Origin of the sequence: Microcoleus sp. Pol7_B2 (assembly GCF_036701035.1) — a bacterium.
Taxonomy (GTDB): domain Bacteria; phylum Cyanobacteriota; class Cyanobacteriia; order Cyanobacteriales; family Microcoleaceae; genus Microcoleus.
Map to the genome: position 1 here is coordinate 1 of NZ_JAUBQB010000061.1, position 43322 is coordinate 43322.

Below are 43322 nucleotides of genomic sequence, written 5' to 3' on the forward strand. Positions count from 1 at the left end.
AAGCATCGCCACCCACAACTCGCCCTAAAATATTGCGGATAGTGGGTTCAGAAATAAAGTTAACAATTTGACCGTCTTTGAGTCCAAACTGCTGAAAGCTATGAAAGAGATTAGTGCCGTCTTGTGAGCGCTGTCCCCCGTTAATGTTAAATTGATTGCCGGAGGCATTAACAGCAGTTCCTGTGCCATCGGGAGACGGAGTAATTGGCTGTCCTGTAGCAGCAGGTGAGAATAGTAAAAAACCTAAAGATACCACCCAAGTATAAGTCAAAAGTTGCTGTTGATATCTTTGAGTTATTCTTGTTGTAATCATTAGACTTCTCCCTGATTTTTTTGCTGAACACGCTTAAATTATAATAAAACTTTTTCCTCAAAAAACATGAGTGGAGTTTAAGCTAAGCACGTTAAAAAGTGCGCTCTTAGCTCAAATGGTAAACTTTTATAGAACCCATTTGAGATCTAAGCGGCTGCAAGCCTTATCAGCATCAGCCTAATAACAATAGTCCGGATAGTTTTTAGTTCCTAGTCTGAAACCCGTGATTTTTCCTTGGTAGTTCGATTGCCCACTCGCCTTGAAAGCCATATTATACGGTTGGTTATCAAACACTGTCCGAAGTCTTGTAATAAAACAAAGATTAACCTTGGCAGTCGCATCAACTAGAGTTCTCTAAAAATTACTGACGAGGATTTTGCAAGTATCTATCCAAGCATTTGCCCGTTCTCTTCCCCTACCTTGCCACAACCGGAAAAAACAAGGATTCGAGGATGATCCACTCTTCGTCTGTGAGGCTGGTAGAGTAGGGAATAACTGCTGGATAGGAATTTTGCAGTCACTTTACTTCAATACAGTAAAAAATGTCAAATGGGTTCTATAAAAGCGATCGCCCTTCCCACTCCCTCAAGCCCCTGAAGCGTACCTATCTCACAGGGAATCGCCCTTTTATCCAAAATCAAAATAAGTAGACAGACAAAAAATTAGTCCGCCTACTTAATCGCTAACTACAAATCACTCCCACTCGATCGTTCCCGGTGGCTTAGAAGTAATATCGTAAACCACCCGGTTCACCCCCTTAACCTCATTCACAATCCGGTTCGAGATCAGTTCCAACAAATCGTAAGGAACCCGCGCCCAGTCAGCCGTCATCCCGTCTTCACTCTTAATAAATCGCAAGACGATCGGGTAAGCATAAGTGCGCTGATCGCCCATCACGCCTACACTGCGAATCGGCAGCAAAACTGCAAAAGCTTGCCAAAGTTCACCGTACAAGCCGTGCCGGTTAATTTCTTGGCGAACAATGAAGTCAGCATCCCGCAAAATATTTAGTCTCTCTGCGGTAACTTCTCCGATAATCCGAATCGCCAATCCCGGGCCGGGGAAAGGTTGCCGGTTCACGATTTCTTCGGGAAGTCCGATCGATCGGCCGACTTTTCGCACTTCATCCTTAAACAATTTTCGCAGCGGTTCAATCAGCTTAAATCGCAAATCTTTCGGCAAACCGCCGACGTTGTGGTGGCTTTTAATTTTAACAGCAACTCGTTCGCCACTTTTCGGGTCTGCATTAGTGTCAGCCGACTCAATCACATCAGGATAAAGAGTACCTTGGGCGAGGTAGTCGAAGGGGCCTAGACGCTTCGATTCTTCTTCAAATACGTTGATAAATTCGTGACCGATCCGCTTGCGTTTTACTTCAGGATCGGTAATCCCTTCAAGTTGAGCTAAAAAGCGTTCGCGAGCATTAACATACTCAACATCAATGTGGAATTGCTCTTTAAATAATTTTACCAACCGTTCTGGTTCATACTTCCGCATAAACCCTTGGTCGATAAACATACAGGTAAGTTGGTCGCCGATCGCCTTGTGCAGCAAGAAAGCCAAAGTAGAAGAATCTACACCACCGGATAGAGCCAGCAAAACTCGTTTATCCCCCACTTGCTCTCGAATTTCTCGAATCGATTCCTCCACAAAAGTAGTGGTCGTCCAAGTCGGTTCGCACTCGCAAATGTGGTAAACAAAATTGCGAATTAAAGCTATTCCCCCGATCGAGTGAACTACTTCTGGGTGAAACTGAACGCCGTACAAATTTTTCTCGTGGTGAGCAACAGCAGCACACGGAGTATTGTCAGTGTGAGCGAGGATCTCAAAACCCCGCGGCAGTTGAGTACACGAGTCTCCGTGGCTCATCCACATCGTGCTGCCCTCTTCGACATTTGTCAGCAAATCCGTAGGATCGTCAATAAATAGCGATGCCTTGCCGTATTCCGCTAATTTCGAGCGCTCAACCGTGCCTCCGAGCTGCTTTACCATCAACTGCATCCCGTAGCACACTCCCAACACCGGTATTCCCAAATTCCAAATTTCTGGGTCGCAGTGGGGTGCTTTTTCATCGTATACAGAACTCGGGCCTCCTGAAAGAATAATTCCTTTAGGATTGATAGCTTTTAACTGTTCTGCTGTAGTCCGGTAAGAAATAACTTCTGAATATACTTGAGTTTCGCGAATTCGACGAGCAATCAGTTCGGAATATTGCGAACCGAAGTCGAGAATCACGATGATCTGGCGCTCTATCTGCTCCAGAAAAGAGTTTGCGAGAACGGATTCAGTTTCTATTTGAGTAGTCACGGTTATTGCGTAATTGCTAAGTGCTAATTGGGCATAAAGTAGGGGAGGTATTTGTCGCTGCTTCAGTACAAGACTGAGAAAGGCGAGCAAGCATTAGTCGCTAGGAATAAATCTTATTTATACTAGATTGCAGTCAGCGATGTTAGTCGATTAATAGGGTCGAGACCAAGCATAGATTTACTTCAATCCTTACCCTAATTAATTGAACTCTTGCGTCAAAAACTGCGTCCCCAAGCAACCTAGTATAATTAAGGTCTAGGGACAAAGAATTATTAGTTGTTAAATATTATCCCTGAGCGATGTTTTAAACAGAATTCAGGGATATTCACACTACATTAACAAATTTGGGTCAAAAATGTATCTCCTATATCACTTTTAACAATAATTTTGCGATCGCGCCCGAACATCACCGAGCCCACGGGGATGTGCAAGTTAGTGTGAGTAAAAATGCAATCCGATGACCGCAAGTCTATTTGTCGGGCGATGTCGCCGTAAATTCGATCGACCCAATTGCTCCCAAACTCCGCGTCTAAAGCCCGCAGTTGCCCGAGAGCCTCTTCGGCTGTCGCTGCGGCAAAAATTGCGGAACAAGCATCGGCAGGCATTCCAGCCTTAGCACAGTAAGCTGTGAGAATTTCCCTGCGCCCGTCAGCGAGGTGGTGGTGAGTGTGAAAAATTCCCGCAGCCAATTTCATCAGTTTCCCGTGATAGCCAAACAGCAAAATTGACTGCACGCCTTGATATCCTGCTTCTACCAGCAGCGGGCCGAGCCAGTTAGCGGTTTTGACTAGCCTCTCAGGATTAATCCCCAGTTGTCGCGCTAAATCCAAGCCGTTTTCGCCGATGCAGAAAACCAAACAGTCAAACAGTTCGGCTTTTTGTTGCAGTTGTTCGCGGTAAAGTTCCAACTGTCCAGGGGCACTCAGCGGTTGAGAAATGCCTGTTGTACCCAGCAGCGAAAGTCCTTCTACCACGCCGAAAGCTTCGTTAGAAGTGCGGGTGGCTAGTTGCCGCCCAGACGGCAAAATCAGGGTGACAGTAATTTTTTCGGACGGTGAGAGTTCTAGGCTCAGATTCGATCGCAACAGTCGCATTGCGTAATCATAGATCGCCGCTCCTCCACCTGCTTTATGATGTCCAATTCCCTCCCCGCCAACAATCTGTATTTGTTCCCCCTCTCCTTCTCTCCGCAATTCCACCATTGCCCAAACGGGGGTATTGCGAGTCAGATCGAGATTTTCCCCCGGATCGGAGCGAGTCACGGCTAAAGCGGTATCAGTTTTGAGTACAGACGCCTGTTCGATCGGAATTTCTGCCGTTATTTGCGGTTCCAGTAAATTTACTGATACGCTATCTAGAAAGTGAATACCCTCACGCAAGCACCGCAAAGCTGCAAGTGCGGCCGCACAGGCAAATACTGGCAGTGTATACCCGGATAAAGGTTGAGTTTTGGTCACGCTCAAATGCACAAATACGTAAATTTGCTGGCGATCGACATCACGCCTTAGCACTGATACCCCTCAAACATTTAAGTTTAATTCTAGGGTTTGCTATTATCTGCAGTTAGCGTAATTTTTGTCAACTATAATTTTGTCCTGTGAGTTGCCTGGAAGCAAGCAAAACTTTTTTGAGGTGTGTTAGCGAAGCCCTCGTAGAGGATCGCCAATAAGCCACTCCCAAGCTTTAGCGGCACCTGGGGGCGATTTTCACAAAAAACCCGGACTCTTGATCGCGAGCGCTGGCACGAACAAACGGATTCCACGAATGAGGTAGAAATAGTTAGCAGCTATACTCCGCAAGTCGATCGTCTTTCATTTTATAGATTTAGCTAGCCGTAAAGATTTGAGAACCCAGTGAACTCGCGCGAAATTTGCTTTGGCGCTTGGGGCGACTTGTTTGAGGCGGAGTTCGAGCAATTTTTGGCAGGCGAAATGCTGCGATCGCTTCCTGGTTAAGCCCTAAAACCTACTTTTTTACACTTAGCATATTTATATCTCCCAACCGGTTGATGTCCTATCGATCGCAAGTCATTTATATTGATCGGAATTACCCGGACGTGCCAGTCCTACTTTTGAGCTAACCTCTTGAAGGTGGGGCTGGTTTTATCTAACCCTGTTACTTCAATTCTCCAATCTAAAATTTAAAATCTAAAATCTAAAATCGATTGACTATGTTTGAACCAGTTGCAGAGTTAAATGAACCTCTATCTCTTCAGGCTCCTGAAATACTAGACAATCAAATATCTCAGCTCGTTTTACCTCCACAAACTGATCTCAAAATTTCTAAACAAGAGGTTCGATCAACCCTGAAAGCCTCAACTCTAGACGGCGTTTTTGCGGCTGTCTTCGAGTCGGCGACTGGCGGCGTGCTGCTGAGCAACTTCTTGCTGCAACTCGGGGCGAGCAGCGTGGAAATAGGTATATTCTCGGCTATTCCGATGGTGGTAAATCTCCTGCAACCACTAGGAGCCTACATCGCAGACCGCACAACCAGCCGCCACTGGTACAACCTATTTGTATTCGGCGCGTCGCGGCTGCTGTGGCTGGTGCTGGCGGTGGTAATTGTTTGGGGTTCCCAGCACGCAGACCCCCACCAACTGCTGCAATGGACGCTGGTAACAGTCGTAGCAGCTAGCGTGCTGGCAGCTTTTGCCAATTCTAGCTGGTTCAGTTGGATGGCTGCTGTGGTTCCTCAGCGCTTGCGGGGACGCTATTTTGGCTTTCGCAACAGTGCTGTCAGCCTCATCACTTTGCTGGGAGTACCGTTGATGGGATTGGGAGTGTCAACTTGGGACGGCGGTCCAATTTTGGGCTACGGTATTGTTTTATTGGTGGGTGTTTGGGCGGGAATGATTAGTTTGGGGTGTCAATTCTTTATGGTTGATGTGAATCCCCACGTATACAAAAAAGATGCACAGAATGATCGACTTACAGAGAAAGAAGCCAAGAAAATAACAGATTTTGTACCTTCAGTGCTGAAAGATTCTAATTTTTTAATGTTTATTCTTTACTTCAGTGTGTGGACATTTGCTATTAATCTCAGCGCGCCTTTTTTTAATATCTACTTGCTGAAAGATTTAAGCTTGGATGTGAGTTTGGTAACGATTTACACCAGCTTAAGTTCCGGCGCCAATCTACTGCTGCTGATGTTTTGGGGTAAGTTGGCCGATCGCTGGGGAAATCGCCCGCTGCTAATTGCGGTTGGGCTGGTGGTGGCCCTAACGCCTTTGCTGTGGTTGGGTACGGGCAATTACCCGTTTGCCCTATGGGTGTGGCTGCCGCTGCTGCACTTGTTGGGGGGAACGACTTTAGGCGCGATCGGGCTGTGTACTAACAATATTCAAATGGAGATAGCGTCGATCAAGCAACCTTCAACTTATTTTGCGATCGCCGCAGCGGTTTCGGGATTAGCTGGGGCTTTGGGAACTACTGCCGGCGGCTTTCTTGCCGAACTTCCGGGCATGAGTTTGGGCTCACTGTTTGCCCTTTCGGCTGCTGTGCGGCTGGTAGGCTTGCTGCCTTTGCTTTTGGTGCGAGAACCTCGTAGCCAGTCGCTGCGGTCGATCGTCCCGACTTTTGGACGTTTCAAATTTAACCGGGGCTAGGAAATTTTCGCACAAATTTCCCGATCGAGAAACCAGAAAAGCCCACAGATTGTTAAAAACTTCCAGCACATCGCAGAAAATCTGAGAGTCGCTGCAACAAATTTTAATCTAAAACCTAGTTCACATCTGTTATCTGTTCGGCCAATACCTCACTATTATCTTGCAGCTAACTGACAAATTGATCGGATATAGCTGTTCTCAAAACTCACCAGGCAGAGCATAAATGTGTTTAAATGTTTGTTAGCTATGGCGTCGGAGCGCTACTCCTGTTAGGAGAATCGAGCCTTTTCCCAGAATCAAAGCTACTATTTCACGCTCTACATTTTTTAGGTTTTAAGATAATCGAGCCTTTTCCCAGAATTAAAGCTACTATTTCACACTGTAAACATTTTAATTTAAGAATCATAAATAAAATTTAAATTTTAATACAACCAACTAGACTAGATGGTGTTTTGGGACTAATATCCTGAAAATCGAAATAGCTAAAGATTGCCCAGCCAGATAACAATAGGGTCGAGCAAGAAATTAGGAGGGCTCGCCTGACGCGACAGAAAAATGGGAAGTGGCAATTCTCTTCTAACCGATTACCAATGACAGGTCGCTATCAAATCTCAAATTCAAAGAGAGAATATAAAAATGACGAAGCCAGGGAAACGTCTGATAGTTTGCTGTGATGGAACTTGGAACAAACTAGATACTCAGTGCCCAACTAATGTGGTTAAGCTTGCCCAGGCCGTGAAACGGACAGCCAGTGACGGGGTTCCGCAGATCGTGTTTTATGACGAGGGAATTGGAGTAGATAGTAACAAGATTGTGGGCGGAGTCACTGGGCTGGGAATCGATAAAAATATACAAGATGCCTATCGTTTTCTTTCTTTCAACTACGATCAGGGTGACGAAATCTATCTATTCGGGTTCAGTCGCGGTGCTTACACAGTCAGGAGTCTAGCGGGGATGATCTATTGCTCCGGTCTCCTATCCCGCCGTAACGTTACCATGGCATCACCAGCTTACGAGCTTTACCGTAAGCGAGAGATTTCACCAAAGCATCCGGAAGCAAAGAGTTTCCGCGAAAAGTACGGCAAAGATAAGGGCGATCGCGTCCCGATTACCTTGCTTGGTTGTTTCGACACCGTTGGAGCCCTTGGTATTCCTGTTGTACCCGCCTTCAGGAAGTTTGAGGGACAGCTCAAAGCAAGGTACAAATTCCACGACACCACTTTAAATAAGGATATTGAGAATGCGGTGCACGCCGTTGCGATCGACGAAATTCGCGAAGTCTTTGATGTTACCCTGATGAAGAAAAATCCTGATGCCCCGAACCAGAAGCTTCGTCAAGTTTGGTTTCCAGGCGAACATGGCTGCATCGGCGGTGGTACGCCAGCATACCGCGGGTTATCAGATGCTGTCTTGAAGTGGATGTTTGATCAAATCAGTGACCTTGAATTGAAGCTTGAATTCGAGCCAGAGGCCATTGAGGATATCAAGCCTGATTATAAGGTTCCATTTCAAAACAATCCTGGGTTCTTCAAATTGGCAGGAATCAAGTGGCGCGAGGTGGGGGATACCATTGACGATCTTCATGAAAGCGCGATCGAGCGATTAAAAAAACGCCAAGACTATCGGCCTAAGAATCTGCAAAAGATTCTCTCCAAAGTAATTGAAAATATAGAAAAATGATAAAACTTTATCAAGCTCTCACAACCGAACATAAGAAGACGATCTAATCTACAACAATCGAAAGGAAAAGCAATCATGACAAGAGATACATCTAGAGATGGATTGAGCAACAAAGCTTTAGCATATACGTTGACTCATTTCAAACCTATTTGGGATTTAGTTCAAAGTTACGAGCCTCTGAAACGTAAACTAAACAAATTTTTTCTCAATAGTATCATTTACAAACTTCCGACTCGCCCGCTTCCCTATAGCTTAATGGGCTTAGATCCCAAAATTCCAGGGACAGATATTCCCAAAAAAACTGATACCTACATCTCTTGGGATTCACTTACAGACAAGACTTATACGGGGCGACATTTACCTCCCGACCCAGAATTTAACAAAGAAGGGAATTTACCACCACTGGACAAATTAAAGACCTTATTCCAAAAAAGAGATGGAAAAACCATTTATTCGGAAAAATCGACTCTGCTCTTCCCCTATTGGGTGCAGTGGTTTACAGATAGTTTTCTGCGGATAGATCAGCAAAACCGCTTCAAAAATACCTCCAACCATCAGATTGATATGTGTAATGTTTACGGGTTGACCCGCAAACAAACAAATATGCTCAGATCTTTCAAAGACGGTAAATTTAAAACCCAAAAACTCAAGCGCAAAGATGGCGTAGAAGAAGAGTATCCACTCTTTTATTATGCTGATCCTGAGCAGGGTATTATCGATCCTCAATTTGAAGGTCTTCATGCACCCCTTAATGATGAGAAAAGACAACCCCCCGAAAAGAAAGGCAAGCTATTTGCAATGGGAGTTGAACGGGCAAACGTCCAAATTGGCTATGTCATGCTCAACACTTTATGTATCAGGGAGCATAATCGAATTTGTGATGTTTTGTCCAAAAGCTATCCGGAATGGGACGATGAGAGGCTCTTCCAAACCGCGAGAAATATTCTCATGGTGATTGTTCTCAATATCATTATGGAAGAGTACATTTTCCACATTACGCCCTATAATTTTAGGTTTTTTGCCGATCCTGAAGCTTTTACCAAGGAAAGTTGGTATCGAGAAAATTGGATGGCTATTGAGTTTAGTTTTGTCTATCGCTGGCATAGTGCGATTCCGGAAACCTTTATCTATGACGGCCAAGAAAAATCCATGTACGATTCCCTCTGGAATAATCAGATGTTAATTGATAAAGGGTTGGGTGCATTGATGGAAGAAAGTTGTTCCCAACCAGGCACTAGAATTGGTTTGTTTAACACACCTGATTTTAAGATCGCAGGAACACCCTATACATTTATTGATGCTACCGAACTAGCATCTGTTAAACTCGGACGGCAGGCGCAGTTAGCCAGTTATAACGATTACCGCGAAATGTGTGGTTATCCCAGGGTGACTGATTTCAATCAAATTACGGGTGACGAATACGCTCAACAGAAATTAAAAGAGTTGTACGGTCATGTTGATAAGATTGAATTATTTGTCGGATTGTACGCTGAAGATGTCCGGAAAAATTCAGCAATTCCGCCTTTAGTAGCACGGATAATTGGCATTGATGCTTTCTCCCAAGCTTTAACTAATCCTTTGTTATCGCCTAAAGTCTTCAATAAGGAAACTTTTTCAGAGGTTGGTTGGGAAATTATCCAAAATACCAAAACAGTCTCTGATTTAGTGAATCGTAATGTTCCTCCAAGCGATCCCAAGTACAAAGTCTCCTTCGATCTTTAACTTGTAGCTGACAACTAAGACTCAAGGTAGTGGGGAGCGCAAACACACCTGCGCCCTCAAAAATGAGGAATAAAAAGGCGATCTTTTCGCAAGCACTCGGCTACGGCAATTCGGAAGCAATTGCACCAGCAGTTATACTGTTTAACAGATGCAACGGTTTGTGTAGAACCTTTTTTAGCGATTAACCGAAGGTTATGTTATGAACAAAAAGTTATTTACCGAATATCCGGAACAGGACGAGATAAAATACTACGATCTTCTGGTTGAGCAGGCCAAGCTTCGGATGGATAATCTTTACGGCAATAAGGAGCGGGCGCTGCGAGATACTCACGCCAAAACTCATGCCTGCGTTAAAGGAACTCTGGAAATTTTTGACTTTGATGAGGAAGCGATTAAACGGGAATTGGGCAAACGCGCTTCTTTAACTTCTTCGCAACTCAATGCTATTTCCCTTAAGCAAGGTTTGCTAGCAAAGCCCAAAGAATATCCTGTTTGGTTGCGATTTGCTAACGGTGCTACCAAAGTATACCCTGATTACCAAAAAGATTCGCGCTCAATTTCTGTGAAAGTAATGGGGGTGGAAGGGGAACGACTGGCGCAAAGTCACGAGTCAAAAACCCAGGACATCATTGTTCACAATTCAGAGATATTTGTGAGCCAAACAATCAAAGACTACTACGGCTTTTTTTCTGCTCTGGTTGAATCACCAGAGACATTGAAAAAGTGGCTAATTCGACATCCCAGACACTTTCTAGCGGTGTCAACCCTTACGGGTAGCCGGACTCCGAAGAGTTTGCTAACAGCCAAATATTGGAGCGGTTCACCCTCTGCTTTGGGTCTCCATCCCGATTTCGATCCCTCCCAGCCTGGTCTAGTTCCTGTGGAATACCCTGCTGTAATTAAGTATGGGTTTACTCCGGTTTCAGGCAAACCACCGCACGAGATAATTCCAGAACAATCTCGACCGGGAATTCCTAAAATTCCCTTTGTCGATCGCGCTAAAGCCTTGGGTTTAGATCCCAATCAACCAGACAATTATTACCGGGACGATCTAATTCAAGCCCTGGCGAAACCTGATGCCCAATACTTTTGGGATTTTGGCATTCAGTTCCAAACCAGCCTAAAAATGCCGATCGACGATGGCATCAATGTCTGGAAGGAAAAGGATTCACCCTTCTTGAGAGTAGGTCGTCTCACCGTCAAGCATCAGATTATTGATTATGAAAAACAATCTGATTTCAACGAAAACCTGAGATATTCTCCCTGGAACGGCTTAGCAGTTCATCGTCCAGTAGGTGCGATCAATCGGATACGCGGTGTTGTTTACCCGGTTGTAGCGAATTATCGCCTTCAAAAGCGAGGTCTTGTCCACCAAGAACCAACCGGAGAAGAAACATTTTAAAGGAAAAATTTGGGGGTCGGACATCATTTAATGCCCTCAGCCAGGTCTCGTCTGAGCAAATGGCAATTCAAGGAAGTTAACCAGCGAAACCTTCAAAAAATCCCATCCCTTTTTAGGGGTGGGAGTGTTGAAAATTATGAATTCTTAGTCCTCAGTCCTTAGTCCTTATTATTCAGTAGCAATTAATCAATAACTGGGTTCGTACCCAATTATTAATTATTCTGCTAGCAACCAACTGATGACTAATGACCAACGACTGATGACTAATAACTTACGCTTGCCGTGAGTAGTATTCCACCACTAGCAGTTCGTTAATCTGTAGAGCAATCCACTCGCGTTCGATAACGCCGTTAACTTTGCCAATTAGTTTTTGCTTATCAAATTCCAAGTGATTCGGCAAGTGAGCCAAGCCTGGGTCTTTGAGATTAGCTTCTACCATTGTGCGCGAGCGCTCTCTATTTTTCACCGCAACCACATCACCAGGCTTGCACTGATAGCTGGCGATATTGACTTCACGGTCATTGACAGTTATGTGACCGTGATTTACCAATTGTCTAGCAGACGGAATGGTTGGAGCCATTCCCATCCGAAACACAGTATTGTCCAAGCGCATTTCCAAAAATTGCAGTAACACTTGACCTGTGGAGCCCGTGACACGGCGGGCTTTGCGGACATAACGGAGCAGTTGGCGTTCCGTCACACCGTAATTGAAACGGAGTTTTTGCTTTTCTTGCAAGCGAACCGCATACTCAGAGAGCTTTTTGCGGTTTTGACCGTGCTGTCCAGGCGGATAATCTCGTCTGGGGGTTTTGCGGGTTAGACCCGGCAACTCTTTCAGGCGACGGACGATTCTCAATCGGGGGCCTCGATATCGAGACATTTATTTTCCTCTCTAATATCTGTATGCAATTTTATGCAGACTCTATATTATATGTTGGTAACGGTCAAAATTCAAATAAAGATCGATAAAAAAACGATCGACCGCAGCGCGAGCCATAATGTGAGGTAAATTCTGAAGGACAAGCCGATCGATCGATCGCCCCAATCAGCCAAAAAAACTCACTACTCGATCTGCCATGCACAACCGAAATTTTTCCCGCACTTCTTCCCCAAAACCAGCACCGACAGGCTCAAGCCCTACCGCGCGCTGGATTTTGGCTCTCGGCACGCAGCTAGCAGCACTTGGTTTGTTAGCCACAGCACTGCCAATCTCACCAGCTTCAGCCATCACTATTAGAATCCCTCGCTCTAGGAATCCCTATCGCGTCTGCGCCCTGGAACTAATCGAAGCCGGAGTGGGGGCAGAGGCCGCCGCCGCCGCTTGTGCTGACGCCCTCCGCCCCCGCGACATATCTAGATGCGCCCTCCAAATCAACCGCAAAACCAATATTTCTGGTGTCGAAGCGCTCTCTAGCTGTCGGCGGGTGAGGCGTCCCAAGGAATTGGCTACTTGCGTAGTGAATATTAACGGCAAAAGTCGAACTCAACCTGCGGCTCCCCTGGTAGTGCTTGATGGATGCCGCCGCAGTTTATTGCCACAACAGTTTGCTGAATGCGTAGTCGGTTTGAGCGGCAGGCTCGACTTTCCCACTGACCGGTTAATCGCCACTTGTCTTGACCCCAGCGACAGCGTGAGCCAGTTGGACGGGCGCCCTGCACCTAGCCCTCCTGTGGAGCTAATTCCACCGCCTTCGCCCATCAATTAATAACGGTTGACTGTTGACTGTTGACTGTTAACGGTTGACTGTTGACTGTTAACGGTTGACTGTTGACTGTTAGCTGATGACTAATGGCTAATGACTGATGACTACTTTTTCCTAATCAAATGTCAGAAATTTTTTCTCAAATTACAGTCGAAGAATTAGCTCGCCAATTAGCAGAAACCAATGCTGAGAAATTGCAGCTTGTAGACGTGCGGGAACCTTACGAAATTGAACTCGCGGCGCTGCCGGGATTTGTAGCTTTTCCGCTGAGCGAGTTTGCCGAATGGTCTGGTGAAATTGACGCTAGACTCGATCGCGACAAAGAAACCCTAGTTCTGTGCCATCACGGAGTGCGATCGGCTCAAATGTGCCATTGGTTAACTGAGCGAGGATTTACCAACGTTAAAAATATTGTTGGCGGCATAGATGCTTACTCAATCGTGGTCGATCGAACCGTCCCCCGCTATTAACATCAAGTCCAGTTCTTAACTATGTTTTTTTCAGAGTCCGCGCAGGCGGACTTTGTGTGTGTATAAATCGATTATATTCCCCCGGAATGAGCTAATTCACAGCAGCAAATCGAAAATTTAAAAGCGTACTCATCGTGAGCCGATCGCGCCCCTGCCTTTTCGAGTCATAAAGAGCCTCATCAGCCGCCAGTAGCAGCGTTATTGCATCATTTTCCTCGCTCGGAACAACGCTGGCAATTCCTAAACTAATCGTTACCACAGAATTAGGCAGACCGTCAAGACTCTTCGGGTTAAAAACAATATTCAAATCTTTCACTTTCGCTCTAATTTGTTCGGCAACAACCACAGCCGCCGACGCATCAGTTTCAGGTAAAATCACAGCAAACTCCTCGCCACCGTAGCGAGCAGCTACATCAGCAGGACGCTGGAGCGATCGGCGAATTGTCTGAGCTACTAATCGCAAACAATCATCTCCTGCTTGATGTCCGTAGGTATCATTATATATTTTGAAATAATCGAGATCGCACAAAATTAAGGATATCGGAGAACCCTCGCGAGCCATGTGTTTCCATTCGGTTCGCAAGCAACTATCAAAATACCGTCTGTTGCCAATTTGAGTAAGTTCGTCCACATTCACCAAAGCTTGCAGCCTTTGATTTTCTTGCTGCAACTCCTCCAACCCAACAGCCGACCACTTGTCCTCGCACAAATTTTGCTCTTGAAAATACAGCCGATATAATTCGCAAGACAAACGACAGCTATTTCCCTCTAGTTTGACCAGTCCCATGCTGTCTAACTGATAAGCCATCAAAGGTTCGAGGTGAATGCTATTTTTAGCATAGACAATTTGTTGGAATGCGGAGGCGAGTTCGGGCTGCTGTTGAATGGCGATCGACTGATTTTGCAAGTAGTCGCTATAAATTCCGCTGTGAGTAGGAGCTGCTGTTAACAGTTCTGCCAACTCGGCTCGCCCCAGTTCCTCCCCTGGCTCATCCCGATCGACGGACAGGCGGTTTTGTTGCAAAATTGCCAGGTGATACAGCGCTAAATGTACTAAATAAGGATGCCCGCCTACCATTTTCATTAATTGCTGTATCGGATCGCGATCGCTCCAGTTTAGTCCGTATCTGCCCGCCAAATCTTGAACTTGTTCCGCACTAAATTCTGAGAGTTTAATCGGCATTCCTACATTAAATGGAGATTGATTAACATTCAAATCAATATAAATTGCTGTTGAATGAATAACCACGGTGCGGAGTTTTTGCCAAGTTGGGCTACCGCGAGCTTGTTCGTACCAAAAACGGATCACAGACAGAAAATCTTGAGCAATATTGGTGCGTTCAAATACTCGATTTATTTCGTTGATCGCCAAGACAACAGGACTGTCAATTTGTGCGAGCAAATAGTTTTCAAAGTAAATAGTGCAGCTTACCTTGCTGCCCATATCTTCATCCCAGAATTCATCAATATTTGGTTCGAGTTTGAGTTGCCGAGCGACATTGACACAAAGCCAGCGCAAAAATTTATCTAAACTACCAAAAACTGCTGTGTCGGCTTGCTGAAAGTCTAAAGTTACTGTGCGGTATCCACGATCGACTGCCCCGTCAATTATCCGCAGCATCAGCGAACTTTTGCCCATTTTTTTGGGAGCTTTAATGCGAACGAGGCCTCCGGGTTTGCTAATTTCTGCACAGGCCAGGGCTTCGGCCCCTGAGCGCTCAATATAAAATGGAGAGTCAAGCGGTATCGGGCCGCCGGGAAAATATAGCTCGGCAACTGTTTGGATCGAGTTTGGTGATTTTTGGAGTCCTGCCATAATCCTTGCACAAGGCGATACCCTGACTGTATCTTACCTTTGTCAGGTTAGTAGGTAGACCAGCGGTGTCCAAGATCGATCGACAATCCTAAAAAATCTAAGTTTTTAGGGACTTCCCGGAACTGACTTTGCTATAGTAGTGTCACTTTACCCAATCTCAAACCCTGCTTCAACACTTCTCCAGACCGACAAAAATTCGACGGTAGCCCAGACGCGATCGTTCTTGGCCTTTACCGGAAAAATAACTCGTCGGTCGTCGAGATCGCGCAGGAAGAGCCCCTATCTAAGGAGAAATAATCATTGTCACGCCGCTACCTGTTTACCTCTGAATCCGTCACTGAAGGCCATCCCGATAAAATCTGCGATCAAATTTCAGATACGATTTTAGATGCCTTACTGACTGAAGACCCTAAAAGCCGCGTCGCAGCCGAAGTTGTCGTCAACACCGGCTTAATGCTGCTGACTGGCGAAATTACCACTAAAGCTCAGGTAAATTACATAGAATTAGCCCGGAAAAAAATAGCCGATATTGGCTACATCCACGCTGACAACGGCTTTTCGGCCAATAGTTGCTCAGTGTTGGTGGCTCTTGATTCTCAGTCTCCCGATATTGCTCAAGGGGTGAACACAGCCCACGAAAGCCGGGAACAATCGAGTGAAGAGGAATTGGACGCCATCGGCGCTGGCGACCAAGGTTTGATGTTCGGTTTTGCTTGCAACGAAACGCCGGAAATGATGCCTCTGCCGATCAGTTTAGCGCACCGGATTTGCCGTCAACTGGCAGCAGTCCGCAAAACCGGTCAGTTATCTTACCTGCGTCCCGACGGCAAAAGCCAAGTTACAGTCATCTATGAGGACGGCAAACCTGTTGGCATAGATACAATTTTAATTTCTACGCAGCACACCGAAACGATCGGCGACATCACAGACACAGCGACAGTTCAAGCCAAAATCAAAGAAGACCTGTGGACTGCGATCGTCCAACCTGTGTTTGCCGATATTAGCGTGAAGCCAGATGCAGAAACTCGCTTCCTTGTCAACCCCACCGGCAAATTTGTGGTCGGCGGGCCTCAAGGAGATTCGGGTTTGACCGGCCGCAAAATTATTGTGGATACCTACGGCGGCTATTCCCGCCACGGCGGCGGCGCTTTTTCTGGGAAAGACCCCACCAAGGTAGACCGCAGCGCGGCTTATGCTTGTCGCTACGTTGCTAAAAATATCGTAGCGGCTGGTTTGGCCGAAAAGTGCGAAGTGCAGTTGAGTTATGCGATCGGCGTTGCGCGGCCGGTTAGCATGATGATCGAAACTTTTGGCACTGGAAAAGTTGATGACGATCGCCTTTTAGAAGTTGTGAAGCAGCATTTTGAACTGCGTCCTGCGGGCATCATTCAGGCATTTAACTTGCAGAATTTGCCTGCTGAAAGAGGTGGCCGTTTCTATCAAGATGTGGCGGCTTACGGTCACTTCGGACGCACTGATTTAGATTTGCCTTGGGAGGAAACTGATAAGGCGGAACTTTTGAAAGAAGCTTTGAGCCAGAAGTTGTCTGGAGTAGCTGGATAGTACAATTTTGGGGTGCGCGCAGCGCACCTTATCCATAAATAATATCGGGTGCTACCAATGAATGTAGGGTGCGTACTCCGCACCTTATTCATAAATAATATAGGCGGTTCTTCGGCGCATCTTATCCATAAATAATACCGGGTTCTACCAATCAATAATAACGTAGCGGGTTCAGTACCCACCTTCAAAGAAAAAAAGAATAAATAAATGCGATTTTTCACACCTTTCCAATCAGCAATTCGCAGTTTTGCCTCTTCCCTCCAACAGCGGTTGGGGACGACTGGATTTTCTGCACCAAATCCCGCAACGCTGCCAAGTTCGTTTGCGACTAAAAATCCTGGTGGAATTCGCGGCGTTTGGATAACCACCACGGACTCCAAAGTTCTCACATCAAAAGAGCGAATTGCTGAAGCAATGGACTTTCTCGCCGATACGGGATTTAATACCATTTTTCCTATAATTTGGAGCCAGGGTTATACGGCTTATCCTTCTAAAATTATGCGAGAAAAATTTGGGGTGGAAATTGACTCGCGCTATCAAGGTCGCGACCCCTTAGCAGAAATATGTGTTGAGGCAAAGAGAGTTGGTTTAAAAGTTATTCCTTGTTTTGAATACGGATTTGTGAGTTCTTACAATCGCAAGGGCGGTCATTTGCTGGCGAAAAAACCTGAGTGGACCGCCCGTGATGCCAGCGGCAATTTACTTAAAAAAAATAACTTTGACTGGATGAATTCTCTTGACCGGGAAGTGCAAGACTTTGTGATGGGGTTGATGCTGGAAGTTGCTAAGAATTATCCGGTAAACGGGGTACAAGGAGACGATCGCATTGCGTTTCCGGTAGAAGGCGGTTACGACGAAAAAACGGTTAAACGCTATCGAGAAGAATGCGGTAAAGCAGCGCCGTCGGATTGTAAAGAACCACATTGGCTGCAGTGGCGTGCTAATATTATTACTGAGTTTGTAGCTCGTTTACACCGAGAAGTGAAAGCTATTAATCCTGATTTGTTGCTATCGATGTCGCCGAGTCCTTATGACTGGGGACTGGTGGAATATTTGCAAGATTCTAAAGCTTGGGTTGACAAAAACTTGGTCGATCTGTTTCACCCGCAGTTTTATCGCCGCGATTTTAATGCTTACAAACAATTGGTCGATAAAATGATTGGGGGACAGCTTAGCGGGCAGCAAGTAAAGTGCGTGTCGCCCGGTATTTTGTTGACGAATCGAGGCAGCAAATATAGCATAACTCCCGAACTGTTGTTGCAAGTAATTGCTTACAACCGCTCTCAGGGGATTCAAGGAGAAGTGATGTTTTTTTACGAAGGTTTGCGAGATAACGATAACGCTTTGGCTAAGGTTTTGAAAAAAGGGCCCTATGCTCGTTGAGAGATTCTCCCGCAATCAAGCTGTTTCCGGTTGGCTGCGGTCAACCCTGCCGATCGCTATTTCAAACCAAGTTGGTATAAAATAAGATGTTGCACCATTTTCAATAAGCTTTGATGAACAGGCAAGATGCCGGTTCCACAAAGGGTGAGTTTTCTTGTGGAACAGCTATCTTGCCTGTTGCTGACAATGGTGCAAGATGTGAGGATAAAATGATATAGCAGAGTTAGGCTATCGAAAGACCCAGCGAGGTCAAGCAGCAAGCGCTACTAATTGTCAAGGTGATTGCCCAAACAAACCCAATAATTAATAATTGGGGAGTTGCAAAAATAGTGGAATAAGACATATTTTAGAAGTGGGTGCAAGCTTTTTTTTAGAAGTAGCGTTTTGTAGACACCATATTTTTTAAAGACAGTTTAAAAGAGCAATCTCAACCGCTCGCCAAAATATTAGGATAAATCAGTGAACTCAGCCGCAAACCTGATCCAAGAGCTACCCGAGCTCAGCGATGCTCAATTCAATCAAAAATATTTGAAACAAAAACAAGGGATGCACACCTTGGCGACTATATTGCCGCAAGTAGAACAGCAAAGTCTGGCTTTGCGGGCAGTAAAATTAGCACTAAAAGTAAATTTAAAACTCGGCTCGAAGCTAGCAGGAACGGTAAAGCCAGAATTTCAAACAGCCACAATAAAATTAATCGACAAAATCCCCACTTCGCCGCTGCTCAAAATTCAACTGCTGGCCCTAACAAGTTCCGATCGGGCAATTCCGATGCTGGTGGCCGCATTGAACCACAAAGAAAGTGCAGTGCGCCTTGATGGGATTCGAGCGATCGGGAAAATCGCCTCCGAAGCAGCAGTAATTGAATTAGCCCGATCGCTCGAATCCAAAGATTCCCAAATCCAAGCTTGGGCTGCTTGGGCTTTAGGAGAAATTCACTCGAAACCAGCCGCCGCAGCACTGCTCAAAGCCATCAAGCACCCAGAGTCCAAGGTGCGCGCCTGGGCTGTTTGGGCCTTGGGCAAAATTAACCCGAAAACAGCCGTCCCCGCGCTGCTCAACGCGCTCAAACACCAAGACTCCGAGGTGCGCTGGCGGGCTGCCGTCAACTGCGGGAAAATCGGCGTCTCGGAGGTAGTTCCCGGGCTGCTGAATGCCCTCAGAGATAAAAATCACATCGTCCGCGCTAGGGCGGCGGCGGCTTTGGGGAAAATCGGCGATTGTGACGCAGTACCCGGCTTAATAGAATTGCTTCACGACGATCCGGACTCCTATGCAGTTTCTTTGAGGGCCGCCGAGGCCTTGGGACAAATCGGCACGGAAACGGCTGTGGCCGGGCTGGTGCAAGCCCTCAACCATGACGACTCAGACGTGCGCGGCAGTGCAGTTTCTGCCTTGGGAGAAATCAGCAGCGAGGTGGCTATGGTGGCTGTAATCGGCTCGCTCTCCGATCGAGATATTTTCGTGCGCGGCAGGGCGGCGGTTGCCCTCGGGAACATGAATACAGAGGGAGATGCGAAATTGCAAAAAATGGTGGTCGCGGGACTGGCGAGCGCAATTGGCGACAGCGAATCTTATGTGCGCTGGAGAGTTGCTGCTGCTTTGGGGGAAATTGGGACAGAGGAAGCTGTGGCAGGTTTGGTGCGGCTGCTGGGAGACGAAACTTCTGGAGTGCGCCAAAACGCTGTTAAATCCCTCGGTCAAATTGGCTCAACGGCTGCTATTTTGGCTCTGGAAACAGCTTTAAATCGCGAATTTGCTGACGTTCGCGCGCTGGCTGCCCAATACTTGGCGGATGCCAGCACTCAGGCAGAAACAGTTGATTTTGAGCCCTCTGTTTCCCCAGATTTATCGGGTGAAAAACTGCCGAAAATCCTGATTGGTTCGCAAGCAGAAGCCAGCGAATACATTGTTGAGCGCCCTGCGCGACGCCAGATTAAATACCTGATCTCGATCGGCAGTCCGGGTGTGCCCGAACCCAAAACTTTCGATCAAATCGCAAACCGAATGTGCCTGGAGTTTAACGACCTCGACATCCCCGTTGACGACCCCGATCAAATCTTGCCTACCCTTGAGGATGTACGGAAAATTATTGATTTCGCCCTCAAAATGTCGTCGCAGGGAGGCAGTTTGCTCATCTGCTGCCAAAGTGGGATCAGCCGTTCAACGGCCACAGCTTTGACTGTTTGTGCTGCGCTGTTGGGTCGTGGCAAAGAACGGGAAGCTTGGGCGTTAGTGCTCGCCGCCAGACCCCAAGCCAAGCCGAATCGCTGGATGGTACACTTGGCCGATGAAGCTTTGGGTAGAGACGGTAAGCTAGCACTGGCGATCGAATTGACCACCGCCACTCCAGAACTCGCAATCGCCAACAGTTGACTGGCAGAAACCGGGTTTCTTTTCGCAAGCCCTACAGTTATACTCAACTAACGACACTTCACCTCAGACTTGTCTTTGCAGGGCAACGATGCCAAAAGTCGATCGCCAGGGTGCAAAAGTTCGATCGGCTCCTGCATTTGTGACATTCTGTGCTAGAAAGTCGTCGGACGATCAACAAAAACCGTCAAGCAATCGTCGCATTGCTGGCAGCAAAACTCCAAAGCTGAGGAATCGGGTGCATTGTCAACAGACAATATCAGCTTGGGGGAGCTCACAGGCCAAACGCATCAGACAGAATTTTCTGCCTGTAACATTCCACGCGGGGATCATTACACTGCCAGGATAAATTTTTCTTTATTTTGCCTGCTGCTGACCTTTACGAGTCGAAAAAGTAATTTGGCAACAGCCATCAACAGGGTAATTATCTATTAGACATCAACCGAATTTAAGTTTCTCCTCGGGCTCGACAAGAGTTTCAGATGCTTTTTCGCAGATGTCTAATGGAAAATAGACAAGCTTTTCCGTTTGGAGAACTTAAGAGCGTGCTAGATTTTAAAAGAATACAGTGGTTGCATATGTCAAAAATTAACTTGCTCAAAAAAACAGGGAACGAAGCAAGTTTATCGGTTGCGGTTTGGGAATGCCAGGGCGAGTTCAATTCCGAGTTAGAACCATTTAACCCGCAGAAAAAACCTGTGACCCCGCGAAAGGTAAACCAAAAAAATAGCAAGGTAGGTAAACTGATGCCGCTCTTTATTTCTGAACAAGTCGGTTCTCTAGAAACCGCACACAAAAACATATCCAGCCAGGATTTTGTAGAAATATCATCCTTAAAAATCCGCAAAATGTTGCCATCTAAAATTGGCGGTTGGTCCATCCATAAAAAAATTGGTGGTGGGTATTTTCTGGCAATAGGAATCGGATTTATTGGCTCCATGAGCGGGCTGGTGATTGCCGATTACTACCAAGGACAAGGATTAAAACAATTCAATGACGCTCACTTACAAGCGCAATTGCTCGGAAATTTTAAAGATGCAGCGCTGGCGGCACAATTGCAGGGAGCGCAGCTAGATTCTTTTGTAGATAATTCCGCCATGCTGGAACTGCAAGAAGAGCAGTTTATCAAGAGTATTGTTCAGGCAAAAGAGCTGCGGTTGCGTATAGAAAAGTTTGCCGACAGCAAACCTGCTTGGCAGGCAGCAAAGCCGGAAGTTCTCAAAAGTTTACTGCAAGATTGCACGGAAGATTTAGAATCCTACGCCGATACTCTCAAGTCAACTTTGCAGCAAATCCAGCAATCGCAACTGTCACCTCGGGAGATAGAGTCGGCCAGAAAATTGTTGGCGACAGAAAGCGGAGAAGGTGTAAAACAGCTCAACAGCAGCCTTGAGAAATTGAGCAAAATCCTCTATATTGCCCAGCAGCAAGAGGGGCAAGGCGGTGAAGTGATGGAGGAAGCTCAAGGCATGGAAAAAGCTATAATTATTATTAGTATGCTGCTGTCGGTAGTGGTAGCCGGAATGGTGGCTTACCAAACGAGTCGGGCGATCGCCAAACCCGTCGTGAGCGTCACTCAGATTGCCGAAAAAGTCGCCGCCGAGTCGAATTTTGATTTGCGAGTCCCCGTCACCGGACAAGATGAAATAGGCTCATTAGCTGCGTCTCTCAATCACCTGATCGAGCGAGTTTCCCAACATACTAAAGAATTAAAACAAGCTAAGGAAGCCGCCGTCACCGCTAACACTGCTAAAAGCCAGTTTTTAGCAAATATGAGCCACGAGTTGCGGACGCCTTTAAATGCGATTATCGGCTACAGTCAACTACTGTCAGAAGATGCCCAGGATGCGGGATGCGATGAGTTTGTACCCGACTTGGACAAGATTCAGAAGGCGGGCACGCACCTGCTAGATTTGATTAACGATATCCTCGATTTGTCAAAAATTGAAACGGGGGGTATGAAACTCGAAATCCAGGAGTTTGACATCGAATCCCTCGTTGACAATGTTGCGTGTGCCGCGAAACAGTTGGTAGAGAAAAATGGAAATGTTTTAGAAATAGAGTGCGATCGAACTGCGGGTATCATGCACGCAGATTTCAAGAAAGTGCGGCAGGTTTTGATGCACTTGCTGAATAATGCTGCTAAGTTCACCAAAAACGGCAGGGTTAAACTGAGTGTCAGGCGCATTGAAGGAAGCGGAAAATTGAATACAGCAGATCGATCGGCGATTGACGATTCAATGCCTGTCGATGAAACTCATTCTGCGGCGATCGCTTGTCCCCTACTGAATGTTGAAGAGTCGGATTGGATTTGCTTATCGGTTAAGGATACCGGAATTGGAATGTCGGAAGAACAACAGCACAAATTGTTTGAAGCTTTTGTGCAAGCTGACTGTTCAACAACGCGACCTTACGACGGCGCGGGATTGGGGCTGACACTCAGTCGCCACTACTGTCAGATGATGGGTGGGGAGATTTTGGTAGAAAGCGAAGAGGGAAAAGGGTCTATTTTCACTGTCCGCATACCGGCGGGAAACGGGTGATCTGATGTTTGGGCCAGAGATATAGGGGGTAGGCAGAGGGGCGAAAATTTAAGTTTCAAACCTCTGGCTGTATGTCCAAATTTAGTCTTGTCAGTGGGGGCGATCGCCCTCTATTAATTCTAATTGGTTATTTTACAAATTCAAACAGCACAAACTGCTGGCTCGTGAACTCCAACCTAAATCGATTCTAATAAATTTCATTTAGTATTATTAAACCGCGAAGACGCGAAGGAAGAATCAGGAAGAATCCGGAAGAAATAGATAATCTTCTACGGGGAAAAGAGTAAAAGGTCGATCGCACAAACTGCCCTCAACTTTTATCTTGTTTCTCATCGGATGGTGGGGACTGTTTTTGCATTTGTTTTTGACGTTCCCTCACAGCTTGTTCCAAAATGAATGCTGACAAGCCGCTGATTGAACGGCGTTCCTCATTTGCCCACTCTTGAAGTAGGTCATAGATTCCTTCTCCTATCGAGGTTGATATGCGTTTAGACATGAGAGGTTAATTGTTTCTTATTTAAGCCGATCGCCATTGTCGAGTATTTTAGACAATTTTGTCGAATATGCACCACAATACTGCTTTTGCACAGCACTATGCGCCCGATCGCGCGCGCATGAATCAGCAATAAAAAACTTCAGTCCTCAGTTTGTTTGAGAGAGCGATCGCCCACACCTCACTCAACTTTTCTCCTGCTTTTCATCCGATGGCGGGGGCTGTTTTTGCATTTCCTTTTGATGTTCTCTGGCTGCTTGCTCCAAAAGGAATGCTGATAAGCTGCTGATTGAACGGCGTTCCCTCTCTGCCCACTCTTCGAGGATGTCATAGATTCCATCAGCCAAATAAGTGGTTAAGCGTTTGGTCATCCGAGGCTCAGTATTTTTTTGTTTAGGGCGATCGTCATTGTGCTGTATCTGGACTGTCTTGTCGAGTATACGTCATTTACGTTACATATATGTGGCGTTTAAGTGATATACTGTGAACAAGTCAAAAGCCAGCGTCATCCCTAGGAAAGTTCGTCGCTGGCTTCTGGCCCCTAAATAAGCAAGGAGGCAATCTCTATGGTACAGCCTGGAAGCGACGGCAGCGAATATACTCGCGGCTATCAACAAGCTTTAGATGACTTTGGCGTGACGCAACTGCTGTCGGGTATTCGCAGCTACTCTGATGAGGACTTTGATGCCGATCGCGCGCGCATGACTGGGCCAGAGATCGAAAGCTATGCGGTGTTTCTGATTCTGCGCGTCGGGGCGAATCTCAAAGGTAGTACGATCGCCCGCTACCTCAACACTCTCAGAAAAGCAAATTCTCCGACGATCGCCGATCGCCCCGCGATCGAACTCAACCCAAATTCGATCTCGAAAACACCTGAAAAGTCAAAGCAGGGCGATCGTAATTCTTGGGCGATCGTCCGAATTTTACCGAATGCTGAGCACTATACAATTGCGCGTTTTGTCAACCGCCAAGATGCGGACGATCGGCGGAGGGCGTTGTGTCGGTTTATTCCAGAGGGAGTGTTTGAAGTTGTGTGCGATCGCACCTAACCAATAAACACAAATGACGATAACAATTGTAGCGACTCCCTATTAAGTTTTTCGGGGGTTTTAACCCCCGCTTAATAGAAAAATTCCGTCGGGGGTTTCAACGCCTGGCGGGCGTCGGAAGCATGAAACAGCCCTGAGGATTTAGGGGAATATACGCTTTGATACAAACGAGAAATACAGATAAGTTGACACCAATCAATACTCTTGTTTCCGGATCGCACATTTCCAGCTAAACTCTCCCCCACAAAGCCAATCCGCCACCTCTTCCCCTAGCCGCAATTATCCCATCTTCTACCATAAAATATGCAAAAAATGCCTGCTTCCCCACACTCAAACTAAAAAATTCCGCCTCCCGCCCTTCTCCACCGCGAATAAATCCTTGATACACAGTTTTACCCAACACTTTCACCGTAATTCTGGTAAAATCAAAAGCTAAAATATTGTTAGGCAAAAACTTAGTCGGTCCGGAAAGAGTTAGTGCGATCGCCCCAAATTGCACAGAATTCTCCACCCTGCCGGTTTCGCTAGACGCTTCCCCTTCAGCAACAGGTTCGGCCGAATAAGCAATTTGAATTTTCGCAATCCACTCAGGGATATAACGTCCCGCACCCAACACAATCCCCGCTTTTTGTCGAGTCTTTTTGGTGCCGGTGATAAAGCAGAGTTGCCAGTTGCCGATTAATTGCTCGAAAGAATAGCGAGTTTTGGTTTTTTTCGCGCTTTTCTCAGCTTCTAGGAGGGCGGCGACTACGGCGTTGGAAGATGGTTTAGAATTAGATTTAGCGGCTTGTTCTAGAATAGATATATTTTCCATTTAATATACAAACCAGTTTTATTGTTGGTAACAGAGATAATATTAGCTGAAGTAGCGGAGAAAAACATGGTTGCGATCGCCCCCACAGACACAGAAATCATCGTCATCGGCAGCGGGATAGGCGGTTTGACTTGCGCTGCAATGCTTGCCCGCTATGGATTTGACGTGATTGTCTGCGAAAGCCATTCGATCGCGGGCGGGGCCGCACACGGTTTTGAACGCGACGGATTTAGCTTCGACTCCGGGCCCTCGCTGTACTCAGGATTATCCTACAGCCCTTCTGCGAATCCGCTGCGGCAAGTTTTGGATGCGATCGGCGAAAAACTCCCCTGCATCACCTACGATACCTGGGGTTGCTGTTTGCCAGAAGGCGATTTCGACACATCCGTCGGTGCGAGTCAATTTGGCGAAGTGCTCGCACAACTGCGCGGCGCGGAAGCAGTCGCCGAATGGCGGCAACTCCAGCGCATCATGGAACCCTACGCCAAAGCTGCCACAGCCTTGCCCTCCCTGGCTTTGCGCTTCGATTTGGGCGCTGTTTTTACCCTCGGCCAATTTGCGCCGGCTTTCCTGCAAACTGCTGGCGACGCGATCGCACTTGCAGGCCCTTTCAGCAAAATTATGGACAAAAATGTCCAAGATCCCTTTGTCCGAAATTGGCTGAATTTGTTGTGCTTCCTGCTGTCTGGACTCCCAGCCGACGGAACGATCGCAGCCGAAGTCGCTTTCATGTTCGCCGACTGGTATCGCCCCAATGCAGTTTTGGACTATCCGATCGGCGGTAGTGCAGCTTTGGTAAATGCCCTGGTACGCGGTTTAGAGCGCCACGGAGGGCAGTTGCTGCTAAATTCCCACGTTGCAGAAGTTTTGGTCGAAAACAACCGGGCTGCCGGCGTGCGGCTGCGATCGGGCAAAATAATTCGATCGCACAAAGCCGTCGTCTCCAACGCTTCCGTTTGGGATACCCTGAAACTGTTGCCTGAAACCTCTGTCCCGCAAAGGTTTCGGCAACAGCGGCAGGCGACGCCCGAGTGCGACAGCTTCATGCACCTGCATCTGGGAATTGATGCAGCCGGAGTGCGATCGGACTTGGCTTGTCACTACATCTTCGTCAAAGACTGGGAAATGGGCGTTTCCGCCCCTCAGAACGTCGTTCTCGTCTCGATTCCATCCCTCCTCGACCACCACCTCGCGCCTCCGGGAAAGCACGTCATTCACGCATATACCCCCGGAAACGAGCCTTACGATTTGTGGCAAAAGCTCGATCGCACCAGCGAAGAGTACAAGCTGCAAAAACAAGCGCGCGCCGAGGTAATGTGGGAAGCCTTAGAGAGAATTATCCCCGATATTCGATCGCGCTGCGAAGTCACCTTAGTTGGGACACCCCTAACCCACGAACGGTTTTTGCGCCGCCATCGCGGTTCCTACGGGCCCGGAATTCGGGCGGGTAGCGGCTTGTTTCCCGGGCCGAGAACACCTTTAGCGGGGCTGTTTTGCTGCGGAGATTCGACGTTTCCGGGAATTGGTTTGCCGGCTGTTGCTGCTAGCGGTGCGATCGCAGCCAATACGATCGCACCTTTGTACAAACATTTGCAATTGATTGGAGAAGTTATTAGTTAGTTGTTATTAGACATCTCCCAAAATTATTGTGGAACAGGCACGGTGCCTATTCAAAATCTGCTTTTTAGGAGATGTCTATTAGTTATTTGTTATTTGTTAACGAAATTATTGAAGAGCTTTCCTAGCGAAGGACGGAAAGCAAGAGTAAACAATAATTTTATATAATTTAGTAAAATGTGACCGATATCTGTCAGCATAGAAATAGATAGTTCGATCGCCCTGAGAATACCGTGCAACCCGTAGACTTTACAACTTTAACCGCCACTTGCAGCGAACTGCGAGCCCAATGGCTGCCAGCGCGCTTAGAACAAGTCTACCAGCGCGATCGCTTCACCGTGTCCCTGGCGCTGCGTACCATGAAAGGGCGCGGATGGATTGACCTTTCCTGGCATCCTGTGGCCGCCCGCATCTGCGTCGGCGACCCCCCGCCCCGCATTCCCGACACATTCACCTTCAGCGAACAACTGCGGCATCAACTCAGCGGTTTAGCCTTAGTTTCCATCGCCCCTGTTTCCTCCTGGGAAAGAGTTATCGACTTGCAATTCGCCAAACGCCCCGGAGAACCAGCCCTCTGGCACCTCTGGGCCGAAATCATGGGCAAGTACAGCAACGTTATCCTCACCGCCCAAGACAACCTCGTTGTCACCTGCGCCCACCAAGTCAGCGCCAAACAGTCCACCGTCCGTCCCATCCAAACCGGGCAACCCTACGAAATGCCCCCGTCTTTGACCGATGCAGTGCCGAGTCTGAGCGAATCTCAAAACCGCTGGCAATCACGAATTAGCCTGGTTCCCGGTCCATTAAACCGCAATCTGTTGAAGAATTACCGAGGGTTGAGTAAGGCGTTAATTGGGTCAATGATTCGATCGGCTTCTTTAGACCCCGAACAATCCACCGACAGCCTCAATCCCGACGACTGGCAGCAACTATTCCAGCGCTGGCTATACTGGCTGCAATGCCTAGAAAACTCGAAATTTCACCCGAGTTTTACCCCCGAAGGCTACACCGTAATCGATTGGCCCGCACCAGATGCAAAAGAGGCAGAAACTGCAAACGAATCTAACTCCTCTGTTCCTTCTTCCTTCTCTTCCGTTCAAGAATTACTTAACAGCTACTACACAGGCGAAATCAATCAAGAAGTATTCGCCCAACTGCGGCATCAGCTTACCCAAAAACTCAACAACGTCTTAGCCAAACTGCGCCTCAAAGCCAACACATTTAAAGAACGCTTGCAGCAATCAGCAGACGCAGACACCCACAAATCCCAAGCCGACTTACTGATGGCAAATTTGCAGCATTGGGAACCAGGAATGAAATCAATTTCTCTCCCTGACTTTGAAACCGAGAAACCAGTTATCATTGCCCTAAACCCAGAAAAAAACGCCGTTCAAAACGCTCAAGCCCTCTACAAAAAACACCAAAAACTTAAAAGAGCCCGCATTGCCGTAGAACCTTTGTTAGCCGCCGTACAGGAAGAAATCGACTATTTAGAACAAGTTGAAGTCGCACTTTCGGTATTGGAAACTTACCGCAACACCCAAGATTTGCAAACCCTCGCCGAAATCCGCGAAGAACTGATCCAGCAAAAATATCTAGACGTACCAGATTACCGCAGTACCGACAAAAATGCTGCGATCGAATTTCACCGCTACCAAACCCCCAGCGGCTTTGAATTATTAATCGGGCGCAACAACCGCCAAAACGACCAACTCACTTTTCGCACCGCTAACGACTACGATTTGTGGTTCCACACCCTAGAGATTCCCGGAAGTCACGCTTTGCTGCGTCTCAAACCCGGTACTGTGGCTGAAGAAACCGATTTGCAATTTGCCGCCGACATGACTGCTTACTACAGTCGCGCCCGCCACAGCGAACAAGTCCCGGTGGTTTATACAGAACCGAAATATGTATACAAGCCCAAAGGCGCAAAACCGGGTATGGTTGTATACAAGCAGGAGCGAATTGTCTGGGGTAGACCGCAGCAAGCTCCGGCTTGATTTATATAAAGTGATAATTAAGGGCTGAGCGGCAATCGAAACCTCGTTTTTACGCAAAATAACCTGTTTGCAACCGATAAACCCCGGGTTTTTGAATCGGCTTGATTATACAAAGTGACCGGGAGTGCGATCGTCCTAAAAATTAAAATGCGTCTGTAATGTAAAGTTTTATTACACAAAATTAAATTTTGTTGTTATAGTACCACTTAAGAGAGATGATATTTCTTTGAGAACCCGCTGCAAATAAACGTGCAACTTGGGTTTCCTCACTGTGAGAACAACACTGTGGGAACACAACGGATTTAACTATTTTTGCAGACCAGCTTTAGCTAAAGCTGGTCGTTTCTGTTTAAACATTAAACCCCAGCTCGGACAATTTTAGATTGGCGATTTTAGATTTTAGATTAAAACTGCCAATCTAAAATCTAAAATCTAAAATCCCCAAGGGCTGCTCCTAGAAAGTAAACGTCGTTCTGACAACCCCAATCACTAAATCAGAATTATTCTTATTGTGGTCGGGAGCAGTCAGCCAAATCAGACCAGGAGTGATAGAAATATTATCGCTCAACTTAAACTGATAAAAACCTTCAACGTGCAGCGAAGTATCCTTATCTTCCGGCAAAGTTCGATTAGTAGAACTCGTTACCCGCGGCTCCATACCTACGACAATTCCCGCCACATTTCCTTCTTTGAGCAAATCGGGAAAAGCCAAAGTAACTGCCCAGTTCCAGATTTTTTGATCCCCCCTCTGCACAGAACCCGTAGGAGTAGTCAAATTGGATAAAATGCGCTGGTTGGTGTAACCCGCCCAACCGCCAATTGCAAATCTCCGATTTAACTGCCACGAAGCTTGCGCCCCGTAGGAATTGCTAGAAACTGGCATATTGCTATCGCTGTCGAGCCCGAAGGAAGCGAGACGCACCGGGAAATTAGAAGCATTGCTGCCGGTACCGGTAACGACGTTGTAGGAATTAACGTAAGTTAAACCTAAAGCAATGCTGTCGCTCGGTGTAAAAGTCAACTGAGCCAAACCGCCGTAAGAGCCGTTAAACAAACCATTTCCCCGCGTCGGGTCCGCAGCATTGCCGGTCATATATCCCAAACTCAGTTCGAGTTTTTCCCCAAACTGATGCCGCATAGCGATGCCAGAACCGCCAATCAAATAGTAAATTGGGTTGCGAGTACCGAAGTTAGAAAGAGCGCCGTAGCTGCCGTCTCCGTCAAAGTAAGGGTTGACAGTGTTAACAAAATCATCAGCAGCGCCAGCATTAGCTTCGAGAATTACAGTAGTGCTTTTGCCGATAGGGAATTGGTAAAGCAGCGCATCTAAACCTACCGTATTGCTAGCCTCGGCAAAAGGCCCGGCATTAAACCGCAATTCCCCTTCAGCGGTTTTAGTATTATTAGTAGAAAACGAACCCAAATTTAAAACTTGCAATCGAGTTCTCAGCAAATCTTCTCCAGAGAAACTCGTATCGAAATTGATCCGAACTCTGCTGCCAAAAGCCGTGGTTTTATCAGCTTCGCGGCCTTCGGCATCATCTCCCCTGGCGATACCGGCCAAACCAAATATCACTTCGCCGTTGAGTTTAGTCGTAGTTGAAAACTGATTTGCTTCTAATTCAGAGGCCCGCGCTTCCAAAACATCGACGCGGCCGCGCAAAGTTGCTAATTCCGCCGCAAATTCTTCTTGCAACCTTTGCACAGAAGCCAAATCTTCTCGCGTCGCCAGATTTCTGGAACCGCCTTGAATCAGCTCGCTAACTTTATCCAAACACGCATTTAAACCTGCTGCAAATTCGTAGCGAGTCATCGCCCGGTTGCCGCGAAAAGTGCCGTCAGGATAGCCAGCTATGCACCCGTAGCGCTCTACTAGAGACTGCAAAGCTTGGAACGCCCAATCGGTGGGCCGAACGTCGGAAAGTTGCGACACAGATGTTACTTGGCCGGCCGCATCTTCGCTGCTACTGCCTTCTGTGCTGTATTGGTTGATTTGTTCTAAAACATTAGACTGTTGTTGAGGTTGGGCACTTGAATCAGTGGATTGCGAAATCCGATCGGGCTGTGCGGCGGGTTTTTCTACGTTTAAATTAGCCAGTGGTGCGGGGGGTTGCGTTTCGCTTAAGTTTGCGGGCGCTACTGCGGGGATTTGCTCCGCGACAGGTTGTTCGGGACTTAAATTTGCGGGCGCTACTGCGGGTTTGGTTTCGCCTAAATCTGCTGCTGCAACTTCCGCTGCTTTTGCTTGTTCGGCAACTGGGGGGATCAAATCGTTAGTGAAGCCCTCGTAGAGGTTCGCACTTTCTTTCTCAATAGTTTCAACAGTTGATTTGCTAGCTAGTGACACTGGTTCGGCTGTCTCAGGCTTTGCTGTCTCAGACTTGGCTGCCTCGGTTGCAGCACCTGCTAATTGCAATTTATCAGGTTGAGCTGCCGTGGAAATTTCTACAGGTTGCTCTGCGAGCGCCGTCGAAGATATGACTAAACTTGCTGCCAATACACCCGGACTAACTAAAAGTCCCTTCCACAAAAATTTGGACATTTTTTCCTCACACCACATTACGGTCGATCGCCCGTTCCGAAGATTTAGGCGCTCGCAAATCACCCTTAGTATTCCGCCTAATAGTATTTCTTGTCAACAATCGGGGAAATCACTGCCGGAGAGTGCAGTTTGGCTGTGGCTGATTTGACAAAAACTCCGCTTATTCCCAAAATCCTTGGTTTGAGCTAAATACCTACATAGAAACCTGGTTGATGGCGGGATATTGCGTAAGTTATCCCTCAGTAAGACTAATATTGACAGCACTGGCGCTAACAAATCGTTTGATCGGCTACAAATACAAGTGAAAAAACTCAAATACGCCCTAGTTCACGAATGGTTGACGCCCTTAGCTACTGGCGGTTCAGAACTCGTAGTGCAGGAAATCCTCAAACACGTAGACGAGGCAGATGTCTATGCCCTCATCGACTTTGAATCGGCCAATCCCCAAAGCTATCTTTTCGGGCGACAGATTGGCACAACATTTTTGCAGCACTTTCCCAGAGCTCGCAGCGGTGTCCAAAAATATCTGCCATTTCTGCCGATCGCGATCGAACAACTAGATCTGCGAGAATACGACATTATCCTCTCCTCATCCCATGCCGTCGCCAAAGGCATCCTCACCAGTCCCCAGCAACTGCACGTCTGCTACTGCCACACTCCCATGCGCTACGCTTGGGACTTAACTTTTGACTATTTGCGTAGCAGCAAAGCCGGACGGGGCATCCAGGGTGTGCTGACGCGATATTTGTTGCATCGACTGCGGCAGTGGGACGTAATTTCCGCCAATCGTGTTGATTATTTCATCGCTAACTCTCAACACACTGCGCGGCGAATTTGGCGGTGCTATCGGCGGCGGGCCCAGGTGATTTATCCGCCGGTAAATATCGAGCGATTTTCCTTGATGCGACAAAAACAAGACTTTTACGTCACAGTTTGTCGGTTAGTAAGTTACAAAAACGTAAGTGCGATCGTCCAAGCATTCAATCAACTCGGGCATACTCTAATTGTCATCGGCACCGGGCCAGAATTAGAAATGATTCGGCAAATCGCCAAACCCAACGTGCAAGTGCTCGGCTGGCAGCCCGCCTCCATAGTTGAAAAGTATATGGAAGAGGCGAAAGCCTTTGTATATGCAGCTTGCGAAGATTTTGGCATTGCTTTGGTAGAGGCTCAAGCTTGCGGAACACCAGTAATTTCCTATGCAGCAGGGGGCGCTTTGGAGACAGTGCTCGACATTCGCCAACACCCAGAGACAGGGACTGGTTTATTTTTTTCCTCCCAAACCGCAGCAGCATTAGTCGAAGCTGTCAAGGAATTTGAGCAGTTGCAAGGCAAATTTCGGCCAGAAATCTGCAGGTTGCGCGCTGAACAGTTTGCCCCCGAAGTTTTTGGGCAGCGCTATATAGCTTTTGTGGAACGCTGCTATCAGGAATTTCACTCCCGTGATTTTACCGAGTCTGGGGCTTGAGAGTGCCAGAACCCCATAGCGGGGCAATCTTCCTTCTGCCTTTGTATAAGTGCCTTCAGAAGACCTCTGGATAAGTGCCTTGTGCCTTCTTCCTTCTGCCGCCAGAAGCCCTCTTCCTTCTTCCTTCTGCCTTTTGAAGCCTTCAGAAGGCAGAAAATTGAGTATTGGAAACATAATTCAGAGAACAAAGCGTCTTGAGGCTTTATGATCAGGACTGTGTGTGGTGTGAAGTGAAGGAGTAAGATGACTGCCGACAGCCAACTAATCTCCGGCAAGGTAATTCGAGCGATCGCAAGACGCGGTTTTGGGTCTGTCCTGCAAGGAGATAGACGCATAAGTCGTTCTCTACAGAGCCTCGACGGAGAACTTTTCAAGCGGTTATTTGACATCCTGTTTTCCTTATCGGTTCTGATCCTGTTTGCTCCGGTTTACCTGCTTTTGGCTTTCTTAATCGCCTTAAGCTCGCCCGGTCCTATTTTTTACGTACAGGAACGAGTAGGCAAAAACCGTAAAAGGTTTTATTGCCTTAAATTCAGAACGATGGTGGAAAATGCGGACGATATATTGCTGGAAATCATGGAAAATTCTCCGCATTTGCGTCAAGAGTTTGAGGACAATTTCAAGCTGAAACAAGACCCTCGAATTACCTGGATTGGAAGATTTTTACGAATGACCAGTTTAGACGAGTTTCCCCAGTTTTGGAATGTTTTAAAAGGAGATATGAGCGTCGTCGGACCGAGACCTTTAGTTGAAGAAGAACTGCCGAGATACGGTCGTCACATCAACAAAATTCTCACCATAAGACCTGGAATTACAGGCTTGTGGCAAGTGTCCGGTCGCAACGACATTCCGTATCCCCGCCGAGTCCAAATCGACCTCTATTACGCAAATGACAAAAACCTTTGGATGGATATGTGGATTGTTTTCAAAACAATTGGAGTTGTGATTTTTCCCAAAAATAACGGCGCATATTAATTTTTGTCCGCAGTCAGCCATCGGTAGTTAGTTTTATTTGTTACTGACCACTGATGCTGACTACTGACAATCAGTGACAAACTCTTTGTCAAAACTAAACAGTTCCTGGATGCCATCGAAGAATTGTGAGCTTAACTAAAGGGGCAAATACTTAAATAAACCTATCTCTTATTCATCTAGAAAGATCAGTTCTTCTAGATAGACTACTTTAGGTTTAGGTGTTAAACTTAACTCTATAACCTTTGGCTTAAGGGGGATAGCCTACTTATCTTGGGATAGCCCACTACCCAACAGCGTAGGAAGTAAACTTCAACTGGCTTTAGGTAACTAAAGGTAAGTTTGAGTAAGTTTTATAAAGCAGTTAACGTAGAGTTTGAGAATACGGCCGGCAGGGAGCAACAGCCTCTGCCAAAAAATTTATTGTGAATTAACACAGCCTGTCAAAGGAAAATCAGATGACGCAACGTAAGCGAGCGCTAATAACAGGTATTACAGGTCAAGACGGCTCCTACTTGAGCGAATTACTGTTAGAGAAAGGATATGAAGTTCACGGCATTATCCGGCGCAGTTCTAGTTTCAATACCGATCGAATTGACCACATCTATGTCGATCCTCACAGCGAGGGTGCACGCCTGTTTCTACACTACGGCGACTTGACGGACGGCACCACTCTCCGCCGGATATTGGAAGAAGTTCAGCCGGTAGAAATTTATAACTTAGGCGCTCAATCTCACGTTCGAGTCAGTTTTGACTCGCCGGAATATACGGTTGACACAGTAGGGATGGGAGTATTGCGGCTGCTAGAAGCAATTCGGGACTATCAGCACCGCACCGGCATAGAAGTGCGGTTCTATCAAGCAGGTTCTTCGGAAATGTTTGGTTTGGTACAGGAAGTTCCGCAGAAGGAAACAACTCCTTTTTATCCCAGAAGCCCTTACGCCTGCGCTAAAGTTTACGGGCACTGGCAAACAGTAAATTATCGCGAATCTTACGGACTTTTTGCCTGCAACGGCATTTTGTTCAATCACGAATCTCCCCGCCGTGGCGAAACTTTTGTAACTCGCAAAATTACTCGAGCCGTTGCCAGAATAGTCGCCGGCAAGCAGAAAAAGATTTACTTGGGCAATCTCGATTCTAAGCGAGACTGGGGCTATGCTAAAGACTACGTGCGGGCGATGTGGCTGATGCTGCAACAAGACAAGCCTGACGATTATGTCATTGCTACCAACGAGACTCATTCTATTAAGGAATTTCTCGATTTGGCTTTTACTTACGTCAATTTAGATTGGCAAAAATATGTAGAGTTTGACGAACGCTACTTGCGGCCTGCAGAAGTCGAACTTTTGATTGGCGATTCGACTAAGGCGCGCCAGCAATTAAATTGGGAACCTTCTGTAACTTTTCAGGAGTTAGTACATTTAATGGTAGATGCTGACATGAAAGCTTTAGACCAGCAAGGTCGAGGTTCGGGCAACGGATTTGATTAAGTCGCTAAACCAAGCCGTCAATGCGAACAATTTGTAGGGGTAGGGCCCCGTGTCTACCCCTTTGGCGAAAGGCGTGCACCGGAGGATTGCCCCTGCACACACTTCACAACAGATGAGAGGGTTGTTGCAGCTATTAGCGTAGGGCGATCGGCATTCAAAGAACCAGCTTAATTGCTAGCAAAATTTTCGGCTGTGCGGGCTAAAAAAAACATTAAAATGATAGTTGAGGAGTCGCGACCCCTATATCTAACTTTCGGGTGTACACGGCGCAAATTGTCCGTATCGGGTGCAGCTAAAACAAATTTGTGGGCAACCTCATCCTGTAGCTGAAAGCTTTTTTTGCTAAAGCAACAATTTTAGAATTGAAATTGTCGATCGACCTTTATTCAAAATCCCGAGGCTAAAATTATGACCAGCTTGGATTTAAGCAGCAAAAGTATTCTAGTCACGGGCGGCGCCGGTTTCTTGGGCCGTCAGGTAATCGACCAGCTAGTGAAAGCAGGGGCCGATGCTGATAAAATTTCGGTGACTCGATCGCGCGACTGCGACCTTCGCGTCATGGAAAACTGCAAGCGCGCCGCCGAAAAACAAGATATTATCATTCACCTCGCCGCCCACGTCGGCGGCATCGGCTTAAACCTAGTCAAACCCGCTGAATTATTTTACGATAATTTGATGATGGGCGCGCAATTAATCCACGCCGCCTACGAAGCAGGAGTCGAAAAATTTGTCTGCGTAGGCACTATTTGCGCTTATCCCAATTTAACCCCAGTTCCTTTCAAAGAAGACGACCTGTGGAACGGCTATCCAGAGGTAACTAATGCACCTTACGGAGTAGCAAAAAAAGCCTTATTAGTGCAACTGCAATCCTACCGCCAGCAGTACGGATTCAACGGTATCTACTTGCTACCAGTAAATCTGTACGGCCCAGAAGATAACTTTGACCCGAAAAGTTCCCACGTCATCCCCGCATTAATTCGCAAAGTTTACGAAGCGCAAGAAAGGGGAGACAAAACACTGCCCGTTTGGGGCGACGGCAGCCCTAGCCGCGAGTTTTTGTATTCCACAGATGCCGCCCGAGGAATTGTGATGGCAACGCAAGATTACAGTGAATCTGACCCGGTTAATTTGGGAACGAATAGCGAAGTTAAAATTCGCGATTTAGTGGAAACGATTTGCGAATTGATGGGATTTGAGGGAGAAATTGTTTGGGAAACAGACAAGCCGAACGGTCAGCCGCGCCGCTGTTTGGATACCCAAAGGGCTAAGGAAAAGTTTGGTTTTGTGGCGGAGGTGAAGTTTAAGGAAGGGTTGAAAAATACGATTGAGTGGTATCGAAAACACGCAGTTTAAGTGTGAAAAACCCGGTTTCTTCCTGAAACCGGGTTTTTTTAGGAAAGGTGGTGAATGCAGTAAATCAGTAGAAAGAACTTGTTAGTAAAGCTGGCTCTTCCTTACTTAGTGTGCCAAACGATTAGTTTAAGTAGTGAAAACTAAAGCTATGTATGAATCGAAGGAAAAAAGGGCTCCAAATTAACTAAAGTAAGACTGGAAAACCTTGCTGTGTAAAAAATTAGACCATTAATTTTAGATAAATTAGCCCACGAAGTACGGAAGATCCGGCATATTTAGCCTTCCATACCGTAAATCAGCAACGCCGAATAAGAATGGAGGGGCGGGTTTTACAAACCATATGTGGGTAAGACCAACAATATAGTCAACCCACCCCCACGATAGGGGTAAATCGCAATTGCTTTCGCTCGATAAAAAAGCCGATCGCAATTTCTGTCAATCTGCATTGTGGGCGATCGACTACCTCTAAAGGAATATTCAAAAAAACATTTTTCACAATTTATTAAAATTTATTATACTACTTGTCAGGTGCGGAGCGTAAATATTCTCTCACTCCCTATACAAAATCAAGCCTGACCGAAAACAATTTGGTCACTAGCCCCGCGATTCATTCCTTTGCAGGCTGAGTGACGGTGTAAACTTTCCAATTCTTTAATCTAAAATCTAAAATCAAAAATCAAATGACAGCCGACAAACCCGGATTCAGCATTAGCGCGACCGCGATTCGCCGCCACATCGGCACCCTCATGCTGACACTTGCGATTATAGTCGTGGGCATTTTCTACATAACCCAACTGCCCGTTGACTTGCTGCCCTCCATCACCTATCCCCGCATCAGCGTGCGCTTAGACGCCCCCGGAGTCTCCCCAGAAGTCGCCGTTGACGAAATTACCCGCCCCCTCGAACAAGGACTTTCCGCAACAGAAGGAGTCACGCAAGTTTTTTCCCGCACCCGCGAAGGACAAGTCAGCGTCGATTTATTCTTCAGACCGGGCGGCGATATTGACCAGGCTCTTAATGACGCTACAGCCTCCGTCAACCGCATTCGCAACCGACTTCCCGATACGGTTGAATCGCCAAATCTGTTTAAATTTGACCCTTCTCAACAGCCGGTTTACGAATTTGCCCTGACTTCAGACTCGCGACAAGGGGTAGATTTGCGGGTATTTGCCGATGAAGAATTAGCCAGGGAAATTAACGTTATTCCCGGAGTAGCTTCCGTTGACGTTTCCGGCGGCGTTCAAGAAGAAATTCAAGTTAATATTGACCTGAACCGGCTGCAAAGTTTAGGAGTTAATCTTAACGACGTTTTTAATGCTTTGCGCGATCGCAATTTAGACACTTCCGGCGGCCGGCTGCGGCAAGAATCTAACGAACCGCTGACGCGCACAATCGGTCGCTTTAAAACAGCTTCTGAAATCGCCAATCTTTCCTTTCAAGTATCCGGTTCCAACCCGCCAAAACGAGTTTACCTGCGCGATTTTGCCCAAGTTAATGACGGCACCGAAGAACAGCGAGTAAAAGTTTTTCTCAATCAAAAACCTGCCGTTAAAATTAGCATCTTGAAACAGCCGGACGCCAACACTATTACTGTTGTAGACGGAGTGAAAAATCGCATCAAGGAAATGCAGGAGTCGGGCTTAATTTCGGCGGACATGACCGTAGTTACTACCTTAGACGAATCCAGATTTATCCGCAATTCCTTAGCCGATGTGGCGAATGCGGGGGTTTCAGGGGCAGTGCTGGCTGCGATCGCTGTTTTGTTCTTTTTAGGCTCCCTGAGACAAACCCTGATTATCTCTCTGACTATTCCTCTGTGTACTCTAGCAGCCATTATTTTAATGCGGCTGTTCGGTATGTCGCTGAATTTATTTAGTTTAGGCGGTTTAGCGCTAGGAATCGGTCAGGCGATCGATACCAGCGTAGTTATTTTAGAAAATATTGTAGTCGGTCTAGACAGCAACCCTCATCTGAAAAAAGGCAAAATCAAAGATCGAAAAGAACGCACGATAGAAGAGTCGGTAGAGCGGAGTGAAGAAGTAGAATCAGCAATGGTTGCCTCTACAGCGGCAAACTTAGTATCAGTGCTGCCATTTTTGCTGATCGGTGGCTTCTTTTCGCTGCTATTTAACGAATTGATTTTGACAATTAGCTTTGCAGTAGCAGCGTCTCTGCTAGTAGCTTTAACGGTAGTGCCGATGCTGACTTCTCGCTTGATGGGAATGTCTTATTCCAGCGGTATCAGTCAGTTCGGGCCGATAAAACATTTCAACCGCGGTTTTGAAAACGGCACGCGAGCCTACGGTTCAATGCTGTCAAAAGTGCTGGGTTTGCGGTTAATTATCATTGCCCTCGCTTTTGTAATTTTAGGTGGCGGCACTTGGGTGATGGTGGGACAAATTCCCCAAGAAATTTTGCCAAGAGTTAATACAAGCCAAGCCAGATTATTTGCTTCATTTCCTCCGGGTACTAACTTGGAAACAAATCAAAAAGTGATTGCTGCTGTCGATAAAATTCTACTAGAACAGCCAGAAACAGAGTACACTTTAACGACAGCGGGAGGGCTGCTGTTCGGCAACAATACGGTTGAAAATTTGCTCCGGGGAAGCAGCACAATTACGCTCAAATCTGGTACCAATACCACCGATTTTACAGAAAGAATGACTGAGGAATTGAAAAAAATTGACCTTCCTAAAGGAACTCGTCTGCGGCTAGTTCCAGAATCGATTAGGGGTTTAGTTTTAACTAATTCTCCAGTGCGGGGTGGCGAAATTGATGTCGTGGTTCAGGGGGACACTGAAGAATCATTGCAGGAAGCAGGCCGTCAGATATTAAAAGCATTAGATGAGAAGGTAAAATTAGCCCGGTTTCGACCGGAGGCAGACCCGCCGCAGTCAGAGGTACAAATTCGTCCAGACTGGGAAAGGGCGGCTGTGTACGGGCTGACAGCCCAAGATATTGGGGAGACAATTCAGACAGCAATTGAAGGTGCTGTTCCCACTCAGTTGCAGCGGGGAAACCGATTAATAGATGTGCGGGTGCAGTTCGATCGCACTTCTGTCAAATCTATTGCTCAACTCGGACAAATTCCATTATCGGGCAGCAATAACAGCATCATCCGTTTAAGCGACGTGGCAAATATTATTCTCGGCAAAGCGCCGGCAGAAATTCAGCGTCTCAATCAGCGGCAAGTTTTCTTAGTTGTCGGAAACTTGAATAAGGGTGCAAGTCTCGGCGATGCTGTCCAGCAAGTCGATGCAGTTTTATCAGAACTCAAGTTGCCGCGAGGAGTAAGAATTGTGCCGAGTGCGGCTGCTGAAACTAATGAGCAATTGCAAACTTCTCTCAAGCTTTTGGGAGGGTTGGCGACTTTTTTAGTGTTTGTAGCGATGGCGGTGCAGTACAATTCTTTGGTTGACCCGCTGGTGATTTTGCTGACAGTGCCGCTGGCGTTGGCGGCGGGAGTATTCGGGCTTTATGTGACCAAAACTGCGATCGGTGCGACGGTGATGATCGGTGCAATTTTGCTCGTGGGAATTATCGTGAATAACGGCATCATTATGGTGGAGTTGGCGAACCAAATTCGGGAAGAGGAAGGAGTCGATCGCACAACAGCAATTCTCAGGGCGGCACCTCAGCGCTTGCGACCGATTTTGATGACAACTATTACTACAGTTTTGGGTTTGTTTCCCCTAGCTTTGGGAATTGGAGAGGGTTCGGAGTTTCTCCAACCTTTGGGTGTGGTGGTGTTTTCCGGTTTGTCGCTGGCAACTTTGCTGACGCTGTTTATTATTCCCTGTTTCTATATTTTGCTGCACGATTTCTTTGGGACTTTTGCAGCGAAGAAGAAACCGCAGGCAGTTGCTATTCCTGTGCAGAAGGCGGCGAGAAAGACTCCGAATTTGTAAAATGTAGTGTCAGCTTTTTATGCACTTCGACGCAATCCGGCAGGGGTTTAAACCCCTGCCTCAAAGCGAAAGTCGGTTAAAACCGACTGTAGATTTTGACGGGAAGTGCGATCGATTTCAGTCCTCTTTCAGAGGACTTTCGCTATGAGACAGGGAATTCATTCCCTGTCGGACTGTCGGACTTACAAACAATACCGGTACTGCATTGGATGTGAAGTTGACGGCGCAAGAATTAGTGGGTAAGGTGCGTCAGTAAACATTTTATAACTCCCAAAAGAAATTCCCGACTGACACACCCTACAAGAATTAGTGTTTTTGACATCCGAAAGTTATATGTTACAATAATACTACATAAAAAATGCAAAACCAACTTAAACAAAAATGCCCTACGAAAAATTAGACATATCAGCCCCAAAACCAGTATTATCTTGGGCAAATCACGCCCTGGGCGAAAAAGAAACCAAGATGACCGCAAACGTAGCATCTTTGCCCTTTGTATTCAAACACGTCGCACTTATGCCCGACGTACATTTAGGCAAAGGTGCTTTAGTCGGTTCAGTAATTGCCACAAAAGAAGCGATTATTCCGGCTGCTGTGGGGGTTGATATTGGTTGCGGGATGGCTGCCGTTAAAATGCCATTCAAGGCTCACAAATTAGAAGGCAAACTTAAACAAATTCGCCTCGAGATCGAAGCCGCAATTCCTGTCGGATTTTCCGAAAACAAAGAAGTAGAAACAACTGTCACCAACTGGCAAGGATGGGGGGAATTTAAGGAACTTCATCAAGGCGTACAGCACCAAAACAATAAAGCCTTAAAACAAATGGGTTCCCTCGGAGGCGGCAATCATTTTATTGAGGTTTGCGTTGATAGTGAAAACTTTGTTTGGCTGATGCTGCATTCCGGTTCTCGCGGCATTGGAAATTTGCTCGCACAGCAGCACATCGAGACTGCTAAACATTTAGCTAAACTGGCAGAAATTAATCTGGCTGACAAAGATTTGGCTTATTTTGTGGCGGGTACGCGGGAGTTTGCCGCTTACTGGCACGATTTGCAGTGGGCGCAAGATTATGCTCGTTTTAATCGCGATGTGATGATGAATCGGTTTAAGCGAATTGTGGAAAAGCACGTCGCGGGTGGCAAATCTGTTAAGCCGTTATTAGAGGTGAATTGCCACCACAATTATGCGGAAAAAGAGGTGCATTTTGGCGAAGATGTGTATGTGACTCGCAAGGGTGCTGTGCGCGCGGATGTTGAGGATTATGGGATTATTCCGGGTTCGATGGGGGCGAAATCTTTCATTGTTAAAGGGAAGGGAAATGCTGAAAGTTACTGTAGTTGCAGTCATGGTGCGGGGCGCTTGATGTCTCGCACTCAAGCGAAGAATGTATTCACTCTGGATGATTTGGTGCGGCAGACTGAGGGGGTTGAGTGCCGGAAAGATGAGCAATTTTTAGATGAAATTCCGGGGGCTTATAAGCCGATTGATGAGGTGATGAGTCAGCAGTCGGATTTGGTGGAAATTGTGGCGACTTTGAAGCAGGTGGTTTGCGTCAAGGGGTGATGGTGAGAATTTGGAAGCTCGCCACAGCAAATTTCCTATCGTACACGCGGACAATTTTTACTGTCGGGAATTTTGGGAGAGGCAAGTTTGATTCGCATCACTGTTTTGACATCTTTTTGAGGCTGAAGTGAAGATAACAGCTTGCACAATGGGAAAAAACAGTCAGGGAGATCGGTCTTTCATTTTATGGGGCAATCGCTACTTTTGCAAGCACCGATCTCGATCAATCCTAAATAAACCAAGGAGTTCTTTCTAAAACAGGATGTAACCGAAAAAGCTCACCTTGTCTCATAAAAGCAGATGTCAAGTAAGCAATGTCCCCTGCATATTTAGTTGTAATTGGTTCACCACAGAGTGAATCAGTAGAACGCCAATTCAGCTTAGTTAAACTTAAAATCTGTGCTGCTATTGCTCTCAAATCAGGTGGAGAGTTAGGAGTACCTTGAGGATACTCAGCTCTTGCATTTATCTCAAGCATTATCGGAGTTCCAAGGGCTTTACGATAAGGGTTGTAACCTGTTGTCGAAAGGTAGATTTGATTGGGAGATGTAATTACATAGCTGCCTCGACTCAAACTCCCGTCAGTTTCAGGACGACTATCATAGAGTCTCACATTATGATGTGAATTTATCCAAATAAATGAATATTTTCCTTGTGGTCTAATTTTTCTAGCCGCTTCTAGGATTGCTCCTCTATCCTCGCGTGAAAATTTGGCAGAGTAATGAAAATAAATACTTGGTGTTTCAGATAATGCCAGCTTCTTTAAAGTTTGTTCTATCAACAAGCTAAAATACCTAATCTTTTCGCTGTAGGGAAAAGTATTTATATTGCCGGAGTAAAACTGCCATTTACCATACTGATCAAACACATTTGCGTATCCCATTAGCCGATCGAAGTTACCTCGACTGCTCTGTGTATAGGAAAGACCAATGAAGAAGTCAGCATCAGGTATTGCTCCTGGTAGTACCCAAGGAGTAACACCGCATTTTGAAACTATATTCAAAGATAAATTAAGATCCTTCCAGTCAGGGTTGAGAAGTGTAGGGGTATCGAGCATCTGACAAGGAATCCCCTTCTCAAGCAAGAACCTTTTAACGGTATAGTCATTTCAAATAAATATGAGACAGAGATAAGATCATGATAAAATCGATAAAAATAGTTAATTAGAAAAAAA

The 43322-nt window shown here is 46.6% G+C and carries 30 protein-coding genes; 19 read left to right on the top strand and 11 right to left on the bottom strand.

From position 1 onward, the window contains the following. From QUA57_RS20555 to cbiD, 3 genes are all read right to left on the bottom strand, one after another. On the bottom strand, positions 1–313 hold a 313-nt coding region (locus QUA57_RS20555), incomplete at its 3' end, for a two-partner secretion domain-containing protein (protein WP_445304496.1). Between the two features lie 693 nt (positions 314–1006). Then, complete coding sequence (guaA, locus tag QUA57_RS20560) at positions 1007–2608, bottom strand: glutamine-hydrolyzing GMP synthase (protein WP_445304497.1); 1602 nt, start codon at positions 2606–2608, stop codon at positions 1007–1009. Between the two features lie 347 nt (positions 2609–2955). Beyond that, on the bottom strand, positions 2956–4077 hold the full coding sequence (gene cbiD / locus QUA57_RS20565) for a cobalt-precorrin-5B (C(1))-methyltransferase CbiD (protein ID WP_333063353.1): 1122 nt from the start codon (positions 4075–4077) through the stop codon (positions 2956–2958). 713 nt (positions 4078–4790) lie between these two features. Between cbiD and QUA57_RS20570 the strand changes: the two genes are divergently transcribed. The 4 genes from QUA57_RS20570 to QUA57_RS20585 all read left to right on the top strand — a co-directional run bounded on the left by QUA57_RS20570 (position 4791) and on the right by QUA57_RS20585 (position 11028). After that, positions 4791–6224, top strand: coding sequence for an MFS transporter (locus tag QUA57_RS20570; protein ID WP_333063352.1), 1434 nt, complete (start codon positions 4791–4793; stop codon positions 6222–6224). Positions 6225–6860: 636 nt separating this feature from the next. After that, positions 6861–7904, top strand: coding sequence for a DUF2235 domain-containing protein (locus QUA57_RS20575; protein ID WP_333063349.1), 1044 nt, complete (start codon positions 6861–6863; stop codon positions 7902–7904). 75 nt (positions 7905–7979) lie between these two features. Beyond that, positions 7980–9626: a peroxidase family protein gene (locus QUA57_RS20580; RefSeq protein WP_333063347.1), complete on the top strand. Its 1647-nt coding sequence runs from the start codon at positions 7980–7982 to the stop codon at positions 9624–9626. A gap of 199 nt (positions 9627–9825) precedes the next feature. After that, the gene (locus tag QUA57_RS20585) at positions 9826–11028 is read left to right on the top strand and encodes a catalase (RefSeq protein WP_333063346.1); all 1203 of its coding nucleotides are present in this window, start codon (positions 9826–9828) and stop codon (positions 11026–11028) included. Between the two features lie 271 nt (positions 11029–11299). Here QUA57_RS20585 and rpsD read toward each other — a convergent pair whose 3' ends face one another. Then, a complete protein-coding gene (gene rpsD, locus QUA57_RS20590) occupies positions 11300–11908 on the bottom strand; it encodes a 30S ribosomal protein S4 (protein WP_193975783.1) in 609 nt (202 codons plus the stop codon). 196 nt (positions 11909–12104) lie between these two features. On the opposite strand from rpsD, the gene QUA57_RS20595 reads away from it, so the two are divergent. Both QUA57_RS20595 and QUA57_RS20600 read left to right on the top strand, forming a co-directional pair. Next, positions 12105–12734 (top strand): hypothetical protein, encoded by a 630-nt coding sequence (locus QUA57_RS20595; RefSeq protein WP_333063345.1) that lies wholly within the window; start codon positions 12105–12107, stop codon positions 12732–12734. Between the two features lie 119 nt (positions 12735–12853). Beyond that, positions 12854–13201: a rhodanese-like domain-containing protein gene (locus QUA57_RS20600; protein ID WP_333063344.1), complete on the top strand. Its 348-nt coding sequence runs from the start codon at positions 12854–12856 to the stop codon at positions 13199–13201. Between the two features lie 91 nt (positions 13202–13292). On the opposite strand, the gene QUA57_RS20605 is transcribed toward QUA57_RS20600, so the two are convergent. Beyond that, on the bottom strand, positions 13293–15017 hold the full coding sequence (locus tag QUA57_RS20605; protein WP_333063343.1) for an AAA-like domain-containing protein: 1725 nt from the start codon (positions 15015–15017) through the stop codon (positions 13293–13295). A gap of 300 nt (positions 15018–15317) precedes the next feature. Here QUA57_RS20605 and metK point away from each other — a divergent pair, with 300 nt between their 5' ends. The 4 genes from metK to QUA57_RS20625 all read left to right on the top strand — a co-directional run bounded on the left by metK (position 15318) and on the right by QUA57_RS20625 (position 22879). Beyond that, complete coding sequence (gene metK / locus QUA57_RS20610) at positions 15318–16580, top strand: methionine adenosyltransferase (protein WP_333063342.1); 1263 nt, start codon at positions 15318–15320, stop codon at positions 16578–16580. 207 nt (positions 16581–16787) lie between these two features. Continuing rightward, on the top strand, positions 16788–17963 hold the full coding sequence (locus QUA57_RS20615; protein WP_333063341.1) for a family 10 glycosylhydrolase: 1176 nt from the start codon (positions 16788–16790) through the stop codon (positions 17961–17963). Between the two features lie 459 nt (positions 17964–18422). After that, the gene (locus tag QUA57_RS20620; RefSeq protein ID WP_333063340.1) at positions 18423–20339 is read left to right on the top strand and encodes a HEAT repeat domain-containing protein; all 1917 of its coding nucleotides are present in this window, start codon (positions 18423–18425) and stop codon (positions 20337–20339) included. 500 nt (positions 20340–20839) lie between these two features. Further along, entirely contained in the window at positions 20840–22879 is a 2040-nt protein-coding gene (locus QUA57_RS20625; protein ID WP_333063339.1) for a HAMP domain-containing sensor histidine kinase, read from the top strand. A 310-nt stretch (positions 22880–23189) separates the two neighbouring features. Here the strand turns inward: QUA57_RS20625 and QUA57_RS20630 are convergent, their stop codons facing one another. After that, positions 23190–23375 (bottom strand): ribbon-helix-helix domain-containing protein, encoded by a 186-nt coding sequence (locus QUA57_RS20630; protein ID WP_332952640.1) that lies wholly within the window; start codon positions 23373–23375, stop codon positions 23190–23192. A gap of 182 nt (positions 23376–23557) precedes the next feature. Continuing rightward, on the bottom strand, positions 23558–23743 hold the full coding sequence (locus tag QUA57_RS20635; RefSeq protein ID WP_333063338.1) for a ribbon-helix-helix domain-containing protein: 186 nt from the start codon (positions 23741–23743) through the stop codon (positions 23558–23560). A gap of 195 nt (positions 23744–23938) precedes the next feature. On the opposite strand from QUA57_RS20635, the gene QUA57_RS20640 reads away from it, so the two are divergent. Continuing rightward, positions 23939–24421 (top strand): hypothetical protein, encoded by a 483-nt coding sequence (locus QUA57_RS20640; protein WP_333063337.1) that lies wholly within the window; start codon positions 23939–23941, stop codon positions 24419–24421. Between the two features lie 229 nt (positions 24422–24650). On the opposite strand, the gene QUA57_RS20645 is transcribed toward QUA57_RS20640, so the two are convergent. Further along, complete coding sequence (locus QUA57_RS20645) at positions 24651–25235, bottom strand: hypothetical protein (RefSeq protein ID WP_333063336.1); 585 nt, start codon at positions 25233–25235, stop codon at positions 24651–24653. A gap of 66 nt (positions 25236–25301) precedes the next feature. Here QUA57_RS20645 and QUA57_RS20650 point away from each other — a divergent pair, with 66 nt between their 5' ends. Both QUA57_RS20650 and QUA57_RS20655 read left to right on the top strand, forming a co-directional pair. Next, entirely contained in the window at positions 25302–26855 is a 1554-nt protein-coding gene (locus tag QUA57_RS20650; protein ID WP_333063351.1) for an NAD(P)/FAD-dependent oxidoreductase, read from the top strand. 230 nt (positions 26856–27085) lie between these two features. Further along, positions 27086–28852 carry an NFACT RNA binding domain-containing protein gene (locus tag QUA57_RS20655; RefSeq protein WP_333063335.1) on the top strand — a complete coding sequence of 589 codons (1767 nt, stop codon included), beginning with the start codon at positions 27086–27088 and terminating at the stop codon, positions 28850–28852. Positions 28853–29306: 454 nt separating this feature from the next. Here the strand turns inward: QUA57_RS20655 and QUA57_RS20660 are convergent, their stop codons facing one another. Further along, complete coding sequence (locus tag QUA57_RS20660; protein ID WP_333063334.1) at positions 29307–31394, bottom strand: iron uptake porin; 2088 nt, start codon at positions 31392–31394, stop codon at positions 29307–29309. A 301-nt stretch (positions 31395–31695) separates the two neighbouring features. Here QUA57_RS20660 and QUA57_RS20665 point away from each other — a divergent pair, with 301 nt between their 5' ends. The 4 genes from QUA57_RS20665 (at position 31696) to QUA57_RS20680 (ending at position 36677) form a co-directional block, all read left to right on the top strand. Continuing rightward, positions 31696–32862 (top strand): glycosyltransferase, encoded by a 1167-nt coding sequence (locus QUA57_RS20665; RefSeq protein WP_333063333.1) that lies wholly within the window; start codon positions 31696–31698, stop codon positions 32860–32862. 243 nt (positions 32863–33105) lie between these two features. Then, on the top strand, positions 33106–33837 hold the full coding sequence (locus QUA57_RS20670) for a sugar transferase (protein ID WP_190663127.1): 732 nt from the start codon (positions 33106–33108) through the stop codon (positions 33835–33837). Between the two features lie 455 nt (positions 33838–34292). Continuing rightward, on the top strand, positions 34293–35324 hold the full coding sequence (gene gmd / locus QUA57_RS20675) for a GDP-mannose 4,6-dehydratase (protein WP_333042705.1): 1032 nt from the start codon (positions 34293–34295) through the stop codon (positions 35322–35324). Between the two features lie 408 nt (positions 35325–35732). Then, the gene (locus QUA57_RS20680; RefSeq protein WP_333042703.1) at positions 35733–36677 is read left to right on the top strand and encodes a GDP-L-fucose synthase; all 945 of its coding nucleotides are present in this window, start codon (positions 35733–35735) and stop codon (positions 36675–36677) included. Between the two features lie 364 nt (positions 36678–37041). Here QUA57_RS20680 and QUA57_RS20685 read toward each other — a convergent pair whose 3' ends face one another. Next, positions 37042–37173 carry a hypothetical protein gene (locus tag QUA57_RS20685; RefSeq protein ID WP_333063332.1) on the bottom strand — a complete coding sequence of 44 codons (132 nt, stop codon included), beginning with the start codon at positions 37171–37173 and terminating at the stop codon, positions 37042–37044. A gap of 184 nt (positions 37174–37357) precedes the next feature. Here QUA57_RS20685 and QUA57_RS20690 point away from each other — a divergent pair, with 184 nt between their 5' ends. Together QUA57_RS20690 and QUA57_RS20695 are read left to right on the top strand one after the other, a co-directional pair. Further along, positions 37358–40585, top strand: coding sequence for an efflux RND transporter permease subunit (locus tag QUA57_RS20690; RefSeq protein ID WP_333063331.1), 3228 nt, complete (start codon positions 37358–37360; stop codon positions 40583–40585). Between the two features lie 381 nt (positions 40586–40966). Next, positions 40967–42148: an RtcB family protein gene (locus QUA57_RS20695; RefSeq protein ID WP_333063330.1), complete on the top strand. Its 1182-nt coding sequence runs from the start codon at positions 40967–40969 to the stop codon at positions 42146–42148. Between the two features lie 229 nt (positions 42149–42377). On the opposite strand, the gene QUA57_RS20700 is transcribed toward QUA57_RS20695, so the two are convergent. After that, positions 42378–43205 (bottom strand): hypothetical protein, encoded by an 828-nt coding sequence (locus QUA57_RS20700; protein WP_333063329.1) that lies wholly within the window; start codon positions 43203–43205, stop codon positions 42378–42380. Between the last annotated feature and the right edge of the window lie 117 nt (positions 43206–43322).

What these genes read in the sequence shown, in the direction of transcription:
- QUA57_RS20570 (WP_333063352.1), top strand. Translation starts at nt 4,791, where the DNA reads ATGTTTGAACCAGTTGCAGAGTTAAATGAACCTCTATCTCTTCAGGCT.
- QUA57_RS20575 (WP_333063349.1), top strand. Translation starts at nt 6,861, where the DNA reads ATGACGAAGCCAGGGAAACGTCTGATAGTTTGCTGTGATGGAACTTGG.
- QUA57_RS20580 (WP_333063347.1), top strand. Translation starts at nt 7,980, where the DNA reads ATGACAAGAGATACATCTAGAGATGGATTGAGCAACAAAGCTTTAGCA.
- QUA57_RS20585 (WP_333063346.1), top strand. Translation starts at nt 9,826, where the DNA reads ATGAACAAAAAGTTATTTACCGAATATCCGGAACAGGACGAGATAAAA.
- rpsD (WP_193975783.1), bottom strand. Translation starts at nt 11,908, where the DNA reads ATGTCTCGATATCGAGGCCCCCGATTGAGAATCGTCCGTCGCCTGAAA.
- QUA57_RS20595 (WP_333063345.1), top strand. Translation starts at nt 12,105, where the DNA reads ATGCACAACCGAAATTTTTCCCGCACTTCTTCCCCAAAACCAGCACCG.
- QUA57_RS20600 (WP_333063344.1), top strand. Translation starts at nt 12,854, where the DNA reads ATGTCAGAAATTTTTTCTCAAATTACAGTCGAAGAATTAGCTCGCCAA.
- QUA57_RS20605 (WP_333063343.1), bottom strand. Translation starts at nt 15,017, where the DNA reads ATGGCAGGACTCCAAAAATCACCAAACTCGATCCAAACAGTTGCCGAG.
- QUA57_RS20615 (WP_333063341.1), top strand. Translation starts at nt 16,788, where the DNA reads ATGCGATTTTTCACACCTTTCCAATCAGCAATTCGCAGTTTTGCCTCT.
- QUA57_RS20625 (WP_333063339.1), top strand. Translation starts at nt 20,840, where the DNA reads ATGGAAAATAGACAAGCTTTTCCGTTTGGAGAACTTAAGAGCGTGCTA.
- QUA57_RS20630 (WP_332952640.1), bottom strand. Translation starts at nt 23,375, where the DNA reads ATGTCTAAACGCATATCAACCTCGATAGGAGAAGGAATCTATGACCTA.
- QUA57_RS20635 (WP_333063338.1), bottom strand. Translation starts at nt 23,743, where the DNA reads ATGACCAAACGCTTAACCACTTATTTGGCTGATGGAATCTATGACATC.
- QUA57_RS20640 (WP_333063337.1), top strand. Translation starts at nt 23,939, where the DNA reads ATGGTACAGCCTGGAAGCGACGGCAGCGAATATACTCGCGGCTATCAA.
- QUA57_RS20645 (WP_333063336.1), bottom strand. Translation starts at nt 25,235, where the DNA reads ATGGAAAATATATCTATTCTAGAACAAGCCGCTAAATCTAATTCTAAA.
- QUA57_RS20650 (WP_333063351.1), top strand. Translation starts at nt 25,302, where the DNA reads ATGGTTGCGATCGCCCCCACAGACACAGAAATCATCGTCATCGGCAGC.
- QUA57_RS20660 (WP_333063334.1), bottom strand. Translation starts at nt 31,394, where the DNA reads ATGTCCAAATTTTTGTGGAAGGGACTTTTAGTTAGTCCGGGTGTATTG.
- QUA57_RS20670 (WP_190663127.1), top strand. Translation starts at nt 33,106, where the DNA reads ATGACTGCCGACAGCCAACTAATCTCCGGCAAGGTAATTCGAGCGATC.
- gmd (WP_333042705.1), top strand. Translation starts at nt 34,293, where the DNA reads ATGACGCAACGTAAGCGAGCGCTAATAACAGGTATTACAGGTCAAGAC.
- QUA57_RS20680 (WP_333042703.1), top strand. Translation starts at nt 35,733, where the DNA reads ATGACCAGCTTGGATTTAAGCAGCAAAAGTATTCTAGTCACGGGCGGC.
- QUA57_RS20690 (WP_333063331.1), top strand. Translation starts at nt 37,358, where the DNA reads ATGACAGCCGACAAACCCGGATTCAGCATTAGCGCGACCGCGATTCGC.
- QUA57_RS20695 (WP_333063330.1), top strand. Translation starts at nt 40,967, where the DNA reads ATGCCCTACGAAAAATTAGACATATCAGCCCCAAAACCAGTATTATCT.
- QUA57_RS20700 (WP_333063329.1), bottom strand. Translation starts at nt 43,205, where the DNA reads ATGCTCGATACCCCTACACTTCTCAACCCTGACTGGAAGGATCTTAAT.